The sequence below is a fragment of the Nocardia exalbida NBRC 100660 genome (assembly GCF_000308575.1).
Lineage (GTDB): Bacteria > Actinomycetota > Actinomycetes > Mycobacteriales > Mycobacteriaceae > Nocardia > Nocardia exalbida.
On the sequence record NZ_BAFZ01000054.1, the window covers coordinates 1 to 56,585 of the forward strand.

52 protein-coding genes are annotated in these 56,585 nt (G+C 69.3%); 18 read left to right on the forward strand and 34 right to left on the reverse strand.

Annotated features, from left to right (window positions below; all coding sequences use genetic code 11):
- Positions 1-757 precede the first annotated feature (757 nt).
- Positions 758-1,174, reverse strand: a complete 417-nt coding sequence (locus ON29_RS12075) for a hypothetical protein (RefSeq protein WP_157172754.1) — start codon at positions 1,172-1,174, stop codon at positions 758-760.
- A gap of 175 nt (positions 1,175-1,349) precedes the next feature.
- Here ON29_RS12075 and ON29_RS12080 point away from each other — a divergent pair, with 175 nt between their 5' ends.
- Both ON29_RS12080 and ON29_RS12085 read left to right on the forward strand, forming a co-directional pair.
- The gene (locus ON29_RS12080; protein WP_040866403.1) at positions 1,350-1,757 is read left to right on the forward strand and encodes a TIGR03668 family PPOX class F420-dependent oxidoreductase; all 408 of its coding nucleotides are present in this window, start codon (positions 1,350-1,352) and stop codon (positions 1,755-1,757) included.
- 93 nt (positions 1,758-1,850) lie between these two features.
- Positions 1,851-2,282: a nitroreductase family deazaflavin-dependent oxidoreductase gene (locus ON29_RS12085; protein WP_040866404.1), complete on the forward strand. Its 432-nt coding sequence runs from the start codon at positions 1,851-1,853 to the stop codon at positions 2,280-2,282.
- Here the strand turns inward: ON29_RS12085 and ON29_RS12090 are convergent.
- The 6 genes from ON29_RS12090 to pruA all read right to left on the reverse strand — a co-directional run bounded on the left by ON29_RS12090 (position 2,197) and on the right by pruA (position 10,230).
- The gene (locus ON29_RS12090; protein ID WP_083863394.1) at positions 2,197-3,519 is read right to left on the reverse strand and encodes an MFS transporter; all 1,323 of its coding nucleotides are present in this window, start codon (positions 3,517-3,519) and stop codon (positions 2,197-2,199) included. The two genes, ON29_RS12085 and ON29_RS12090, sit on opposite strands and share 86 nt — an antisense overlap.
- Positions 3,519-4,160: a GntR family transcriptional regulator gene (locus ON29_RS12095; protein WP_040866326.1), complete on the reverse strand. Its 642-nt coding sequence runs from the start codon at positions 4,158-4,160 to the stop codon at positions 3,519-3,521. The genes ON29_RS12090 and ON29_RS12095 overlap by 1 nt, the downstream gene beginning before the upstream one ends.
- Before the next feature lie 399 nt (positions 4,161-4,559).
- Positions 4,560-5,969: an amidase gene (locus ON29_RS12100; protein WP_040866327.1), complete on the reverse strand. Its 1,410-nt coding sequence runs from the start codon at positions 5,967-5,969 to the stop codon at positions 4,560-4,562.
- Positions 5,970-6,096: 127 nt separating this feature from the next.
- A complete protein-coding gene (locus ON29_RS12105) occupies positions 6,097-7,542 on the reverse strand; it encodes an amino acid permease (protein WP_040866328.1) in 1,446 nt (481 codons plus the stop codon).
- Between the two features lie 91 nt (positions 7,543-7,633).
- Positions 7,634-8,593 (reverse strand): proline dehydrogenase family protein, encoded by a 960-nt coding sequence (locus tag ON29_RS12110; RefSeq protein WP_040866329.1) that lies wholly within the window; start codon positions 8,591-8,593, stop codon positions 7,634-7,636.
- Entirely contained in the window at positions 8,593-10,230 is a 1,638-nt protein-coding gene (pruA, locus tag ON29_RS12115) for an L-glutamate gamma-semialdehyde dehydrogenase (protein WP_040866330.1), read from the reverse strand. Before pruA ends, ON29_RS12110 begins: the two co-directional genes overlap by 1 nt.
- A 125-nt stretch (positions 10,231-10,355) precedes the next feature.
- Here pruA and ON29_RS12120 point away from each other — a divergent pair, with 125 nt between their 5' ends.
- The 4 genes from ON29_RS12120 (at position 10,356) to ON29_RS12135 (ending at position 14,871) form a co-directional block, all read left to right on the forward strand.
- The gene (locus ON29_RS12120) at positions 10,356-11,609 is read left to right on the forward strand and encodes a PucR family transcriptional regulator (RefSeq protein ID WP_040866331.1); all 1,254 of its coding nucleotides are present in this window, start codon (positions 10,356-10,358) and stop codon (positions 11,607-11,609) included.
- Between the two features lie 246 nt (positions 11,610-11,855).
- Entirely contained in the window at positions 11,856-13,859 is a 2,004-nt protein-coding gene (locus ON29_RS37465) for a serine/threonine-protein kinase (protein WP_085994871.1), read from the forward strand.
- Between the two features lie 86 nt (positions 13,860-13,945).
- Positions 13,946-14,392 carry an ester cyclase gene (locus ON29_RS12130; protein ID WP_040866332.1) on the forward strand — a complete coding sequence of 149 codons (447 nt, stop codon included), beginning with the start codon at positions 13,946-13,948 and terminating at the stop codon, positions 14,390-14,392.
- A gap of 2 nt (positions 14,393-14,394) precedes the next feature.
- Positions 14,395-14,871 carry a DUF3237 domain-containing protein gene (locus tag ON29_RS12135; protein ID WP_040866407.1) on the forward strand — a complete coding sequence of 159 codons (477 nt, stop codon included), beginning with the start codon at positions 14,395-14,397 and terminating at the stop codon, positions 14,869-14,871.
- Between the two features lie 143 nt (positions 14,872-15,014).
- Here the strand turns inward: ON29_RS12135 and ON29_RS36650 are convergent, their stop codons facing one another.
- On the reverse strand, positions 15,015-15,395 hold the full coding sequence (locus ON29_RS36650) for a zinc ribbon domain-containing protein (RefSeq protein ID WP_063825301.1): 381 nt from the start codon (positions 15,393-15,395) through the stop codon (positions 15,015-15,017).
- A gap of 75 nt (positions 15,396-15,470) precedes the next feature.
- Entirely contained in the window at positions 15,471-16,001 is a 531-nt protein-coding gene (locus ON29_RS12145; protein WP_040866333.1) for a class IV adenylate cyclase, read from the reverse strand.
- A 441-nt stretch (positions 16,002-16,442) separates the two neighbouring features.
- Here ON29_RS12145 and ON29_RS12150 point away from each other — a divergent pair, with 441 nt between their 5' ends.
- The gene (locus ON29_RS12150) at positions 16,443-16,850 is read left to right on the forward strand and encodes a hypothetical protein (protein ID WP_157172755.1); all 408 of its coding nucleotides are present in this window, start codon (positions 16,443-16,445) and stop codon (positions 16,848-16,850) included.
- A gap of 4 nt (positions 16,851-16,854) precedes the next feature.
- The gene (locus ON29_RS12155) at positions 16,855-17,442 is read left to right on the forward strand and encodes a hypothetical protein (protein WP_040866335.1); all 588 of its coding nucleotides are present in this window, start codon (positions 16,855-16,857) and stop codon (positions 17,440-17,442) included.
- 411 nt (positions 17,443-17,853) lie between these two features.
- Here ON29_RS12155 and ON29_RS12160 read toward each other — a convergent pair whose 3' ends face one another.
- A complete protein-coding gene (locus tag ON29_RS12160) occupies positions 17,854-18,525 on the reverse strand; it encodes an alpha/beta fold hydrolase (RefSeq protein WP_040866336.1) in 672 nt (223 codons plus the stop codon).
- Positions 18,526-18,645: 120 nt separating this feature from the next.
- Between ON29_RS12160 and ON29_RS12165 the strand changes: the two genes are divergently transcribed.
- Together ON29_RS12165 and ON29_RS12170 are read left to right on the forward strand one after the other, a co-directional pair.
- Positions 18,646-19,227 (forward strand): TetR/AcrR family transcriptional regulator, encoded by a 582-nt coding sequence (locus tag ON29_RS12165; RefSeq protein ID WP_040866337.1) that lies wholly within the window; start codon positions 18,646-18,648, stop codon positions 19,225-19,227.
- 101 nt (positions 19,228-19,328) lie between these two features.
- Positions 19,329-20,888 carry a phytoene desaturase family protein gene (locus tag ON29_RS12170; protein ID WP_040866338.1) on the forward strand — a complete coding sequence of 520 codons (1,560 nt, stop codon included), beginning with the start codon at positions 19,329-19,331 and terminating at the stop codon, positions 20,886-20,888.
- On the opposite strand, the gene ON29_RS12175 is transcribed toward ON29_RS12170, so the two are convergent.
- The 5 genes from ON29_RS12175 to ON29_RS12195 all read right to left on the reverse strand — a co-directional run bounded on the left by ON29_RS12175 (position 20,876) and on the right by ON29_RS12195 (position 24,928).
- Entirely contained in the window at positions 20,876-21,862 is a 987-nt protein-coding gene (locus ON29_RS12175; RefSeq protein ID WP_040866339.1) for a zinc-binding dehydrogenase, read from the reverse strand. The two genes, ON29_RS12170 and ON29_RS12175, sit on opposite strands and share 13 nt — an antisense overlap.
- A 16-nt stretch (positions 21,863-21,878) precedes the next feature.
- Positions 21,879-22,301, reverse strand: coding sequence for an organic hydroperoxide resistance protein (locus ON29_RS12180; RefSeq protein WP_040866340.1), 423 nt, complete (start codon positions 22,299-22,301; stop codon positions 21,879-21,881).
- Between the two features lie 2 nt (positions 22,302-22,303).
- Positions 22,304-22,750, reverse strand: coding sequence for a MarR family winged helix-turn-helix transcriptional regulator (locus ON29_RS12185; protein WP_040866341.1), 447 nt, complete (start codon positions 22,748-22,750; stop codon positions 22,304-22,306).
- Positions 22,751-22,835: 85 nt separating this feature from the next.
- Positions 22,836-24,029, reverse strand: a complete 1,194-nt coding sequence (locus tag ON29_RS12190) for a PQQ-dependent sugar dehydrogenase (protein ID WP_083863397.1) — start codon at positions 24,027-24,029, stop codon at positions 22,836-22,838.
- On the reverse strand, positions 24,029-24,928 hold the full coding sequence (locus ON29_RS12195; protein ID WP_040866342.1) for a dienelactone hydrolase family protein: 900 nt from the start codon (positions 24,926-24,928) through the stop codon (positions 24,029-24,031). Before ON29_RS12195 ends, ON29_RS12190 begins: the two co-directional genes overlap by 1 nt.
- A 197-nt stretch (positions 24,929-25,125) precedes the next feature.
- Between ON29_RS12195 and ON29_RS12200 the strand changes: the two genes are divergently transcribed.
- Positions 25,126-27,147 (forward strand): CocE/NonD family hydrolase, encoded by a 2,022-nt coding sequence (locus ON29_RS12200; RefSeq protein WP_040866410.1) that lies wholly within the window; start codon positions 25,126-25,128, stop codon positions 27,145-27,147.
- Positions 27,148-27,192: 45 nt separating this feature from the next.
- Here ON29_RS12200 and ON29_RS12205 read toward each other — a convergent pair whose 3' ends face one another.
- Both ON29_RS12205 and ON29_RS12210 read right to left on the reverse strand, forming a co-directional pair.
- Positions 27,193-28,113, reverse strand: a complete 921-nt coding sequence (locus ON29_RS12205) for an LLM class F420-dependent oxidoreductase (RefSeq protein WP_040866343.1) — start codon at positions 28,111-28,113, stop codon at positions 27,193-27,195.
- Positions 28,114-28,303: 190 nt separating this feature from the next.
- Positions 28,304-29,497: a PucR family transcriptional regulator gene (locus ON29_RS12210; protein WP_051175129.1), complete on the reverse strand. Its 1,194-nt coding sequence runs from the start codon at positions 29,495-29,497 to the stop codon at positions 28,304-28,306.
- A gap of 336 nt (positions 29,498-29,833) precedes the next feature.
- Between ON29_RS12210 and ON29_RS12215 the strand changes: the two genes are divergently transcribed.
- Positions 29,834-30,307 (forward strand): gluconokinase, encoded by a 474-nt coding sequence (locus ON29_RS12215; protein WP_040866412.1) that lies wholly within the window; start codon positions 29,834-29,836, stop codon positions 30,305-30,307.
- A gap of 21 nt (positions 30,308-30,328) precedes the next feature.
- On the opposite strand, the gene ON29_RS12220 is transcribed toward ON29_RS12215, so the two are convergent.
- The 7 genes from ON29_RS12220 to ON29_RS12250 all read right to left on the reverse strand — a co-directional run bounded on the left by ON29_RS12220 (position 30,329) and on the right by ON29_RS12250 (position 38,643).
- Positions 30,329-31,252, reverse strand: coding sequence for a DUF5995 family protein (locus tag ON29_RS12220; protein WP_051175130.1), 924 nt, complete (start codon positions 31,250-31,252; stop codon positions 30,329-30,331).
- 135 nt (positions 31,253-31,387) lie between these two features.
- Positions 31,388-32,182, reverse strand: coding sequence for a M50 family metallopeptidase (locus ON29_RS12225; RefSeq protein ID WP_040866344.1), 795 nt, complete (start codon positions 32,180-32,182; stop codon positions 31,388-31,390).
- A 141-nt stretch (positions 32,183-32,323) separates the two neighbouring features.
- Positions 32,324-33,997 (reverse strand): serine/threonine-protein kinase, encoded by a 1,674-nt coding sequence (locus ON29_RS12230; protein ID WP_040866345.1) that lies wholly within the window; start codon positions 33,995-33,997, stop codon positions 32,324-32,326.
- Between the two features lie 87 nt (positions 33,998-34,084).
- Complete coding sequence (locus ON29_RS12235) at positions 34,085-34,975, reverse strand: bile acid:sodium symporter family protein (RefSeq protein ID WP_040866346.1); 891 nt, start codon at positions 34,973-34,975, stop codon at positions 34,085-34,087.
- A gap of 85 nt (positions 34,976-35,060) precedes the next feature.
- Positions 35,061-36,113: a Gfo/Idh/MocA family protein gene (locus ON29_RS12240; RefSeq protein ID WP_040866347.1), complete on the reverse strand. Its 1,053-nt coding sequence runs from the start codon at positions 36,111-36,113 to the stop codon at positions 35,061-35,063.
- Between the two features lie 188 nt (positions 36,114-36,301).
- Positions 36,302-36,973 (reverse strand): response regulator, encoded by a 672-nt coding sequence (locus tag ON29_RS12245; RefSeq protein WP_040866348.1) that lies wholly within the window; start codon positions 36,971-36,973, stop codon positions 36,302-36,304.
- Complete coding sequence (locus tag ON29_RS12250) at positions 36,955-38,643, reverse strand: ATP-binding protein (protein ID WP_174371812.1); 1,689 nt, start codon at positions 38,641-38,643, stop codon at positions 36,955-36,957. The genes ON29_RS12245 and ON29_RS12250 overlap by 19 nt, the downstream gene beginning before the upstream one ends.
- A 157-nt stretch (positions 38,644-38,800) precedes the next feature.
- On the opposite strand from ON29_RS12250, the gene ON29_RS12255 reads away from it, so the two are divergent.
- The 3 genes from ON29_RS12255 to ON29_RS12265 are packed head-to-tail and all read left to right on the forward strand — an operon-like array spanning position 38,801 to position 41,533.
- The gene (locus ON29_RS12255) at positions 38,801-39,607 is read left to right on the forward strand and encodes an ABC transporter ATP-binding protein (RefSeq protein WP_040866349.1); all 807 of its coding nucleotides are present in this window, start codon (positions 38,801-38,803) and stop codon (positions 39,605-39,607) included.
- Entirely contained in the window at positions 39,597-40,481 is an 885-nt protein-coding gene (locus ON29_RS12260) for an ABC transporter permease (RefSeq protein ID WP_040866350.1), read from the forward strand. Before ON29_RS12255 ends, ON29_RS12260 begins: the two co-directional genes overlap by 11 nt.
- 2 nt (positions 40,482-40,483) lie before the next feature.
- Positions 40,484-41,533 (forward strand): ABC transporter substrate-binding protein, encoded by a 1,050-nt coding sequence (locus ON29_RS12265; RefSeq protein WP_040866415.1) that lies wholly within the window; start codon positions 40,484-40,486, stop codon positions 41,531-41,533.
- Between the two features lie 57 nt (positions 41,534-41,590).
- On the opposite strand, the gene ON29_RS12270 is transcribed toward ON29_RS12265, so the two are convergent.
- On the reverse strand, positions 41,591-43,057 hold the full coding sequence (locus ON29_RS12270) for an APC family permease (protein ID WP_040866416.1): 1,467 nt from the start codon (positions 43,055-43,057) through the stop codon (positions 41,591-41,593).
- A gap of 224 nt (positions 43,058-43,281) precedes the next feature.
- Here ON29_RS12270 and ON29_RS12275 point away from each other — a divergent pair, with 224 nt between their 5' ends.
- Positions 43,282-44,520: a NupC/NupG family nucleoside CNT transporter gene (locus ON29_RS12275; RefSeq protein WP_373283873.1), complete on the forward strand. Its 1,239-nt coding sequence runs from the start codon at positions 43,282-43,284 to the stop codon at positions 44,518-44,520.
- 260 nt (positions 44,521-44,780) lie between these two features.
- On the opposite strand, the gene ON29_RS12280 is transcribed toward ON29_RS12275, so the two are convergent.
- Positions 44,781-45,536 (reverse strand): siderophore-interacting protein, encoded by a 756-nt coding sequence (locus ON29_RS12280; protein ID WP_040866351.1) that lies wholly within the window; start codon positions 45,534-45,536, stop codon positions 44,781-44,783.
- A gap of 110 nt (positions 45,537-45,646) precedes the next feature.
- Here ON29_RS12280 and ON29_RS12285 point away from each other — a divergent pair, with 110 nt between their 5' ends.
- Positions 45,647-46,474 carry an NADPH-dependent oxidoreductase gene (locus ON29_RS12285; protein ID WP_040866418.1) on the forward strand — a complete coding sequence of 276 codons (828 nt, stop codon included), beginning with the start codon at positions 45,647-45,649 and terminating at the stop codon, positions 46,472-46,474.
- A gap of 6 nt (positions 46,475-46,480) precedes the next feature.
- Here ON29_RS12285 and ON29_RS12290 read toward each other — a convergent pair whose 3' ends face one another.
- Positions 46,481-47,473: an LLM class flavin-dependent oxidoreductase gene (locus ON29_RS12290; protein WP_040866352.1), complete on the reverse strand. Its 993-nt coding sequence runs from the start codon at positions 47,471-47,473 to the stop codon at positions 46,481-46,483.
- Positions 47,474-47,542: 69 nt separating this feature from the next.
- The gene (locus ON29_RS12295) at positions 47,543-48,730 is read right to left on the reverse strand and encodes a serine hydrolase domain-containing protein (protein WP_040866353.1); all 1,188 of its coding nucleotides are present in this window, start codon (positions 48,728-48,730) and stop codon (positions 47,543-47,545) included.
- 171 nt (positions 48,731-48,901) lie between these two features.
- Between ON29_RS12295 and ON29_RS12300 the strand changes: the two genes are divergently transcribed.
- A complete protein-coding gene (locus tag ON29_RS12300; RefSeq protein WP_051175131.1) occupies positions 48,902-50,338 on the forward strand; it encodes an amino acid permease in 1,437 nt (478 codons plus the stop codon).
- A 13-nt stretch (positions 50,339-50,351) separates the two neighbouring features.
- Here the strand turns inward: ON29_RS12300 and ON29_RS12305 are convergent, their stop codons facing one another.
- The 6 genes from ON29_RS12305 to ON29_RS12330 form a co-directional block, all read right to left on the reverse strand.
- Complete coding sequence (locus tag ON29_RS12305; RefSeq protein WP_083863400.1) at positions 50,352-50,717, reverse strand: DUF4345 family protein; 366 nt, start codon at positions 50,715-50,717, stop codon at positions 50,352-50,354.
- A gap of 121 nt (positions 50,718-50,838) precedes the next feature.
- Positions 50,839-52,248 carry an MDR family MFS transporter gene (locus tag ON29_RS12310; protein WP_040866356.1) on the reverse strand — a complete coding sequence of 470 codons (1,410 nt, stop codon included), beginning with the start codon at positions 52,246-52,248 and terminating at the stop codon, positions 50,839-50,841.
- A 176-nt stretch (positions 52,249-52,424) separates the two neighbouring features.
- Positions 52,425-52,826 carry a DUF779 domain-containing protein gene (locus ON29_RS12315; RefSeq protein ID WP_040866357.1) on the reverse strand — a complete coding sequence of 134 codons (402 nt, stop codon included), beginning with the start codon at positions 52,824-52,826 and terminating at the stop codon, positions 52,425-52,427.
- Positions 52,826-54,343 (reverse strand): acetaldehyde dehydrogenase ExaC, encoded by a 1,518-nt coding sequence (exaC, locus tag ON29_RS12320; RefSeq protein ID WP_040866419.1) that lies wholly within the window; start codon positions 54,341-54,343, stop codon positions 52,826-52,828. The genes ON29_RS12315 and exaC overlap by 1 nt, the downstream gene beginning before the upstream one ends.
- Before the next feature lie 106 nt (positions 54,344-54,449).
- Positions 54,450-55,652, reverse strand: coding sequence for a transcriptional regulator (locus ON29_RS12325; RefSeq protein ID WP_040866358.1), 1,203 nt, complete (start codon positions 55,650-55,652; stop codon positions 54,450-54,452).
- 235 nt (positions 55,653-55,887) lie between these two features.
- A complete protein-coding gene (locus tag ON29_RS12330; protein ID WP_040866359.1) occupies positions 55,888-56,442 on the reverse strand; it encodes a DUF8020 domain-containing protein in 555 nt (184 codons plus the stop codon).
- Positions 56,443-56,585 lie beyond the last annotated feature (143 nt).

The window sequence follows — 56,585 nt, forward strand, 5'->3', positions numbered from 1 at the left end:
CGCGCGCCCGTCGCGGGCGCGGCGGGCATCCCGCCGGGCGTGTCGGGCCTCCCCGCGGAAGTGGACCGCCGCCGTCACCGCGGCGCACAGGGCGACGGCGGCTGCGGTGGCGCCCGCGGCGAGTGAAATCCGGAATTCGACGGGTGCGTAGTACACCGCCGCCGCCACGACGGCCGCGGACGCGATAACGCAGGCCGACAATGTCGCGTACGGCGGTTTCGGTCGGCGAACAGGGTCTTCGCCGGACTCGTTCGCCGCCGCATTCAACAACTCTGACAAGTTCAGTACTTCCGCACTCGCGCTCACCGCCGGGAAATGGCATCGTTGCCCCCCCTCTGCGTGCCCCATACCCCAAATACGCAGACCGACAAGCATTTTCGAAACTTCGCGGCCCGAGCATAGCGGCAGGGGCGGTGCGGCGCCACTCGGATGGATTACGGGAGGCGCGCGGTAGGAGCGGAAATTCGCGCTGCCGTGCCGATGCTCGGATTGCGCTGGCGACGTCCGAAAATCGCGTTGCGGCAGTGCGGCCGGTGCGGAATTGCCGAATTATCGTTTGCCTGGAATTCACCGACGGCGGCCTGCGCTCGTGCGGGCAGCCGTAATACCGACGTGATATCGGAAAATCAGATCATCGGCGCGCTCGGCGGCCGCATCGGCGAGTGGCGTACGGCGCGAGTGCGCCGAGGAATCCGCGGTGTGGCCGGCCCGCCGGGCTTGCCGAGCCGGGGGCCGAAACCGAGCCGCTGTCGTTCGATCAGAGTTGTGCGGTCTGCTCGCACGGAGGCAGGCCGTCGGCCTCGCGCAGTACTTCGGCGACCGACTCCAGGTACAGCAGCGTGCGCAGCGACACGCCGTTCACGGCCTGCCCGAGGCGGCGCAGGGCCGAATTGTCCAGGTGCGCGATCACTTCGGCGTCGTCGTCCCGATCGGGCCCGGGATCGAAGACGAAGTAGTTGGGGTCGAGCCCGAACACATGGGCCAGCCCGGCGCGAGCCTGCTCGGGCAGCGTGGTGAGCTGTCCGCGCCGGACGCTCGCGAGGTAACCTGGCTCCAGGTCGTACCCGGCTGCGGTCACCCACATCTCGACCGTATCGTCGGCGAGCGGGCGTCCGTGCGCGCGCTCCCACATCTCGAACGCTAGGTTCAGCCGGGCAGTGATATCGATGTCCACGACCGCCTCCACCTTCTGGGATATTTGCCTCTTGACGGGTCAAACATTCACTCGACCGTAGCGTGGGAGCAGTCGATCGCCGTGATTTCACGGCAAATGTCCGGTTGCATAGGGGAGGGAACAGACTCGATCCCCGATTTACGGGGACTACGGCCTCGAGGAGATGGGTGTGCGACTGAGTTCCGAGGAGGCGCGCAAACGATTCGCGACCAGTCCGGTCGCGCGGTTGGCGACTATTTCGGCGCAGGCGCGCCCGCATTTGGTGCCCATCGTGTTCGTCGTGGCGGGCGAGGTGATCTACACCAGCGTGGACGCGAAGCCGAAGACGACCACCGCGCTGCGCAGGCTGGCGAATATCGCGGCGAACCCGGCGGTCACCGTGCTCGTCGACCGCTACGGTGACGACTGGACCCAGCTGTGGTGGTCCCGCGCCGACGGAGACGCCCGCATCGCGGAGGGCGCCGAGGCGGAAGCGGCGATCCGCCGATTGACCGCGCGCTATCCCCAGTACGAACGACAGCCGCCCCCGGGGCCGGTGATCGCCATCGATGTGGCGCGCTGGTCGGGCTGGTCCGCGCGCTGAGTGGGCCGCGCCGGTTCGGGTAGAGTCCGATTCACCGCCTCCCGCCGCGAGGCGGTGAGCCGGACCGAATCTCGACCCGATCGTGAGGATCGCATGCCCCCGAATTTCGCGCTGAAGACTATGAATACAGTGCATCGCGCCCTGCTGAAGGTCAGTTTCGGGAAGCTGGGCAACGAGTTCGGCGGCATGCCGTCGCTCGAACTCACCACTACCGGCCGCAAATCCGGTCGGCCGCACGCGGTGATGCTCACGGCCCCGGTCGTCGACGGCGACACCTACGTCGTCGTCGCCTCCCGTGGCGGCGACCCCGTGCACCCGGCGTGGTTCTTGAACTTGCGCGACAATCCGGACGTCGTCGTATCGGTGCGCAGCGGTCCGAAGGTGCCCATGACGGCTCGGGTGGCTACGGCGGAGGAACGGGCCGCGCTGTGGCCCCGCGTCACCTCCGCGGCGAAGAACTACGCCGACTATCAGACGAAGACCACACGTGAGATTCCGCTGGTTTTGCTGACGCCGAAGGGGTGAGCCCGCCGCCGGGTGACGGTCGGTCCCGGTAGTCGCGCAGCACCAGGCCGAGGCATCCGGCCGCCGCCAGCGCGCCCGTGCCGAGCATCGCCGGATAGCCGAGGCCGTAGGCGTCGTGCAGGAACGACAGCAGCGCCGGAGTGCCGAAGCCGAGGTAACTGGCCGAATAGAACACCGCGGTCAACCCGGCGAGATCGTCGGGGCGGGCGATGCGCTCGATCTCTTGGAGCCCGGCCACCAGACCGATGCCGTAGCCTGCCCCGAGCGCCACGGCGGCGGCCAGCGTCGCCCACAGGGTCAGCAGGTCGGAAGCCGCCGCCGCGAGGATCATCCCGACCGTGACCGAGCTCAGCGCCACTACGGCCGCCCGCGCGGTGCCGGTCCGGTCGATCCGCCGCGCGACGGACTGGATCGCGAATCCGCAGCCCAGCGTGATGACACACAGCGCGGCGGAGAACGCGATCGGCGCCGCGGCTACTTGCGGTGCCATCAGCGTGGGCAGTACCGCGTACGCGGTCGCGCCGGAAGTGAACAGCCACAAGGCGACCGGAATCGCCACCATGCGGAAGCGGCGGTGCTCGGCCGCAGGAATCCGCAGGTCATCACGGAGCCGGCGCGGATCGCGGCGGTACGGGACGGTTTCCGGCGCACGCCTGACCCACACGGCGGCGATCAAGCACAGGCCCACGTTGATCAGGTACGCCGAGGAGTTCGGCCACGGCGCCCATTGCGCGAGCACGCCGGCGCAGCAAGCGCCCACGGCGAAGCCGCCGGTGAGGCTCATCGCGGAGCGGCGCGCGCCCGTGCCCGCGGGCAGCCGCGGACCGTGGGGCGGTTGCGCCAGCTCTTTGAGCCAGCTGCCGCCGACCGCCATCGCCAGCCCGAGCGCGACACCGCACAGCACCCGCCCCGCCGACAGCATCGGTACCGACCCCGACCCGAAGGCGAGCAGTAGCGATCCGGTCGCGGCGATAAGCGGCGCGGGCCGTAGCAGGGCGCGGCGGCCGTGGCGATCCGACAGCGGACCGCCGATCAGCAGCGCGGGCACGATGCCGAGCACGTAGTAGAACAGCAGCAGATCGACGGTCGTGGCCGCCAGGCCGTCGCTCTTGTACATCACCAGCAGTGGCGTGAATTCGTTTCCGCCCCAGGCGATCGCGAACATCGCGGCCGCGACGCCGTGCCACCGTCCGGAGACGACCGATGCGCGGGGTGCTGTGCCGGTGAGTGTGGCCATCACCGGCCGCGGAGTTGTAGTTGGTGCACGCCGGACAGATGCTCGACCAGCGCGTCGGCGAACCCGTCGATGTCCGCTGCGGCGACCAGATCGGCCAGCCGCGCGTGCTGCTCGATGATCCGGGTGATGTCGACCGGGCCGCGGCGCAGGGCGACGCTGTTCATCCGGCGCTGGCGCTCGCGCAGCGAGTCGTAGAACCCCGACAGCAGCGGATTGCCACCGGCCAGGACATAGGTGCGGTGGAAGTCGGTGTCCGCCACGGCGAATCCGTCGAGGTCGGCCGCTGCGGCCAGGTCGCGCTGCCGTTCGATCGAGGAACGCAATGCCTCGATCAGCATGCCGGTGTCGTTCGCGGTAGCGCTGCGGACGGCCGCGGTCTCCACCACGTACCTGGCATGCGCGACATGCTCGGCCTCGTCGGGCGGGATCGGCACCACGAGCGCGCCGCGCTTGGGGTAGAGCTTCATCCAGCCCTCGGTCTCCAGCCGCAGGAACGCCTCCCGCACCGGCGTGCGGGAGGTGCCCAGATCGGCGGCGATCTCGCCCTCGCTGATCAACTCGCCCCCGGCCAGCGCGCCGGAGAGGATCCGCTCCTTCACTGCGCGATAGGCCTGCTCAGCCGATGAATACGTCTTAGACACAAGTTGTATCCTACAGATGTGGTTTCGCGGCGGGTTTGCGGGGTGTGGGGGCGACCGGCATTCCGCGGGAGGCGGCACCCAACCGTGTGCCGAAGCACCGCGGGTATCCGGAGCGCCGGTCCGTCTCAACCCGACGCACCGCTCCGTATCCGCGCCGACGTGGTGCGATGCCGACGCGCGAAATCACGAGGCGGCGACCGTACTCGCGGTACCAGGGCACGCCGCCGCGCGGCGCTGGTGGCCGATGCCCGGCGGCGGCCCCGGCGTTCGGGCGATCATCAGCGGCATCACGGCGCGCGTCCGTGCTGCCGCCTCGCCGAACCCGCCTGCCGTGAGTTCTCCGGCGGGCGAGCGCTGCGGCCGGGCCCGGCTACGAGGCGCCGACCGAATGGGGGTCTGTCATCCGGCAGATCGTTGAACCGGACGCGGATGGGGGCGCGCCTGCTCGAGCTGCGCGGCGATCGGGAGGATCGTCGTCTCGCCGTTCGTGGGGCCGACCAGCTGAACCGACAAGGGAAGCCCGTCGTCGCCGACACCGGCGGGCACGGAGGCGGCGGGGTGGCCGGTGACGTTCCAGATGGCGGTGTAGGCGACCATCGGAACGGAGGCGAGCTGAGCGCGCACCGTGTTCGCCCCGTCGAGCACACCGAGTAGCGGCGGGCGGATCGCGATGGTGGGCGTCAGCAGCAGATCGCACTCGGTGAAGATGCGATCGGCCTTGCGCGCCACCGCCTCGCCGCGCCGGATCGCCCATTCGACGACCGGCCTGCGCGCCCAGGCGCCGAGTGTGAGGGTCTGCCTGGTGCGGTGTTCGAGCAGTTCCGGGTGATCCACCTCCGGCAATTCGGCGCGCACGCCGCCGAAGAACTGCGGGTAGAAGGCGTGCGTGGAATCCGGGTAAGCGGGGTCGATCTCCATCACGGTATGGCCGAGCTCGGCGAGCAGCCTCGCGGTGTCGCGGACGGCGCGGACATGCTGTGGATCGAGTTTGACCAGAGGGATGGGTGATTTCGTGCTGTAGCCGATGCGCAGCGGCCGGGCCGGTCCGCGCGCGGCCGCCTCGAACGAGGTCGCCGGATCCGGCGCCCGGAACCGGTCGGTGGGGCTGCTGCCGCGGATGACGTCGTAGACGACGGCGGAGTCCAGCACACCTCGGGTCAGCGGCCCGGCGACCCCCAGCGCCCACCACAGATGCTCGTTCGGGGCGATCGGCACGCGCCCGCGTTGCGGTTTGAGGCCGAACAATCCGCAGCACGCCGCCGGGATCCGGATCGACCCGCCGCCGTCGCCGCCGAGCGCGACCGGCACCAGACCGGCCGCCACCGCGGCGGCGGACCCGCCGCTCGAACCCCCGGCCGAGCGGCGCGGGTCCCACGGGTTGTGGACCAGGCCGAAGGTGCTGGACTCGGTGAACGGCCACTGCCCGAATTCCGGCATCGCGGTCTTGCCGACGATGATCGCCCCGGCCGCGCGCAGCCTGCGCACCGCTTCGGCGTCGGCCACGGCGGGCGTGGAGTTGGCTCTGGTACCGAAGGTGGTCACCACGCCGGCGACGTCGAATTCGTCCTTCACCGCGACCGGCACCCCGTGCAAGGGACCGACCGTGGCGCCCGCCGCGCGCTCGCGATCCCGCTCGACGGCCTCGGCCCTGGCCTCGTCCCGCAGGACGTGGGTGAAGGCGCCGAGGTCGGCGGCGGCATCGATACCGTCGAGCGTCGCCTCGATCAACTGTTCCGCGGTGAGCGCGCGCTGCACCAGCAGCTCGCGCTGTTCGAGCACCCCCGACGAGACGACCTCCTGGAGATCCATCCGCTACCGCTCCTTCCGGGCTCGCGCCGCGCGGCCGTCGCCGATGCCGACATTCCCGACTCATGCAGTCGAACGACCATTCTGCAATGGATATCGCCTGGCGAGCCGGTTCGGTTCCATGGGCGTGTCAGGACGTCGCCGGACCTTCCACCGCGGCGGGGCGGGCGCGCTCGAGTTCGGCGTGGTTGCGTGAGTAGGTGAAGTAGACGATCAGGCCGACGAAGAGCCAGATCACGAAACGCGCCCAGGTCTCCCAGGGCAGCGACCAGATCAGGTACACCGAGAACCCGATGCCGATCAGCGGCACGACCGGCATGAACGGCAGGCGGAACTCGCGCGGCTCGTCGGGGCGGGTGCGCCGCAGCACGATCACCGCGACGGACACCACGATGAACGCCATCAGGATGCCGATATTGGTCAGTTCGGCGACCACGGTGATGTCCAGTAACCCGGCCATCAGCGCCGATCCGATGCCGACGATCCAGGTCACCCGGGTGGGCACCTTCCGGACCGGATGGGTCTTGGCGAACCACTCCGGCAACAGCCCGTCGCGGCTCATGGCGAACCAGACGCGGGTGACTCCGAGCATGAAGGTGAGCACCACGGTGACGATGCCGACGATGGCGCCGACCGCGATGATGTTCGCGACGCCCGGTTGCCCGACCGACTCGAAGGCGGTGGAGAATCCGCTGGTCGGACTGATCTCGGTGTATTTCTGCATGCCGGTCAGCACCAGGGTGGCCAGCACGTAGAGCGTCATGGCGATGGCCAGCGAATAGATGATCGCCTTCGGCAGGTGCTTCTTGCCGTCGGTGGACTCCTCGGCGGCGGTGCTCATCGCGTCGTAGCCGAACACGGCGAAGAACACGGTGGCCGCGCCCGTCCACACCGCGCCGGTGCCGAACGGGAAGTAGGGGGTGTAGTTCGAGCTGTCGATATGGAACACGCCGAGCACGATGATCAGCACGACGAGGGCTACCTTGATGCCGACGGCGACGGTCTCGAACCGGCCGACGCTGCGGATGCCGCGCGAGAGCAGCCAGGCGGTGCCGAGGCAGAACAGCATGGCGAACACGTCGACGACATGGCCGTCGCCGGTGCCCGCGGCGCCCATCATCCAATCCGGCAGTGTGATGTCGACCTGCTCCAGCAGGAATTTGAAGTACCCGGACACACCGATGGCCACCACCGCCGCGACCGCGACGTATTCCAGCAGCAGGTCCCAGCCGATGAACCAGCCCGCGATCTCGCCGAGCGACACGTATCCGTAGGTGTAGGCGGATCCGGCTTTGGGCACCATCCCGGCGAATTCGGCATAGCACAGCGCGGCGGCGGCGCTCGCCACACCCGCGATGAGGAACGAGATCAACACCGAAGGTCCGGTGACCGAGTGCGCGACCGCGCCCGCCAAGGTGAAGATGCCCGCGCCGATGATGCCGCCGACACCGATCGCGGTGAGCTGCCACAGACCAAGCGACCGTGACAGCTGCTCGTCCGCGGGAGCGCCTTCGTCCTCGACCGCACCGAGCGGTTTCCGGCGCGTCATCTGGATGCGTAACCGCGCGAGGGACATATCGGTCCTTTCGTCCACTGCGTGCTCACCTCAATACGACCACAGGGAGGTGGGATCGGTCAGCGGAAGAAAATAAAGTTCGCTCTCCCGCTCAGCGGTCGCGGCCGAAGGAACGCAAGAAGAAGGCGATGTTGGCCGGGCGCTCGGCCAACCTGCGCATGAAGTAGCCGTACCACTGGTCGCCGTAGGGCACGTAGACGCGCAGCGAATGGCCCGCTCCGACCAGGCGTCGCTGTTCGGCGTCGCGGATGCCGTGCAGCATCTGGAACTCGAAATCGCCGGATTTCCGGCCGCTTTCGCGCACGTGGCCCAGCGCCGCACCGATCAGCGCAGGGTCGTGCGTGGCCACCATCGGATAGCCCTTGCCCTCCATCAGGATCCGCAGGCAACGCAGGTAGGACTCGTCCACCGCGGAGCGGCTCTGGTAGGCCACCGCCGCGGGTTCGCGATAGGCGCCCTTGCACAACCGGATCCGCGCGCCCGGACCGGCGAAGGTCCGGCAGTCCTCCTCGGTGCGTTTGAGATAGGCCTGCAAGACCGTGCCGAGCCAGGGGAAGTCCAGCCGCAGCTCGCGCACGATCGCCAGCGTCGATTCGGTGGTGGTGTGGTCTTCGGCGTCCACGGTCACCCAGACCCCGGCCGCCTTCGCCGCCGTGCAGATCTCGTAGGCGTGCTCGCGCGCGATGGCGTATCCGTTCTGCGGAAGCCGCTGGCCGAGCGCGGAGAGCTTGAGCGATACCTCCAGCCGGGGCACCGGCGCCTCGTCCACGGCCCGCAGGTCGGCCAGCGCCGACAGCAGCCGCAGGTAGTGCGCGACGGTTCCGCGGGCGCGGTCGAGATCGGTGGTGTCCTCGCCGAGGTAGTCGACGCTCACGAACCGGCCGGAGCCGAGCAGCGCCGAGGACACGGCGACCGCGTCGCGCTCGGTCTCGCCCGCGACGAAACGGTCGACCATCTTCTTGGTGGCCGGCATGCGGGTGATCGCGCGCTCCACGCGCGGGGAACGGGAGGCCGCCAGCACGGCGGGCCGCAGCAGTCCGGAGAAGGCCATCACAACTCCTGGTGCGGGTAGCGGTGGTCGGTCGCGGGGACGAAGGTTTCCTTGATCGTGCGAGCGGAGGTCCAGCGCAGCAGGTTCTGTGCCGAGCCTGCCTTGTCGTTGGTGCCGGACGCGCGCGACCCGCCGAACGGCTGTTGGCCGACGACCGCGCCGGTCGGTTTGTCGTTGATGTAGAAGTTGCCCGCCGCGAAGCGCAACCGCTCGAGCGCGGTGCCGATCGCCGCGCGATCCTGGGCGATGATCGCGCCGGTCAAGCCGTAGGGCGAGCCGCGATCGATCCGGTCGAGCGTGGACTCGAACGAGCCGCGGACCGAATCGTCGTAGACGTGCACGGCCAGGATCGGGCCGAAGTACTCGGTGCGGAACGCCTCGTCGGCCGGGTCGTCGCCGAGCAGGACGGTCGGCTCGACGAAGTAGCCGACGCTGTCGTCGGCGTGGCCGCCCGTGGCGATGGTCAGGCCGGGGGTCGCCTTGGCGCGCGCCAGGGCGTCGGTGTTCCGGACGAAGGCGCGCCGATCGATGAGCGCTCCGCCGAAGTGGCCGAAGTCGGTGACGTCGCCGTAGCCGAGCGCGGCCACTCGGTCGATGAACTCGCGGCCCATCCGATCCCACAGCGATCGGGGGAGAAAAGCGCGTGAGGCGGCCGAGCACTTCTGGCCTTGGTAGTCGAACGCGCCGCGGATCAGGGCCGTGCTCAGCACCTCGGGATCGGCGGAGCTGTGCGCCACCACGAAGTCCTTGCCGCCGGTCTCGCCGACCAGGCGCGGATAGGAGTCGTAGCGGTCGAGATTCGCCGCGACGGTGCGCCAGAGGTGCCGGAAGGTCGCGGTGGACCCGGTGAAGTGGATGCCCGCGAGCCGGTGATCGGCCAGCGCCACCTCCGACACCTCGGGTCCCGCGCCGTGCACCATATTGATCACGCCGGGTGGCAGTCCCGCCGCCTCCAGCAGCCGCATCGTCCAGTACGCGGCTACCGATTGGGTGACGGCGGGCTTCCACACCACGGTGTTGCCCATCAGCGCGGGCGCGGTGGGCAGGTTGCCCGCGATGGCGGAGAAGTTGAACGGCGTGATCGCGTAGACGAAGCCCTCGAGCGGCCGGTAGTCCACCCGATTCCACACCCCCGGCGCCGAGATCGGCTGGTCCGCCAGGATCCGGCTCGCGAAGTGTACGTTGAACCGCCAGAAGTCGACCAGTTCGCAGGGGGTGTCGATCTCGGCCTGGTAAGCCGTCTTGGACTGACCCAACATCGTTGCGGCGGAGATGGTTTCGCGCCACGGCCCGGCCAGTAGGTCGGCGGCGCGCAGGAAGATCGCGGCGCGCTCGGCGAAGGACAGCGCGCGCCAGTCCGGCGCCGCCGCATCGGCCGCCGCGATGGCGTCGCGGACTTCACCCGGTCCGGCCGTGGTGAGCGTGCCGAGGACGGCGGCGTGCCGGTGCGGCTGCACCACCGTGACGCGCTCACCCGAACCGCGGCGATGCGCACCGCCGATGACGTGGGCGACGTCGGTCGGGGTCGCGGCGAGTTCGGCCAGCTTCACCCGTAGGCGCTCACGTTCCGCCGTGCCCGGCGCGAAGCTGCCCACCGGCTCGTTGACCGGCGGGGGCGGGGACACGACGGCATCCATGAGACCTCCTACTATCAGGTGAATTTCCGGTAATGTGAAGTCAACACCGGAAAACTGCCCGGAGAATGAGCCAACCAGACAAAGATGGGGCAAGTGCGTTGTCGAGTTGGCCGAAGGACGGGAACGTGGCCGGGGAAGGTGATCAGGTCGCCGCGGATATCGACCTGTTCGCGCTGGCGCAGATGATCGCGGACAACGCGGGCGGAATGGTGTCGATCGAGGACCCGCGGTCGCATGTGCTCGCGTACTCGGCCTCCGACGAGAACGCCGACGAATTGCGGGTGCGATCGATCCTCGGCCGTGAGGGGCCGCGGGAGTATCTGACCCTGCTGCGGCGCTGGGGGGTGTTCGATCGTCTGCGCGACACCGACGAGGTCGTCGACGTGCCCGCGCACGAGGAGCTGAACATCAAGCGCCGATTGGTGATCGGCATCCGGCGTCCCACGGACGGGCACACGCGCGGTGCTCGGGTGCTCGGCGCGATCTGGCTGCAAGAGGGCGGCCGGCCGTTCAAGCCGGACGCGGCCGAAATCCTGCGCGGCGCGGCGGCCCTCGCGGGACGCCTGATCTCCCGCAGTCTCGACACGCCCACCACCGAGGCGCTGCTGATCCGGCGGCTGTTCGGTGCGAGCGGGCCCGTGATCGACGCCGCGGCCGTGGTGAACGCGCTGAGCCTGCCGACCACCGGCCCGGCGGCGGTGATCGGGTTCGCGCTCATGGCGGGGGAGGGGGCGACCGGCGCCGAGCCGGCGGCGGTGGGCGGCGTTCTGCGCCTGCGCGCCAGCTCTTTCCGCGGTGACTCGGTGACCACCACGATCGGTGATCGCGTCTACGTACTGCTGCCCGGCTACCGTTCCGCGCAGGCGGTGACGGCTTGGACACGGCAGTTGATCGAGCAGCTCGAAGCCAAGCGCGCGCTGTCGCTGCGGGCCGCGATCGCCTGTCCGGTCAGCGATCTCGGCCGGGTGGCCGACGCGCGCGCGGAGGTAGATCGGGTCCTGGACCGCACCGACGCGGCATCGCCGGGAAGCCGGGTGACCACCCTCGCCGAGGCGCGGACCGCTGTGCTGCTCGGCGAGACCCTCGATCTCGTCGGCGCACGGACGGAACTGCACGATCCGCGGCTGCACGCGCTGTTGGACTACGACCGCAAGCATTCCGCGAGCCTGCGCGACAGTGTCGAGACCTATCTGCGCGAACACGGCGACGTGCGCGACGCCGCCGCGGCACTGCGCGTGCATCCGAACACGCTGCGCTACCGGCTTCGCCGGGTCGAGGACATTCTCGGCATGAACCTCGACGACCCGGCCGACCGGCTGCTGTTGCAGATCCAGCTCGCCCTGCATCGCCGCCCGCGCCCGCCCGAGGCGCGGGGGTGACGGCGGTGGCGCTACCCCGGTCACGCTCGCCGAACGGGTACCGGTGCGGTGCCCGGCCGCGCTTCGGACCTGCGTAGACGTGCCCCGGAAGGCGAACCGGCGGCTGACCGGCCCGCTGCGCGATACGCCTGCCGAAGGGGTCCGCGCGGCCTACAGTTGAGCGCGGGAACCCGGGTCACGGCCCCGGGGAGGCGTCCGGTTCGGATCGCGCCGGACACCCTCCGGGTCCCCGTCACGGAGGACGAGATGACGACGCGACGTCAGACGCTCGAGGTGGGTTCGCGGTTCGGGCCGTATCGCCTGGATCGCCTGATCGGTCGTGGCGGCATGGGGGAGGTATTCGAGGCCTACGACACCGTCAAGGACCGCACCATCGCCTTGAAGGTGCTGCCCGAGCGGCTGCACGACGACCCGGTGTTCCGGGAACGGTTCCGGCGCGAATCGCACGTCGCGGCGCGGTTGCAGGAACCGCACATCATCCCGATCCACGACTACGGCGAGATCGACGGCAGGCTCTACATCGACATGCGCCTGGTCGGCGGCGACAGCCTGCGCGCGCTGCTGACCGAGCGGGCGCCGCTGGATCCGGAGCGGGCGGTCGCGATCGTCCGGCAGGTCGCCGCGGCGCTGGACGCCGCGCACGCCGACGGCTTGGTGCACCGGGACATCAAGCCGGACAACATCCTGCTCACCCCGGATGGCTTCGCCTACCTGGTGGACTTCGGGATCGCCCAGTCGGCCACCGGGGAGAGTCTCACCAGCGACGGATCGGCGATCGGATCGTTCCACTACATGGCGCCGGAGCGGTTCCACTCCCGCGTGGTCACCCCCGCCGCCGACATCTATGCCCTGACCTGCGTGCTCTACGAGTGCCTGACCGGTTCGCGGCCGTATCCGAAGGACACCGACGCGCAGATCATCTCGGCGCACCTGTTCGAACCGCCGCCGCGGCCGCACTCGTGCCGTCCCGGACTGCCCGCCCGGCTGGACGCGGTGGTCGCGCGCGGGATGGCCAAGGACCCGCAGGCGAGGTACGCCACCGCGGGTGAACTCGGGGCGGCCGCGCAGGCGGCGGTGGCCGAAGCCCCCACGCAGGCGACTTCCGCGGCGGGTGGCGCGGTGACCGATGCGGGTCCACCACCGGACCGGTCGGGCGCGACGGCCGCGCCACCGGAGCCGGGCGGCGACAACGGCGAGCGACCACGCCGCCGCGGCGTACTGCGCGTGCTCGCCCTGCTGTGCGTCGTCCTGCTCGCCGCCACCCTCGGCTTCTTCGGCTGGGAGGCGACCCGGCCGAACACCGGCATCGCCGTTCCCGACGCGAGCGCTCCGAACGGCCCGGACGTCGAATTGCTGTCGCTGGTGGGCCCGCCGGGCTACAAACGCGCCAACTGCGTGCACGAAGACCCCGACCCGCCCACCGCCGCCGTCGTCTTCTGCACCGCGAATCCGGCCGCGAGCGATCCCGCGGCGCGATTCCTGCGATTCCGCAACGTCGACCAATTGCGCGGTTACACCTCAGCATTGCTGACGGGCCTGCAAGGACGCAACTGCCCCGGCGACCCGCCGGGGACGGACGGACCGATGCTGCGCGACGGCGCGGAAGTCGGCCGCAAGTCGTGTTTCCTGAGCAAGGTGGACGATCCGACCGCGCCACGGCCCGCGCTGCTGGTCACGGACGAGCGGGCGCTGGCGGCCGCGGTGTACATCTGGGAGCCTGCTGAGCAGCAGTACCGCGACTATGTGGCCGCACGCAACGGTTTCTCGTTCCGCACCGCCGATCTCGCCCGCGATCCGGACTATTTCACGCAGGCCGATCGCGCTGTGCTGAACCATCTGGCCGGTGATTTCGGCCCGGCCAACTGCCGCCACTCCGACCCGCCGCCCGGTCCGGTGGACGCGGTGCTGGCCTGCGGCACCAAGATCGGATTCCCGTCCGCGGAGTTCTACGGGTTCCCCGACCAGGAGTCCGCGATGTACCTGTACGAGGCCAACCGCGGGCAGTTCTCGGGACATGTGTGCGGTCGCGGCGACATGGGCGACGACGTCTGGCGGCAGAACGGCAACGTCCTCGGCCGCTTCTTCTGCTATCCGAACACCGATCCCGCGCTCGGCCCGAGCTGCCTGTTCCTGATCCACCAGAAGTTCGGCATCGCCGGGCATTTCTGCGCGCTGCGCGCCGATCACCCGGACCAGGGACCGAAGAGCGAGGCCGAGCTGACGGCGTGGTTCCACCGGTACTTCGGTTAGCGCCTCGGCCACCGGCGCCGGTCCAGCTGCGGCGCGGTTGCGCTCTTCCTGTAGACAATAAATACGGACGACCGTATAGTTTGTGCATGGATAGTGGCTGGATGATGGACCTGGCGACGGAACTCGCCGCCGTCAAGAGCAGGCAGGACGTCCCTGCGGCGTTGCGGCTCATGCACGACGGGATGGTGTTGGAAGCGCCGGCGTTCGGGACGGTGGCGCGTGGGCTGGAGGCGAACGAGTTCGCGCTGCGGGCCTTCTTCGCGTCGTTTCCGGACTATGACGTCGAGCTGAGCGGGCACGCGGCAGAAGGGGAGACGCTGGTCTGCTGGGGAACGGCGCGAATGACCCTGACCGGCAACCGATTCGGGGTAGAGCCGAATGGCCGGCGGGCCCAACTGCCGGTGTTCCTCCGCTTCGCGTTCGCGGACGGGCTGATCGCGGGGGAGTACTTCCACTTCGATCTGTCGGAGCTGTGCGCCCAATCGGGTGTATCCACCGACGCGGTACGGCAGAAGCTGTTCGGCGGGAGATGATCATGGACGCACGGGTCAGGGATGTCGCGGGGATCGAGACCAGGCAGCTGTTCGACATCGTGGTGGATCTCGCGCCGCCGCTGAACATCGGGAAGGGACGGGTGTTGTTCGGCGCGGCTGGTGGGTCGTTCGAAGGGCCGAAGCTGCGCGGCGTGGTGCTGCCGGGCGGCGGCGACTGGGCGTTGTTCCGGCAGGACGGGAGCATGATGCTCGACGTCCGGCTCACCTTGCGGACCGACGACGACGCCCTGGTGCAATTGACCTACGGTGGGCGGTGGACCATCCCCGAGGAGATGCGCGACCGAATGGGCGATCCGGCCACGCGGCACCTCGTCGATCCCGGGAGCTACTACTTCCGCACGACGCCGGTGTTCGAAACCGGTGCGCGAAAGTATCTGTGGCTCAACGACGTCGTCTGCGTCGGATCGGGGTATCCGGTCGAGGGCGGCATCGCCTACCGAGTCTTCGAGGTCGTCTGACATCGAAACCTGCCGTCTACGTCAACCACGACGGCACACGCGCGTTGACGATGTGACGTCGCAGCGAACGCCCTCTCGGGAAAATTGATCAGCCCGGGCACGCGGCGGCGGGAGCCGCCGCATGCGGGCGTACGTCGCCTGGGTCAGCGCTGCCAGTTGCTGTCGGGACCGGGCTGTTGCTGCCAATGGGCGGCGGGCGCGCCGAGGGCGGGCTGCTGAGGGTCGGGAGCGGACTGCTGGGGCCACTGCGCGGCAGGCTGCTGGTACTGGGCCGGGCCCATGGTCTCGGCGTTGGCGCGGGCGAGAAGATCGGGGACCTGCGGGCCGGCGACCGGTGAGGATGCGCCGCACCAGGTGCATTCCAGGGAGTGCTTGGTGCTGAGCGGGAAGAGCGGGATGAAGAAGAGCGTGAACTTGGTGACGAGTTTGCGCAGCGCGTGTGCGGCGGGATTGCCGCAGCGGCCGCAGACCAAGGTGATCATGGCGAGCGTGTGAATACGCTTCTGCCAGCCCCAGATGAGCATGTGAAACCCCCAGAAGTAGAGAATCCGATGTCGGTCACAGTAGTAGATCGACCGGGCGGCGGCTTCAGGTGCGGATCAGAACCGCAGTTCGCGGACGGTATCGAGGTCGATACCGTGCCGAGCGTAGATCTTGATCGTGTTCTCGCCGGTGAGATCGGCTTCGGCGTAGCCGAGCAGCTCGGCGATCCGGATCACGTCTTCCTGCGTCGCGGCTTCGATCTCCAGATATGGAGGAATCCCCGGCCAGGTGTCGATCTCGAGTTGTGCGCCGTCGAGTTCGAAACTGATCCGCTTCGTTTCCTGGTAGGACTTCGCGGTGAAGCCCAACAGCTCGAGCAGGGCGTTGGCGTCGGTGAAGTCGTCGACGCCGACTTCGACCTCGTGGGTGCCGTCGATGGCGTCGCTGGTGATCTGCTTGACGGCGAGAGTAACCCCGTTCCCGTTGTCACGCAGCCTGATCCACTTCGACCGATCGCCCGGCGTGATGTCGTAGACGTAGCGGCGCATGAATCGCTCGCCGAGCTTGCGGCCCCCCTTGTCCACGATCAGTCGTTCGACAGCACCGGGGTCGATATCGAGAATCTTGGCTTCGTGCTCGATGGGCACCGCTGGCTCCTGTCAGGTTGTCCGGCCGGTTTCGTTCGAGTGTGCCCGGCAACGGTTGCACATCCAGGCGCTCGCGGACGCGCCGCGGCCGGTACCCGGTCCGACCGAGCGCGACGAGTTCGGCATTGATGTCGACTCCGATCGCGCCGAAGACTCGCGGCGGAAGGTGTCGCTGTTTCACGCCGTTGGTGGCGTTGGTTCGAGCCGGGTCGACCCAGTTCCTGGGTCACGTTGTCGCGCACGACGATCCAGATGCCTGCATTGCCGAAGAAAATCTCTCCGAAACCAGGAACCGATCAGCGGGGGCTGCCGTCTAAGCCTGTGACAGAACAGTTTCGAGGCTATGCAACCCGTTCACAGCTCAGAAATAGGGGGGACGTCATGAACCTTGTCAGGTCCAGGCCGGCAGTCCGATTCAGTCGAACACTACTGTTCGCAGTGGTGTCGACGATCGTGTTGGTCACGAGCGTGCTGGCCGCCGCTGCCGCGCACGCTTCGTTTCAGCAGTGCACCAACTACAGAGTCACGACCCAGTGGGGCAGAGTCGAAGTCGACACCAGACCCGCGGGTGGAGACCCCATCGGGGGTGTCGCATGGGCCATGTTCCTCAACAACATCTCCGACATCCCCGGCAGATACGACTACCAGATCCTGGTCAACGGCAAGCCCGTCGAACAGGACTCGAAGATGAAGGACGACAACTTCCACATGACGATCCCCCGGTATCAGAGGGGACGTCACGTTTACGAGGAAGGAGACGAAATCCAGGTGATCGCCTCACACGCCGCGGGCAAGAATCTCTACGTGACCCCCATCAACCGTTGCACCATCCCCTATGCGGGAAGATAAGGGCGTGGATCAGGAGATTTCAAGAGCCGGCGCCGACCTGCTGGCGGCCGACATCGAGTCGGCTCTCGGCTTCGAGGTACACATCGATGAAACGATCCCCGAGCATCGGCGCGGGATGTCTTTTGCACCGGCCTGGTGGATCGAGTTCAGCGTCCCGGCATTGAACGTCTTCGTCGGCACCAGCCCCGGCGAGTTCACGCCCAGCGGTGTGGCATGCGAACTCGCCTGGCATATCCACGACGACGTCCTGTCCCGCAGCGGGAGGATCTGGCCCGCCGACCCTGCGGGTGGGGACCAGCCGTTGCTGCCCACCCTTGACGGATGGTGCGGACAGGGCGGCTCGATACCGTTCGGGCAGGTCGAGGCAGCGAAGGATCCCGATCCGGACCTCGACGGTGTGGTCCGGTGGTGGCTGCCCCGCCATTCCGACGGGCTCATTGCCAGCCACTCCGGCGACGTGTGGTTCTGCCTGTGGGAGTACAAAGGCGACGAACAACTCATCACCCCGGGCATGCCGGTGACATGGTCCATCGGCGAAGGCGGACACGGAAAGTACCGCAAGGCAAGCGAAGTCCGGCCAGCTCAGCCGTAGTTTCTTGGTGCAAAGCCGCGCGGCCGAGGGTGTCTCGTGAACGTACCCGCCGCAGCCGGTCCGGGTGCGCCTGGACGCGCTGCCGCTCCGCGATCCGGAGATGCCCCCGCACGCGAACGCCGCCTGGCGATCGACTTGGCGATTCTGCAGCAGCAATTGGACAGTCCGCAGATGTGGGCAGCGGCGGCTCGGCTCATGACGCTGTATGCGAAGACATTTCCGGGTTCCGACGGCACCAAGGCAGGGCGGCGCGAAATGCGATGGATGCGCTACCGCCCGAGAAGCATTCACTCACGCTGCGGATGCTGATGGACGAGATCGCCGGATCCAACGATGGCGCGGCTGGTGTGGCCCCCGGTCGACTCGAGTCGTTCGTGAGTAGGTCGATGGCGTGATGTCGCCGTGTAGGCGTCAGCGCGGGCCGGGAACGTCGAGCAGTATCCGCAGCAAGTCTTCCGGGGCGTCTCGCATCAGGTTGTGCCCGCCGTCGACCGCGTGGGTCGTCCACCCGGCGTCGTCCCGCAAGCGCTGGTAGATACCGGTGAAGGGCGAGGGGGCTTCCCATCCGGTGGCGTAGACATAGTCCCTGCTCCGGATATGGGTGAGATCCCCGGTGAGCGTGAGTGGTTGGAGGACCGACGCGAGTGGGTGCGGTGTGGCTCGCGCATCGAAGAAGGGCAGCGGGCGTACGGCGTCACCGGTGTCGACCACGTCCAGGTACCACCGCCGCTCTTGATCCGAGACCAGTGTGAAGCAGGAGTCACCTGATTGCGGAACCACGGCATCGATGTAGACCAGTGCGGCGACCCGGCTCGCCGCGCGGTCGGCGGCGCCGGTGATCACCATGCCGCCGTAACTGTGGCCGACCAGAACGGCGTCGGTGATGTTCTCGGCCGACAGCAGTGCGGTGACGTCTTGGATGTGGGTTTCCAGATTCACTCCGTGGCGCAGATGGACGCGCTCACCGACGCCGCTCAGGGTCAGCGGATACACGCGATGTCCCCGCGCCCGCAACTGCTCGGTGAGCTGCTCGAAGCACCAGCCGCCGTGGCACATGCCGGGGATCAGGACGAAAGTCGTCATTGTCGTTGTCCTTCTTGTTCGGGTCGCGAGTGGAGCGGGTGGCGGCGATCTCTTGGATCGAACCGATCATTACTATCCAGCACGCTAGCAGATGATCGAACCAGTCGTTACCATCTAGGTATGCCCGTGGCCAAAGGCTCGACGATCGACCCGGCGCGCACCCGCGCCACCATCCTCGAAGCGGCGGAACCGCTGCTGTACGAGCGTGGGCTCGACGGGGTCGGTGTGGCCGAATTGTGCGCGCGGCTCGGGGTGTCCAAGGAGACCTTGTATCGGCACTTCGGTACGAAAGACGGGCTTGTCCGAGCGATGCTCGAGGCACGCAGTGAAAAAGTCGGTGCGTGGCTGACGAACGCGGTCGAGGCGGTCGGCGACGACCCTGCCGCACAGTTGGCCGCGGTCTTCGACGCTTTGGGGGAGTGGTACGCGCAACCGGCCTTTCGCGGCTGCGCGATGGTGAACGCGGCAGCCCAGCACTATGACGAGCAGGTGCGGGCACTCACCGCGCGGCACCTGCATCGGTATCTCGACCTCTTCACCGATATCGCCGACCGTGCCGGAGCGAAGGATCCGGATGTGCTGGGTCGGCAATTGCTCATGCTGGTGGAGGGCGCGACCGTCGTCGCGACGATCCACGGCGCGGACGGGGTCGACGGACAGGCTCGCGCCGCGGCCGCGGCCTTGCTCGCCGCAGCCACCTGAGTGGCTTGTCGTTGCCGAGCGAGCCGCGTTCGGGTGACCGGGCTGGAGCCCGGTCGGCCGGGGTGCTGTCGTCCACCGCTGATTCGTGCTATCGAGAACCCATGACGCCGACGCGCTCTTCCTACGATGTCGTGATCGTCGGCGGCGGTCACAACGGTTTGGTGGCCGCCGCGTACCTGGCGCGGGCCGGGCGGTCGGTGCTGGTGCTGGAGCGGCAGCCGCACACCGGCGGCGCGGCGGTGTCCGCGAGGGTGTTCGCGGGCGTCGACGCGCGGCTTTCGCGGTACTCGTATCTGGTGAGCCTGCTGCCACGATCGATCGTCCTGGACCTGGGCTTGCGGTTCGAGACGCGGCGGCGCGCGGTCTCGTCGTACACACCGGTCGGGGAGGAGGGTCTGCTCGTCTCGTCTCAGCGGGCGCGGACGGCGGCGAGTTTCGCGCGGCTGACCGGCTCCGATCGGGAGTTCGGTGCGTGGCAGCGGTTCTACGCGTCGACCAACCAGCTGGCCCGGCGGGTTTTCCCGACGCTGACCCGGCCGCTTCCGTCCAAGGAGGCGCTGCGGCACATCGTCGATGACGCGCCCACCTGGGAGGCCCTGTTCGAGCGGCCGCTCGGCGAGACGATCGAGTCGACGTTCGACGACGACACCGTGCGCGGCGTGGTGCTCACCGACGCGCTGATCGGCACCTTCACCCACGCGCACGATCCGTCGCTGCGGCAGAATCGCTGCTTGCTCTATCACGTGATCGGCGGGGGAACCGGCGACTGGGATGTGCCGATCGGCGGTATGGGCGCGCTCACCGACGCACTGGCCGAGGCCGCGCGATCGGCGGGAGCGGAAATCGTCACCGGCTGTGCGGTGACTAGCATCGAAACCGACGGCAGCACAGCGGAAGTCGTATATCCGGAGGGGAGAATCGGAGCGCGCCACGTGCTGGCGAACGTCGCACCCTATACGCTCGCGGGGTTGCTCGGTGCGCCCTTACCGCCGAAACCCGAAGGCGCGCAGCTGAAGATGAACATGTTGCTGCGGCGCCTCCCGCGCTTGCGCGACGCCGAGGCCGATCCCCGGGAGGCGTTCGCGGGGACTTTCCACATCGGGGAGTCGTACGCCCAACTCGACCGAGCCTACGGTGAGGCCGCGATCGGCCGGATGCCGTCCGCGCCACCCGCCGAAATCTATTGCCACACGCTGACGGATCCGACGATCCTGGGACCGGAACTGGCCGCGCAGGGGGCGCACACCCTCACGCTGTTCGGACTGCACGGTCGCGGAAAACTCTTCGCCGCCGACCATGCCGCGGCCAAAGACGAGATCGTACGAGCGACTCTCGCGCAACTGGATTCGGTGCTCGCCGAGCCGATCGCGGACTGTTTGGCGACAGACGAGAACGGCGCACCCTGCCTCGAGGCGAAAACTCCGGTCGAACTGGAGCGCGAGGTCGGCCTCCCCGGTGGACACATCTTCCACCGGGATCTGGCCTTCCCTTACCTCCCGGAGGACGCCGATCCCGTCGACCCCGCAGCCCGGTGGGGCGTGGCGACCGGCCACCGCAATGTCTTCCTCTGCGGCGCGGGCGCCATCCGGGGCGGCGGGGTCAGCGGCATCCCTGGGCACAATGCCGCAATGGCCGTGCTCGACGCCGGTCAGGCAGGCTGACCCCGCAGCGCGACCTTGGCGGCGCGGCCCGGCGTCTCGGTGGCGACCGCCGCGTTCGCCGCTTCCTCCAGCGGATAGGCGGCTTCGATATCCAGTCGCAGGACGCCGTCGGCCGCGAGGCCGATCAGCTCGCGGATGAGCCGCCCTCGATGCTCGGCGCCGATCTCCTCGATCCGCTTGGCGCCCCAGAAGCCCTTGATCACCACCTGTTTGAAGATCAGCGCGCCCGGGTCGAGCGACAACGGCTGCCCCGAGAGCGCACCGAAGGAGATCAGCTGCCCGCCCGGCGCGAGCAATGCCAACTCGGCGGCCGCGGCCCGGCCGCCCACCTGATCGACGGCCCGCAGGATCGGCGCGCCCGAGGTGGCTGCTTCCACCTGGTCGCGCCAGCCCTCGCTCTCGGTGTCGAGCACCGGCTCGTAGCCGAGTTCGCGCAGCGCCGCGACCGAGGCCGGGCCGCGCACGAGATTCAGCACGTGCAGACCGCGTTGCCGGGCGAAGACGTTCACGAGCCTGCCGACCGCGCCGTTGGCGGCATTGATCGTCAGCCAGTCGCCGGAGGACAGTTCGAGGTCCTCGATCAGCATCAGCGCGCTCAACGGCATGGCCAGCAGCTGAGCGGCGGTCTCGTCGGAGACCGCGTCGGGCAGCGGAATCACCTGCCGTGCCGGGACGACGAAATACTCGGCCCACACGTTCTGCGCGCCGGACACCGTCACTCGCTGCCCGACCGACAGGTCGGTGACCTCGGGACCCACCGCGTCGACCCGCGCGACCGCCTCGCTGCCGGGAATCGCGGGCAACTCGGGACGGTAGCCGTACACGCCGCGCACGATGGCCAGATCGTGATTGTGGATCGGCGACAGGATCAGCGCGAGCCGCACCTCACCCGGCCCCGGCTCGGGAACCGGGCGCTCCGCGGTGGCCAGCACATCCTTCGGTTCGCCGAATCGTTCGATGACTACGGCACGCATATCGGCTCCTTCTCGATCAGTCGTCGGCAACGAGGACCTGGACGTCGATATTGCCGCGAGTCGCGTTGGAATACGGGCACACCTGATGCGCTTTGTCGGCGAGGGCCTGCGCGTCCTCGCGGGACAGATGGGGAAGCGAGACCTCCAGCGTAACGGCCAGGCCGAAGCCACCGGTGTCGTTCGGGCCGATCCCGACCTTCGCGCCGACTGCGGAATCGTCGACATTGGTCGAGGTCTGCTTGCCGACCAGGCGCAACGCCGAATGGAAACACGCCGCGTAGCCCGCCGCGAACAGCTGTTCGGGGTTGGTGCCCTCGCCGTTGCCGCCCATCTCCTTGGGAATCGACAGGTTCACGTCGATCTTGCCGTCGGTGGTGCGCGCATGGCCGTCGCGACCGTCGCCGCTGGCCAGGGCCTCTGCGGTGTAGAGGATTCGCATGTCTACTCTCCTTCGTTCAACTGAGACTTCAGCGCCTCGGTCAGTCGGTGCAAAATGCCGCGCAACGCGATGGCTTCGTCCATGGACAAGCCACTGGCCTCGGCCATCCGGGCGGGGATGTCACCCGCCTCGGCGCGCAGCGCGCGCCCGCGCCCGGTGAGCCGGATGTCGACGCGGCGTTCATCGGCCGCCGACCGCCGCCGCTCGACCAAGCCGGCCGCCTCCAGTCGCTTGAGCAACGGCGAGAGCGTGCCGGAATCGAGGTCGAGTGCCTGGCAGACGTCTCCGACGCTGCGTTCGTCGCGTTCCCACAGCGCCAGCATCACCAGGTACTGCGGGTAGGTGAGCCCGAGCCGTTCCAGCTTCGGGCGATAGACCGCCGTCATCGCCCGGGACGCCGCGTAGAGCGGGAAGCAGAGCTGCTCGTCGAGGGTGAGGTGATCGGTCATGAGCAATAATGTAGTGGCCAATTTGGTTGTGTACAACATAAATAAGCGGTGGCGCGCGTCACATGGCTCGCGGAAGGGCAGCGGTTCAGCGGGCCGGGAAGCGAAGGACGCGATCGTCGCCGCTCGCGGGGTCACCCCGGCCGTCGGTGTTGGAGGTGGTGAGCCACAGCGCTCCGTCCGGTGTGGCTTCCACGGTGCGCAACCGGCCGTACCGGTCGCGCAGTTCGGCCCTGGGCCCGCCCACGCGGCCGTCCTCGAGCGGCACGGTCCACAGCCGCTGCCCGCGTAGCGCCGCGACGTAGAGAGTGTCGCCGGTGATGGCGATGCCCGAGGGCGAGGCTTCCGCGGTGGTCCAGGTCAGCAGCGGATCGGTGAAGCCGCGCTCGGCGCCGCCCCCGCCCTCGACGTCGGGCCAGCCGTAGTTGCGGCCGGGCTCGATCAGATTGATCTCGTCGAACCGGTTCTGCCCGAACTCCGCCGCGAACAGGCGCCCGGCCCGATCCCACGCCAGTCCCTGCACGTTGCGGTGGCCGAGACTGTAGACCGGCGAGCCGGGATACGGATTGCCCGGCGCCGGACGGCCTTCGGGAGTCGAACGGAGGATCTTTCCGTTAAGGCTTGCCGGATCCTGCGAGCGTCCGGATTCCCCGGCGTCGCCGGTCCCGGCGTACAGCATGCCGTCGGGCCCGAACGCGATCCGTCCGCCATTGTGGTTACCGGCCTTGGCGATGCCGGTGACGATCGCCTCGGGCGGGCCGTCGAGCCGGAACCGGACGATCCGATTGTCCGTCTCGGAGGTGAAATAGGCGTAGACGTAACGACTTTCGGCGTAGTCCGGCGCGACGGCGAGCCCGAGCAGGCCGCCTTCGCCTCGTGCGGCGACGTCGGGCAGCCGGTAGACCTGTTCCGGCGCACGGCCTGCGGCGACTCGCAGGATCCGTCCGGAGTCACGCTCCGCGACCAGCGCGGCGCCGTCGGGCAGGAAGGCCAGGCCCCACGGAACCTCGATGTCCCGCGCGACTTCTTCGGCGGCATCGAGGTCGGGTCTTCCCGCCGGGTTGCTCGGTGCGAGGGTGCCTACCGTAGGCGCATCGCTCGGCGTGGTCGGGCTCTCGCCGCCGCAGGCGCCGACCGCCGCTACGGAAAAGAGCAAGGCGATCACCGCAAGCAAGCGCGCCGCGTGGATCGGGCTCTCGCTACCGGGGGTGCCCGCTCGGTCGGCGCCCCCGCCGCCCGAAGGCGCCGGGATGACGAGGAAGCGGCCCGATTCGAGTGCCATCAGCCGAGATACGTGCCGTACCAATCCAGGACGCGACGCCATGCTTCGGTGGCCGCCGTGGCGTTGTACCGCTGACCGGTGTCGTTGAAGAAGGCGTGGTCGGCGTCGGGTGCGGTGAAGATCTGGTGCGGGGCTCCCGAGCGGGCCAGTGCGGCCTCCGCGGCGGGCCGGGAGGCGTTCACGCGGGCGTCGGCCGCCGCGTACACACCGAGCACCGCGGCTTTCGACGCGGAGAGATCGCCGTTGTCCGGGAACGGTCCGTAGAAGGGTGTCGCCGCGGCGAGCGGGGACGGGCCGGAGGCCAGCAGTAGCCAGGTCAGGCCACCGCCGAAGCAGAAACCGGTGGCGCCGAGCTTCTTTCCCTCGACCCGGCGCTGGAGTTCATCGAGCCCGGCGCGCAGGTCGGCGACGAGCTGTTCCTGCGGGATACGGCTCAGTTCGGCGGTCGCGGCGGCCGGATCGGTGAACGCGGCGGTGCCGCCTCGCGCGGACAGCAGGTCGACCGCGAGCGCGGAGTATCCGGCCCCCGCGAAACGTCCTGCCACCGAACGGATGTGATCGGTGAGGCCCTTGTTCTCGTGGACGACCAGCACTCCGCCCCGCGGCTGCGGCGCCGCCGCCCACGCGGCTTGCAATGGCGTCGCGCCGGGTCCGGCGAAGGTGACGGCGGCGGTCGGGAGGGCCGCGGCGGAACCGGGTGGCGTCGACGGCGCCGTGGGGCTGGGCGCGGAATCGGTGATCGCGGTGTCGTTGCTCGCGCAGGCGGCCAGCAGGGCGGTCGCGGCGGTGACGCCGAGTCCGAGCAGCCCGAGCCTGCGCAGTGCCTCCCGCCGGGGGAGCAGGCCGTCGGCGTGATCGGCCGCGATCTCCTCGGCGATGTAGCGCTGCAACGGCGTCATGCGCCCCACGATAAGCCGGATCGTTGGCGGGTGCGCGGCGTTCACCGTCTGTTCGCCCACGACAAACCGGCCCGACCGCGCGTCCCACGGCATTCGCCAGGCGATTGCTACGTTGTCGCTCAATCGGGCGATCGATGGTCGGTCCGCACACCGGTCGAGGGAGCGAGATGGCAGCGGGGCGTGACATGGCACGAACGATGAGCAGGGCGATCCGGATGGTGGTTACGGTCGCGGTGCTGGCGGCCGTGGGATTCGGGTCGGGGCCCGCGGTCGCGGAGCCGTCCGCCGAGTCCCACAGCGTGGGATGGACCGCGTTGCACGACGGTCCCCAGCCGTATGCCGACGTGCACATCGACTGGGACGTCCCGATCCGGATGAGCGACGGCGTCGTGCTGAAGGCCAACGTGTACCGGCCGGTGAAGCAGGGCGGCGAGGTGGAGCAGCAGCCGCTGCCGACCATCGTGAATCTGACCCCCTACACCAAGCTCATGACCAATCTGATCGACACGGCGCTCGCGGTGCCCGGCTTGCAGCCGCTGACCGTCCGGCTGGTCAACCGCGTGAATCTGGCCCGTACGCCGGTCAGCGGTTTCGGCGATCTGCTGCACGCGGTCGACGGCGGCACCGTGCAGACGGTCCTCGGACTCGATCGCAACCTGATCCGCGCCGGATACACCCAGGTCATCGCCGACGTGCGCGGGACCGGTTTCTCCCAGGGCGCGTGGGACACCCTCGGCGAGCGGGAACAACTCGACACCCGCGAGGTGATCGACTGGGCGGCCGCGCAGCCGTGGTCGAACGGCCGGGTCGGGATGAGCGGGGGTTCGTATTCGGGGATCAACCAGCTGCGCGCCGCCGAGGACGCCCCGGCGCCGTTGCAGGCGATCTTCCCCGTGGAACCCGGCAGCGACCTGATGCGCGACGTCGTCGCGCCGGGCGGCGGGGTGGGGACGACGTTCCTGCCGATGTGGCTCAACACGGTCAACCAGCTGAAGCTGATTCCCGACGTGCAGTCGATGTTGAACGGCACCTTCGACTGGGGGTGGCTGCACGAACGGATGTCCGATCCGGCCAGCAACGTCGATCTGCTGGCCCAGGCGCTGCTCACGCCTTCGCTCGACCACGTGCCGCCCGCGCTGGCCGACGCGCTGGACGAGGACAGCTACTTCCGGCGCGGCATCGAGGGCCACCCGGAGCGCATCACGGTGCCCACCTTCGTCTACGGCGGCTGGCACGACATCTTCGCCAACAGCGCGACCAAGCTGTACAACGCCATACCGCTGCCCGCGGGCAGGAAGCAGTTGATCGTCGGCGACACCTATCACGCGAATCCCGGTGCGGGGACCGGCATTCCCGGCGCACCGCCGCGGCTGGACGTGTTGCAGCGGGTGTGGTTCGACAAGTGGTTGAAGGACGTCGACCACGGCTTGGGCGATTTCGGGCCGGTGACCGTGTGGGAACAGGGAGGCGGCTGGATCACCCTCGGGCAGTTCCCGCAGAAGGACCTCAACCATCGCCGCGTGTATCTCTCGGCAACGCCGAGCGGCACCACCGGAAAAGCGGTGTACGACGGATCGCTGACGATGACAGTCCCCGACGAGCAACGGACATTGACGGTGGCGCCCGGCCTCGCCGCGGCGTGTTCCCGCGACACCGCCCAGGGCTCGGCAGGCATGGCGGCGGTGGTGGACGTGTGCGCCAAGGACTCGCGCATCGCCGAGCGCAACGCGCTGACCTTCACCAGTGCGCCGATGACCGAGCGCACGGTCATCTCGGGGCCGGTGAACGTGCACCTCAACACCGTGCACGACGCCACCGACGGCTACTGGAGCGTCACGATGAACGATGTGGCGCCCGACGGATCGTCGAAGGTGCTGACCACAGGGCAGTTGACCGCCTCCCTGCGCGCCGTCGACGAGCAGAAGAGCAGCCGCACATCGTCCGGCGATCTGACCGAACCGTTCAATCCGCTCACCCTGGACAGTCTGCGGCCGGTCGTTCCCGGTGAGCCCGTGGCGCTGGACATCGCGGTCATCCCCACCCAAGCGGTGCTGCAACCCGGCCACCGGCTGCGGATCGACGTCTTCGCGGGCAACTCGCCGAAGGCGCTGGCCTTCCGCCCCATGCTCAACAACACCGAACTGAAGCCCCAGCACCTCGAGTTGGATCCGTCGGCGCCGAGCTTCGTCATCGTGCCGACCAACCGTCCGCTGGGCTGAGCGCCGCGTGGGGTCGTCTCGCCGGGCGACCCCACGCGCCGGGGCTCACAATTGCGACTGCACCTGCGCGGAGATCAGCTCGAGATGCTCGAGATCGGTCAGATCGAGCACCTGCAAGTAGATGCGGCTGGTGCCGATCTCGGTGTACCGGCCGATCTTGTCCACCACCTCGGCGGGTGAGCCGGCCAGGCCGTTGGTCTTCAGCTCGTACACCTCGCGTCCGATCGCGGCGGCCCGGCGCGCCACCTCGGCGTCGTTCGCGCCGACGCAGACCACCAGCGCGTTGGAGTAGACCAGGTCGTCGGCCGCGCGTCCGTAGGTCTCGGCGGCGGCGCGCACCCGGTCGAACTGCCGCGCGCTGTCCTCGAGCGAGGAGAACGGCATATTGAACTCGGCGGCGTACTGCGCGGCCAGCCGGGGGGTGCGGGTGGCGCCCTGGCCGCCGATCACCACCGGAATCGGGTCCTGCACCGGTTTGGGCAGGGCGGGGGAATCGGTGAGCTGGTAGTGCTTGCCGTCGTAGCTGAACGTGTCGCCGGGTTTGGTCGCCCAGAGCCCGGTGATGACGGCCAGCTGTTCTTCCAGCCGGGCGAACTTGTCGGCGGGGAACGGGATGCCGTACGCGGCGTGCTCCTCGGCGAACCAGCCGCTGCCCAGACCGAATTCGACCCGGCCGCCGGACATCTGGTCCACCTGGGCGACCTGGATGGCGAGCGGGCCGGGCAGCCGGAAGGTGGCGGCGGTGACCAGGGTGCCCAGGCGGATCCGTTCGGTCTCCCTGGCCAGTCCGGCGAGGGTGATCCAGGCATCGGTCGGGCCGGGCAGGCCGTCGGCGCCGCCCATGCTCAGGTAGTGGTCGGAGCGGAAGAACGCGTCGAATCCCAAGTCCTCGGTGGCCTTGGCAACGGTGAGCAGCGTGTCGTAGCTCGCACCCTGCTGCGGCTCGGTGAAGATGCGTAGTTCCATGTCGATGACCCTAGTCGGTCCCAGCATGGGCGAATCGCTCCGCTCGCGCCATGCGGACGCCGGGGAAGCGTGGGGTGACGGGCCGGGCGCGGTGCGGAAACGCCGTTCGCACGCGTGCGGGCTCGGGCCGGGAATTCGTAGCGAACCGGCGGGCCGGGGTACGTGACGAAGACTCGGAAACGCCGCCGAATTATCGGGATTCACCAGTGGCGGGGGTTCGGTGCTCGCCCGGCGTGGGCGATTCCGGCCGCGTGTAAGTCCGTGCGATGAGCGCGGCGCGCAATCGGTACAGCACGTGCGGAACGGCGGTGTCCAGGCCGGTGAGGCGGCCGATGCGCTTGAGACGATGGTCAACGGTGTTCGGGTGCAGATACATCGTCCGGGAGGTCCGCCTGCGGTTGAAGTCGTTGCGGATGTGCTCGCGCAGGGTGTCGAACAGTTCGGGATGGCCCTCCAGCGGGTCGAGCAGCGCCGCCAGCCGATCGCGTCCCGGCCCCGGCCGGGTGAGCTGGTATTCGAGGGCCAGATCCTCGAAACGGTACAGACCCGGCGGGTTCCGCAGGCGCCGGACCATGTCGAGCAGTTCGTGTGCCTGGTCGGCGGCGCCGGGAATCCGGTCGGGCTCGGCGGTCATGGCGGCGGCGGTGAGCGGGGCGGGGACCGCCGTGGCCAGCGCGGCGACCAAGGCGTCGAGTTCGTTCGCGGCGATCAGCGACTCCGCGACCAGGATCGTCCCGCCGATCGCGCTGAGCACGGCGGGCACATGCCCGCCGCAGTGCACGGCGAGGCAGATCTGCATGCGCTGCCGGATGCTGTAGCCGTCGCCGGGGCGTCGCCCGGGACGTTCTTCGGTGGGCCGGTCGACCGCCACGGCGAGCACGGTGTAGCGGTCGGCGACCGGAATGCCGTACTCGCGGTAGACCTTCGCGGGGTGGTGGCCTCTGAGCAATGCGACGGCGACGGCATGCGGAGCGGTCTGCTCGGCGGCGGGCGCGACGGACAGGTAGGCGAGCGATACGGTCGTGGTGACCGCGTGCAGCGCGTCGAAGAGCCCGCGGATGTCGTCATGGTGCACGGTCTGCGCGTCCCGCAGGTGGTCGTCGAGATAGAGGCGGAATCCCTCGTGGACGAGATGCTGGACGGTGTCCATCGGAATCCCCACCCCGGCCCACCGGGTGGCCGCCTCGAAGATGCGGACCGTGCGCGCCGGGCGCTCGGAATCGACGGAAGCGACCAGATCGAGGCAGTGCGTGACGATGGCGCGGATCTGTTCGCGCAGCAGGTTCCCGCGCTCCACGTGCCGCCGGGGAATGATGCCGAGCAGGTGCCGCACGATGCGCTCAGTGGCCGGGACGAGCTCGGCGGTGCTGCGTGGGGATGGCATGCCGCTGCTCAGACTCCGCCTCCGCCGCGGGCCGCCCGTGGCTCGGGCGTGTGGCCGCGGTCCGGATGTCGGACCAGGTCCGTGCAGTGCGTCATCGCGAACATTCGTACTTCCCATCCGGTCCGCGCGGACCTCGAATCTTTTGACGCAGAACGAAATCGGCGGGCCGCAGTCTCGGTCCTCGAAATCTAGCCGCCGGCGGGGCGGACCGTCACTGCACGGGCCGACGAAGTGCTCGGCCGCTAGGTTGTTGCCGATGACAAGTCCGCGCGCCCGGCAGATCCGCCGCCACAGGGGAAGGAGGTTCGAGTGCACGATGTACCGGTGATCGTCGTGATGGGGGTGTCGGGTTCGGGAAAGACGACGGTCGGCTCCCGCCTGGCCGACGTGCTCGGGGTCGAGTACGCCGAGGGCGACGACTTCCACCCGCGCGCGAACGTCGCGAAGATGGCGGCGGGGGCGCCGTTGGACGATGCCGACCGCGCACCCTGGCTCGACGCCCTGGCCGCCTGGATGGCCGAGCGATCCGGCAGGGGCGGCGTCGTCACGTGCTCGGCTCTCAAACGGATCTACCGCGATCGGCTGCGCGCCTCAGCGCCCGAGGCGTTCTTCCTGCATCTGAGCGTGCCCCGCGCCGAACTCGAGCGGCGCGTGACCGGACGTCGCGGGCATTTCATGCCGCCGAGCCTGCTCGATTCCCAGCTGGCCACCCTGGAGCCGCTCGGCCCCGACGAAGGCGGCAGCACCATCGATGCGGCCCGCCCGCCCGAGGAGGTGGTCCGGCAAGCCGTGGCAGCGCTGGACAGGTGAGCCGCGCGTCGGGTTCGCCCGCTAGAGGCCGCCGAGATCCGACAAGACATCGAAAGCGAGATCGAGGCCGCGCCACAACGTGTCGATCTCGGCGGTGGCGACGGGTGCCGCGGCCGGATCCTGCATGGCGAATCCGTTCGAGAGAATGACGACGTTGGCGCCCGCGTCGGCCAGACGGAGCAAGGGGCCGGTCGCCACCCCGCGACCGAGCACCAGGTCCAAGCCCTCGCCGACGAAGTAGAAGCGCCACAGCGGACCGAGGTCGCCGCCGTAGACCGCTTTGGTCGCGTCGACGATCAGCGCACCGTGCTGGGCGATCGCGTCGACGATGCGGAAATAGTCGCCCGCGTTGGCGGCGGTGCTGCCGACCGCGGCGACGGAATAGGACAGGTCCACGCTCAGGTGCGCGTTGTACCCGGCCATCGCCACGCGCGCGGGAGACAGCTCGCAGTGGCTGGTCAGGGCGAAATAGTGGGCCCAGTGCGGGTCGACGGGTGCGCCGGTGAATTCGGCGTGCACTGTGCGCAGGAAGCGCGACAGCAGTTCGAGACTGATCCGATGCGCCCACTCCGGGTCGTCGAACGACGCGGGGTCGCGCTGTAGCGGCAGGACGGCGGCCCGTTCGACCGCGTCGAGCCCGAGGGCGAACACCCCGCGCAGATCGCGGTGGGCGACCAGGATCTCCGTGATCCGCCGGTGCCGGTCGACGGCGTCCTCCAATTGCCGCAGCGCGGAACCGGTCAGCGTGCCGGTGTCGGACAGTTCCGCGATAGCGGCCGTCTCGGCAGACGTCAGCGGTGTGCCGCAGGCCGTGGCCGCCGGTGCGGCGGAGGCGTTCGCCGCACCGAGCGCGATCGTGAGGATCAGCGCCGTCACGGCCGAGGCCAGTGCTGAGAAAAGCTGCCGCGCAGCAGCACTCGGCGTACGCGCGGAGATGTTCGGCATGCTGGCTCCAGGGTCGTGAATCGCGATTCCGCGCCGGGACAGCCGAAGGGGATGAAGTCGGCGATGCGGCACGCGGTAGGTGGCGCAGGGCGCGATCGAAGCCTATCCGAGCCGATCGCGTCGCGCAGCGCGGCGTCAGTGCGACGCGAAGCAGGAGCCGGAAGGTGCGCCCGGCAGGCAGATCTCGGCGATGGCGGAGACGAGCAGCCACGCGCCGATCAGCAGCGAACCCACGGCTATCGCGCCGAATACGAATACCCACAGCAGGCCGGGCAGCCGGGTGAGCCTGGCGAGTTGATCGGCGTCGGAGTCGACCTCGTGATAGCGGGCGCGCTGCTGACGGGAACGTCCCCGCTGTAGCTCTAGGACCGGCCGCGCCCCGGCGAACAGCAGGAACCAGGCGCCCAGATACGCGAAACCCGCTTGCAGCGTGTCGGTGCCGAACCAGGAGACGACGAAGACCGCCGCACCGAGTCCGAGCACGGTGATACCGCCGTAGATGTTCCTGATCTTGATCAGGAGCGCGGCGAGCAGGACGATGGCGGTCCACAGCATCAGCGTGATCCGGCTGGCGCCCAGCAGGGCGGCGAACCCGAGACCGAGCAGCGGCGGCGCGGGGTAACCCGCCATCGTGGTGAGGATCATCCCGAGGCCGTAAGGTTTTCCGCTCGACACCGTGAGTCCCGAGGTGTCCGAATGCAATCGGATGCTGTTGAGCTTGCGGCCGGTGAGCAGCGCGACCAGGGCGTGCCCGCCTTCGTGCGCGATGGTGACGATATTGCGGGTGAGCCGCCAGATCGGGGTGTAACCCACCAGCACGAGCGCCGCCACCGCGGCCGCCACCACCAGCCACCACGGCGGTTGCGCTTGCGTCGTCGTCAGACGATCGGCGATGGAGGCGCCGCGCTCGAAGAATTCCGCTCTGTCCACCGCCGCACCTTAACCGCCCGCGGACGACCGCGCTCGTGGCAAGCGTTCCTTGCTGGGACACCAACGCGGACGCGGCCATCACGGCCTTGTGCCTCTGGTATCAGAGGGTGGGCCCGTTCGTACCCGGCCTCGGAACGCGGGTCAGCTGGTTCTCGTGAGGATCCCGGTCATATCCCCAGCCACGCCCTGTGTTCGGTAGGAAATGGTCCCGTCTGGCCGCAGTTCCAGATGGGAGGACGCGCCTTCGTCGTTACATCCACCGGGATTCTGAGTGAGTGCGGCCCTCAATGTGACGCTTTCCGCTGTGACAGCGGTGAGTGTCTCGGCGCGACCGCACTTCAAGCCGATGATTCGGCCGGTATTGGTCGATTCTCCGACTTGTTCTCCTATGTCGCCAGGATTGAGTGTCAGGAGGATGTCGTAGCTGCCGAGAAGATCTTTCGCCACACCTTTCCACTCGCCGAGAAAAGCATTCGGAACGCTGGTGGCGGAGGGACTGCTGCTGGTCGTCGGGGTCGTGTCGTCGGCCTGCGTGGCGGTAACCGTGGCGGGTTCGGCGGTGGCTCGGGTGGTCTGCGCGATCGAATCGTTCGAATTGTCGTTCCGCAGCTGTGCGCCGACCACGTACGCCGCTACGGCGACGGCGATGCAGACGACGAGCGCGCCCGCGACGAGCAGGGCGCGGCCGGGGCGGCGCGGATGAGGGGCGGCGGCGGCCGCGCCGAACCGGGGCGAACTCTGGTGTGCGGACGGGTAGGTGTGGTGTCCGGTGTACGCGGGAGACGCCTGCGGCGGGCCCGGATGCCGCAGGTGCGTGGGCGCCGATCGCCCGGGGTCGCTGTGCGGGTGCGCAGGTGCAGCCGAATGGATCATGGTGTCGGCGGTGCGCGCGGGATGCGGGGGTGCGGGAAGGTCCGGGCGGTCGAACGGCCCGGAGTCGAGGTTCAGCAGCTCCACTGCGCGGTGGCTGACCTCCTCGAGCACCGGGGCGGGCAGCCAGCCGCCGCGCTCGGGGATGCCGAGAGCGGTGAGCTGGGTGAGCAACTGGTCCGGTGTCGGGCGGGCCGCGGCGTCCTTGGTCAGGCAGGCCGACACCAGCGGGCGCAGTCGCGGCGGGACGTCGTCGAGCTGCGGCTCCTCGTACACCACCCGCCAAAGCATCTGCACGGTGTCGCCGACGCCGAACGGGCCGTGGCCGGTCGCCGCGAACACCAGGATCCCGCCGAGGGCGAAGACGTCCGCGGGCGGGCCGACCGGGTCGCCGGTCACCTGCTCCGGGCACATGAATCCCGGAGAGCCGATGACCTTTCCGGTGGTGGTGAGCTGACTGTCGTCGACGGCGCGGGCGATGCCGAAGTCGATCACCTTGGGACCGTCGAGAGCCAGGAGGACATTGGACGGCTTGAGGTCGCGGTGCACCACCCCGGCGCCGTGCACCGCCGTCAATGCCTCGACCAGGCCGTGTGCCAGCACGAGCAGGGCGTGCTCGGTGAACGGCCCGTACCGGTCGACCGCGTCGGCCAGCGAGAACCCGGCCACGTAACCGGTGGCCAGCCACGGCGGATCGGCGTCCACGTCGGCGTCGAGCACCGGCGCGGTGAACCGTCCGCCGACCCGGCGCGCCGCCGCGACCTCCCGCCGGAAGCGCGTGCGGAACTCCGCGTCGATCATGTCGGGACGGATGACCTTCACCGCGACGGTGCGCCCGCCCGCGTTCCGTCCGAGGTAGACGCGGCCCATGCCACCGACGCCCAGGACGCCGAGCAGGCGATAGTCCCCGATCCTCGCCGGATCGTTCATGCCGAGCGGTTGCATCGCGCAGCTGGTTCCCTTCTCATGGCGTACGACCCCCCGAGAGGCTACTCACCGGCCACTCTCGTGTTCGCGCAGCGCCTGCCCCCGCTAACCGGCCATGCTGGGCGCGGGCGCGGGTTGGTCCCGCCGCGCCCGCTTGGCCAGCAGATATGCCGCGAGCGCCGCGGGAATGTTCATCAGAACGCCGTAGACCGCGCCGGGCACGGCCATGGTCTCGTTGTCCAGGACCGAAGCGGCGACGGCGATCGCGAGGGCCGCGTTGTGCACGCCGATCTCCATGGCCGAGGCGATGGCCTGATCGTTTTCCACTCGCGCGAGCCGGGGCACGAAGTAGCCGACGGACAGGCTGATCACGGCGAAGGACAGGCAGATCGCGGACAGCTTTCCGATGTGCTCCGACAGCGTGTCCAGATTCGAGCCCACTCCGGCCGCGATCACCAGCGCGAGCACCACGACCGAAAGGATCTTGACCGCACCGCGCATCCGGCGTGACCATTCCGGGAACCGCCGGTGCACCGCCATGCCGATCGCGACGGGCACGAGCACGATGGCGAAGACCTGAGCGAATTTGTCCGGCCGCAGCCCGACCGAGCCCGCACCGTCGAGGAACAAGGCGTAGGACAGCGCCACCACCACCGGCATGGTGAACACCGCGAGCACCGAATTGATCGCGGTGAGCGTGATGTTCAGCGCCACGTTGCCCCCGGCGATGTGACTGAACAGGTTCGCCGACGCACCGCCCGGCGACGCGGCGAGCAGCAGCATGCCCGCGGCCAGCGCGCCGTCGAGTCCGAACAGGCGGATCAGGCCCAGGCACACCGCGGGCAGCAGGACCATCTGGCACACCAGCGCGATCACCGCCGCTTTCGGATAGCGCAGCACGCGCGCGAAATCGTCGGTCGTCAGCGTCAATCCGAGCCCGAACATCACCAAGGCCAGTGCCAGCGGCAGCAACACCGCGAAAATCGTTGCACCCATGGGGGTCTCCTCTCCGCCGAGCGGCCGAGCCGGCCGATCCCGGGGACCGACGTTATCGACTCGCGGGGAAGGTGGCCAGCCCTGGTCAGGCGGTGACCGTCACACCCCGGGCCGCCGACTCTCGCGCCTTCGTCAGCAGGCGCAGCGTCGTGACGGCGTCGCGCGGGTCGACGGGGACCGGCGCGCCGTCGAGCAGCGCGGCGGCCATGGCGGAGTAGAACGCCGGGTATGCGCCGGGCGCGGTCGGCACCGGGGCGAAATCGGGCTCCGCGCCGAGTACGCCCCAGCGGTCGGCATCGACTGTGCCCCAGGATGAATCGTCGTCCGGGCGGCGTCCGGCCCGCAGCGCGTCCTCCTGCGGGTCCAGCCCGTAGGTGACATACGCGGCTTCGGACCCGAGCACCCGAAAGCGCGGTCCGAGGTGCGGGGCGACGGCGCTCATCCACAGGTGGGAGCGGACACCGCCAGTGTGGGTCAGCGCGACGAACGCGTCGTCGTCGGTGGTGATCCCCTCGCGTCGCCGGTCCAGCTCGCAGTACACCGAAGCCACCGGTCCGAACAAGGTCACGGCTTGGTCCACCAGGTGGCTGCCGAGGTCGAGCAGGATGCCCGCGCCCTCCTCGTCCGTGCCGACCTCCCGCCAGCCGCCCTTCGGCACCGGACGCCACCGCTCGAACCGCGACTCGAACCGCCGCACCCGGCCCAGCCTCCCGGTCTCGACCAGCTCGCGCACCGTCCCGAAGTCGCCGTCCCAGCGCCGGTTCTGGAAGACCGACAGCGCCAGGCCGGAGCGTTCCGCGCGCGCGACGAGGTCCTCGGCGTCGTCCGCCGAGACCGCGAACGGCTTGTCGACCACCACCGGCAACCCGGCCTCGAGGGCTTGCCGGGTCAGCGGCGCGTGGGTGTGGTTGGGCGTCGCGATCACGACCAGATCTATGCCGCGCGGCGCGGCGAACAGCTCTTCGGCATGCGGCACCACGCGCACGCCCGGGTGTTCGGCGCGGGCGCGTTCGGCGCGCTCCTGCGAGGAGGTGACCACGGCCGCGACACGCATCCGAGGCTCCGCCGCGATCAGCGGAGCGTGGAAGACCGACCCGGCCAGACCGTAACCGAGCACGGCGACGTCGAGGATGCTCATGCCCCCGACGCTACCTCGCCGGTCGCTGCGCCCGGCGGCGCCACGTACGCGCCGGTCCGCCGAGTGAGAGCGCTTCCGATCGGCGCGGACCAGTCCGCTGATTCCTGCGGTCCTTGGGTCGCCGTGCGAGATCGGCGGCTTCGATCCATGCTGTTCGGACGTCGAGACCGTACCGGGACACAGCCCCCTCAGCGCCGCGATGCGGCGGAATACTCCTGTTCGGGCCGTCCCGTGGTGCCGTAGCGCAAGCTCATGCGCACCGTGCCGCTCGCCACGAGCCCGGCCAGGTAGCGCTGGGCAGTGGCCCGGGAGACGCCGATGGCGGCGGCGACCTCGCCTGCGGACAGGGGCGTGTCGGCAGCGAGAATCGCTTGCAGCACCGCGTCTTTGGTGGGCGAGGACACGGCAGCTGACGGGCTGGCGGAGGCCGTGGGACGCAGTGCGTGCAGCGCGGCGGACACCCGGGCGTTGTCGACCTGCGGCGCCGCGAGAATGCGCCGGTACCGGGCATAGGCGGCCAGCCGGGTGGCCAGATCGGTGTGCGGAAACGGCTTGACGAGGTAGGCCAGCGCGCCCGCCGCGATGGCGGCTCGCACGGCCTCGCTCTCCGTCGACGCGGTGAGCATCATCGCGTCGCAGCGGATCTCGCGGACGAAATCGATGCCGGATCCGTCCGGCAGGTAGACGTCCACCAGCGCCAGGTCGATCGGCTCCGCCGCGACCAGTTCCCGCGCGGACGCGAGGGTGTTGGCGGTGCCCGCCACCGTGAAACCCGGTATGGACCGCACGATTCCGGCATGCAGGTTCGCCACCCGGAAGTCGTCGTCGACGACGAGGACGGTCAAGGTCGGCGCGGCCATGCGACCTCGCTTTCCACGAGCACACCGGGGATGCGGGCGATGAACTCCGCGCCGGTGAGCGGGGGCGGGCCGCCGCCGGGGCTCGACAGGCGCACGTCGCCGCCGTGGGCGCGGGCGATCTGGCGGATCAGGGCGAGGCCGACCCCGCGCCCGCCGGGTACGCCGCGGTCGTCGCGGGTCGAGACCCCTTCGGTGAACAGCGTGTCCACCAGGCCGGGCGCGACGCCGTCGCCGGTGTCGGCGACGGTGATGTGCAACGTCGAATCCTCCTGCACCAGTTCGACTTCCACCTGCCGCACCGCCCGGTCCCCGGCGCGGACGGCCTCCATGGCGTTGTCCAGCAGGTTGCCGAGGACGGTCGTCACGTCCACCGGATCGGTGAGGCTGCCCTCGACCCAGGTGTTGGGGCCGAGTACGAGTTCGACGCCGTTCTCCCTGGCGTGCGCGGCCTTGGCGGCAAGGAATGCCTGCAGGTACGCGTCGTGGATGGCGTCGATGCCCGGTGTCGCCGGGCCGAGCGGGCCCGCACCGATCAGTTCGTCGACCGACCGCGCCGCCTCCCCGACCCGCCCGCCGTGCAGCAGTCCGCTGATCAGGTGCATCTTGTTGGAGAACTCGTGGCGCTGCGCGCGCAGCACCGTGCTCATCGACTGCACCGCGTCCAGTTGCCGGGTCAGCGATTCCACGTCGGTGCGGTCGCGCACGGTGAGCACCGCGCCGAGATCGCGCCCGTCCCGGACCACCCGCCGTGCGGAGACGATGACGATGTTCGCGCCGACCGTCGCCGAGGCGGGCTGCTCGTCGAGGTCGCGAAAGACTTCCAGCACGCGGGGCGTCAGCCCGAGTTCGTCCACCGGACGCCCGATGTCCGGCGCGACACCGAGCAGCCTGCGGGCCTCGTCGTTGACGAAGGTGGTGCGCCACGACGCGTCGACCGCGAGCACGCCGCCGCCGATACCGTGCAGCACCGCGGCCTGGCCGCGGACCAGTTCGGCCAGCTCGTCCGGTTCCAGCCCGAGCGTGAGCCCGCGCCACCGGCGAGCGAGCAGGATCGATCCGGCGATGCCGACCGCGAGCGCCACCGCGACCAGCGCGCCCGCGGTGCGCAGGTCGCCGAGTAGTTGATCGTGCACCGCGTCGGTGGCGATGCCGACGCTGACCGCGCCGACCACACGGTCGGAACCGGGTGCGAGCACCGGGACCTTCGCGCGCACCGAGTCGCCGAGCGTGCCGCGTTCCTCGGTGATCGACTCGCGGCCCGCGAGCGCCTCGGACGGATCGGTACTGACGTGCTCGGCGAGCCGTCCGGCGTCCGGATGCGCGAGGCGGATGCCCGCGTCATCGGTGATCACGACGAACAGCGCACCGTTGCGCTGTGTCGCGTCCACCGCGAGCCGCTCGAGCGGACCGGCGGCCAGCTCCCGGCGCACGCCGGGATCGTCGGTGATCGCCCCCGGCGCGTACCTCCCCACCTCGGCGCGCACCACCGGATCGGCGGCGACGGTGCGCGCGACGGCCAGCGCGCGCTGGCCGTAGGCGTCGCGCAGTCGCTGGTCGCTGAGGTAGCCGAACACCGCGAACGCGACGCCGAGGGTCAGCGCGACGACCAGGATCTGCGACAGCAGAACCTGGGTCCGCAACCGCACGGCCCGCGCGCCCTCAGTGGCCATGGGCGCAGCATAGGCGCGAATTACCGCGCGCGGGGAGCGTGAGCAGAATGCGCAAAACCTGCGAATCCCGCGTTTGTGGCGGTTGTGCGCACAAGCTCCGAGGTGTGACCGGGGCCACGTACGTTCGCCCTACCCGATCTCGCAGGAGTAGGAAGCAATGACGCAATCACTCATCGAGCTGCGGAGCGCGACCAAGCGCTTCCCCGGCACCGGCGGTGGCATCCACACCGCCGTGCGCAATCTGAACCTCACGGTGCGGCCCGGCGAATTCGTCGCCGTCGTCGGCCCGACCGGATGCGGCAAGTCCACCACGTTGTCGCTGGTGTCCGGGCTGGAACCGGCCTCGGCCGGCCGGACGCTGGTGCGCGGCCAGGACGTCGACGGCATCCCGGACGGCATCGGCTACATGTTCCAGCAGGACGCGGTGCTGCCGTGGAAGAGCGTGCTGGACAACGTCGCGCTCGGCCCGCGCCTGCGCGGCGCGTCGAAAGCCGAAGCGCGCGCGACGGCGTCGGGATGGGTGCGCAAGGTGGGCCTGGCCGGATTCGAGAGCTACTACCCCCACCAACTGTCCGGCGGCATGCGCAAGCGCGTGGCGCTGGCGCAGACGCTGGTCAACGAGCCGGAGATCCTGCTGATGGACGAGCCGTTCAGCGCGCTGGACGTGCAGACCCGCCAGCTCATGCAGGACGAACTGCTGCGGGTCTGGGCGGGCACCAACGCGGCGGTCATCTTCGTCACGCACGATCTGGAGGAGGCGATCGTGCTGGCCGACCGGGTAGTCGTGATGACCGCGAGCCCGGCCACCGTCTGCGGGGACTTCCCCGTCGGCTTGGCGCGGCCGCGCAGCGTCGAGGAGGTGCGCCTGACGACCGAGTTCCGCGACATCTACCAGGAGATCTGGCAGACGCTGCGCGATCAGGTCGAGGCCGCCCGCGCGAAGGGAGCCTCCCGTGTCGCATGACGTGCTGGCGCCCGACGCCGCCGCGCCGGTGGTGGAGAACGAGACCGAAGAGCAGATCCTGGCCAGGGTGCGCACCACCGCGCGGCGCGCACGGGTCCGCACCTGGGGCCTGCGCGCCGCGCTGGTGGCGCTGTGGCTGGGCGCGTGGGAACTCACCGCCACGGTGTGGATCGATCCCTTCTTCTACTCCAAGCCGTCGCTGATCTGGGCGCGGTTGGTGGAATGGTTCACCGAGGGAACTCAATTCGGCTCGATCTGGCTGCAGATCTACACCACCGTGCAGGAAGCCGTGCTCGGTTTCGTGATCGGCACGGTGGCCGGCGTCGTGCTGGGCGTGCTGCTCGGCCGCAGCCGGTACTGGGCCGAAGTGCTCGCGCCGTTCATCAAGGCGCTCAACGCCGTTCCGCGCATCGTGCTGGCCTCGCTGTTCATCATCTGGTTCGGGCTCGGGCTGAGTTCCAAGGTCGCCACGGTGGTGGTGCTGGTGTTCTTCGCGGTGTTCTTCAACGCGTTCACCGGTGCGCGCGAGGTCGACGGCAACGTGATCGACAACGCCCGCATTCTCGGCGCGAGCCGCAGGCAAGTGCTGGTGTCGATCGTCCTGCCCAGCGCGACCACCTGGATCCTGTCCAGCCTGCACACCGCCTTCGGCTTCGCGCTGATCGGCGCGGTCGTGGGTGAATATGCCGGTGCCAGTAAGGGTTTGGGCCTGTTGATCAGCAACGCGCAAGGCACGTTCGACTCGGCGGGCATCTACGCGGGCATGATCGTCATCACCGTGATCGCGTTGATCGCCGAGTGGGGGATCGGCATGGCGGAGAACCGGTTGCTGAAGTGGCGGCCCTCGCAAGCGACCTCGAACCACGGGATCTGATCATGAGGTATCGCAAGCAACTGGCGCTCGTGGCCGTCGCGATCGCGGCACTGCTGACCGTCACCGGATGCCGGGACTCCCGCACCATTCCGATGGCCGACGGGCGGCCGCAGATCACCATCATGGTGGGTGGCCTGGAGAAGGTGATCTATCTGCCCGCCATGCTCACCCAGCGACTCGGCTTCTTCGAGCGCAACGACATCGACGTGAGATTGCTCGGTGAGCAGTCCGGCGCCACGGCCGAGACCGCGCTGCTCACCGGCGATGTGCAGGGGGTGGTCGGGTTCTACGACCACACCATCGACCTGCAGGCCAAGGATCAGTGCATCCGCTCGGTGGTGCAGATGTCCGATGTGCCGGGCGAGGTGGAGCTGGTGTCGAAGGCGGACCCGGACATCACCTCGGTCGCCGACCTGCGCGGCAAGAAGCTGGGCGTGACCTCGCTCGGTTCCTCGACCGACTTCCTCACCCAGGCGCTCACCGGCCAGGAGGGTATGACGACCGCCGAGTACACCCGGGTGAAAGTCGGTGCGGGACAGACCTTCATCGCGGGCATGAACCACGACGGCATCGACGCGGGCATGACCACCGATCCCACCGTGGCGCAGATGGTGAACTCCGGGGAGGCGCGGATTCTGGTCGACATGCGCACCGAGGCGGGCACCCGGGCCGCGCTCGGCGGGCTGTACCCGGCGACGTCGCTGTACATGAACTGCGCCACGATCGACGCCCACCCGGACATCGTGCGCAAGCTCGCCGCCGCGTTCGTGCAGACGCTGCAATGGATCCGCACGCACACGCCCGAGGAGATCGCCGCGAAGATGCCGCCGCAGTACGCGAGTGCGGGCAAGGACCTCTACGTCCAGTCGATCCGCGACTCCATCGGCATGTTCAACGGCGACGGCCTGATGAAACCCGAAGGCGCGCAGAACGTGCTGGACATTCTCGGCAAGTATTCGAAGAACGTGCGTCCCGTGCGCGATCGCATCGACCTCTCGGAGACCTACACCACGCGGTTCGTGGAGGAGGCGTTGCGCGCGCCGCGCCAGTAGGTCGGTGACCACCGCCGAGCCGCCCGAAGCCCAGCTGCGCTCGGGCGGCTCGGCCGGTCAGTGCTCGAAGACGCTCACGTCACCGGGTTCGGTTTCGAGCGCCTGCCGGTCGAACACCAGCAGGGCGAGGAAGAACACGCCGCCCGCAACGACCAATCCGGCCACGATCACGACCGGGACGACGGCGTTCGACGGCGTCACCAGGACGAACAATGCGACGGCCGACCACACCAGCGCGCCGAGGGCGACCGGCAACTCGAAGCGCCCGAGGTCGAACGCGCCTTTCCTGCGGTCCAACCGGCGGCGCACCGCCAGGTAGAGAACGACCGTCGAGGCGTAGATGAGGGCGGGCAGGATCGTCGACGCCGTGATCAGCTCCAGTAGCGCGTCGCCCGGCAGGGCGATCATCAGGACCACACCCAGGAGAAAGATCAGGATCGTCGCCGGGACCGGCGTGTGCGTGCGCGGGTCGACCCGGCGCATCAGCCGGTGGGCGGGGAAGCGCGCGTCGCGTGACATCGCGAAAACCAGCCGCGAGCACGCGGCCAGCACCACCATCCCGGCGCCGAAGAACGCGAACGTGATCGCCGCCAGTAGCGTCCGCTCCATCACCGGACCGAGCTGGTCGCGCATGATCGCCGCGACCGGCGAGCCGCTGGCACTGATGCGGGGGATGTCGTCGATCGCGACGGTGAGCGCGATCAGGAACAGCAGCCCCAGCACCCCGGCGGCCACCACCGATCCCACGATCGCGCGCGGGACGCTGCGATGCGGGTCCTCGGCCTCTTCGGCGAGGTTGGCCGCCGCGTCGAAGCCGACCAGCGTGCCCAGGCCCATGAGCATGGCGAGCATCAACCCGCCGCCGACGGTGAAGTAGTCGGGAGCGTTCTCGGTGACGCCCCGGGAGGCGAGGTTGCCGGGGTCGCCTCTACCGGTGATCACCACCGCGACGACGAGCGCGATCGCCAGCACCACCACGAGCCCGAGTTCGAGCCCCACCGCGCTGGTGTTGATCATGCTGACCAGGCGCGTCGAGGCGATGGCCAGCACCGCCTGGACGAACAGCACGATGAGCGTGATCACCCGTGCGGTGTCCTCGTCCGGCTCGATGCCCGCGAGCGGCATGAAGGCCTGGCTCGCCAGCGCGTTGTCGACGGCCACCACGGCGATCGCCAGGTAGCAGAAGGTCACCCACCCGAACCACCAGCCGATCCTGGGGTTGGCCAGTCGCGACGCCCACTGGTAGGAGGAGCCGCTGAGCGGGATGCGCGCCGCGAACTGCGCGACCACCAACGCCACCAGCGCCTGCCCCACCGCCGCGACGATCCAGAGCCAGATACCCACCGGACCGGCGTTGCGCAACACGTCGTCGTAGGTCGCGAAGATGCCGACCGCCACCGAGATGAACGCGAACGAGATCGCGAACACCTGGAAGGAGCCGAGGGTCCGTTCCAGCTCCTGCCGGTAGCCGCCGGCCTCGACGGAATTCTCGTCGGCCCGCGAGTGCGCCGAAGCTCGCGCCACCTTCGCCACCTCACCTTCGACAGAAGCGGTGTAGCGACCCGGAGGTCGATCGGGAAGGTCATCAGGTTCGGAGATTGTGGCGACCGGTCTGCCCCCGATCATCCCTTCCCACCTGGGCGATGTCACTGCTCCTTCGCGGAACTAAGTTCCGGAGCCGCTGCTGATCTTCTCAACCGTGGAGACACCGCAGCATAGACCGACATGAGAGTTGGTCCCACAAGCCGGTGTACGCCACGGTGGCCGAGGTGCGCGTGCATTATCTGATCGGATTCGCCGGGCTGGCGTGCTTCCTGCTGCTGGCATGGTTGCCCAGTACCGACCGCCGCGCCGCCGCCCGAAGGCTGCCGCGGATCGCGGTCCTGTTGCTCCTGCAGATCGCGCTCGGTTTCCTTTTGCTGAAAACGGGGATCGGGGGGACCGTGATCCGGGCGGTCAGCGACACGTTCGCCCATATCCTCGGCTACGCCGCACAGGGTACGGCGTTCGTGTTCGGCGACCTGCCCAGCGTCGGCGGCAGCGGGCCCGCCTTCCTCTTCGCGGTCCTGATGCCGATCGTGCTCGTCTCCGCGCTGATCGGCATCTTGCAGCATCTGCGGGTGCTGCCGTTCGTCATCAAGTACCTCGGCCTGCTGCTGGCGTGGGTGAGCGGCTTCGGCAAGATCGAATCGTTCAACGCGGTCGCCTCCGCCATCCTCGGTCAGTCCGAGGTGTTCATCTCGCTGCGCGCCATGCTCGACGACATCCCGTCGCAGCGGATGTACACCTTGGCGGCCTCGGCGATGTCGACGGTCTCGGCGGGCATCCTCGGCGCCTACATGCAGCTGATCGACCCGAAGTACGTGATCGCGGCCATCGCGCTGAACATGCTGGGCGCTTTCGTGGTGTGCTCGCTGATCAATCCCTACACGGTCACCGCCGCCGACGATGCGCGGCTGCTCGGCGAGGAGATCTCCGACAGCCGCAAGGCGCAATCGTTCTTCGAGATGCTCACCGAATACATCTTGGTGGGTTTCAAGGTGGCCTTCACCGTCGCGGCGATGCTGATCGGATTCATCGCCCTGCTGGCGATGATCAACGGAATCTTCGCCGCCCTGTTCCACGGCACCACGTTCCAGGATCTGATGGGCCACATCTTCGCCCCCGTCGCCTGGCTGACCGGCATCCCGTGGGAGGAGGCGGCGGCCGCGGGCCGATTCATGGGCACCAAGCTGGTGTCCAACGAGGTGGTCGCCATGCAGGAGCTGAACCGGCAACACGGGGGACTGTCCGACCGCACCGTCGCGATCGTGTCCACCTACCTGGTGTCGTTCGCGAACTTCTCCACCATCGCCATTGTCACCGGCGCGGTCCGCAGCCTCAGCGAGAAACAGGGCAGTGTCATCGCCCGCAACGGGCTCCGCCTGCTCTACGGCGCCACCTTGGTCAGCTGCCTGTCCGCCACCATCGTCGGGCTCTCGAGTTGAGCCCCTTTCGATCCACTTGTCCGGCCCTGCGGGTTCCGTGTCTTCGAGGACATGTCCGCGCCGGCTCGAGACCGGGCTCCTGAACGCAAGCGGCGACGTCGCGGTCGCGGTATCGGACCGGGCACCGATGCTCGACGTCGCCGGCCCGGTGCAGGTGCCGCACCGGGCGAGCGCCGTCTTCGATTCCCCTCGCCCGGCGGAGTTCCGCGACATCGCCGTGCCGCTCGGTGTCGACGGTGCGCCGAGCGGGTGCGGCCGGTTCAGCCGGTGGCTTCCTCGGCCGCCCGCAGTTCGGCCTTCCACTGCCGGAAGCCCTCCTCGGTGCGGCCGCGGCGCCAGTAGCCGGAGATCGACGACGCCCACTCGGCCGAAACACCGCGGTCCTTGCGGACATAGCGGCGCAGATCTTGCATGACCGCCTGCGCTTCACCGTGAATGAAGACCTGGACCTGTCCGGGCGCCCACGGTGCCGCGCGGACGGTTTCGGCGAGCACCTCGCCGGGCGGCCGGACGCCGCGGTGCAGCCAGGTCAGCTCGATGCCGTCCGGCTTCTTCAACGGCAGTTCGTCGTCCGGACCGGCGACCTCGACGAACGCCAGCCCGGTCGCGTCGCCGGGCATCGCCTCGAGCGCGGCGGCGATGGCGGGCAGCGCAGCCTCGTCACCGGCCAGCAGATGCCAGTCGGCGTCCGGGCGGGGGGAGTACGCGCCGCCGGGGCCGTAGAGGTCGATGGTTTCGCCGGGCTCGACCGCGGCTGCCCACGGTCCCGCGATGCCCTCCGCGCCGTGGTAGACGAAATCCGCCGCGATCTCCCCGGCGACGGTGTCCACCGACCGGACGGTGTAAGTGCGGACCACCTCGTCCCCGTCCTGCGGGAAGATGAACTTCACATACGAGTCGGTGAACTCGCTGGGCCGGAACGCGGCGAAGCCGGGGCCGCCGAGGTGCACCCGGATCAGGTGCGGGGTCAGCCATTCCGTGCGTTGCACCGTGAGGGTGGTGCGGGGACGTGCCAAGGGAACCTCCGATAAATGTTATTAGGATTGCCTTACTTACCCTACTCGTGTTCGGCTCAGGGTGCGGCCAACCGCTGACGGCGCGCCGTGTGGGCGAGAGGATGATGCCCATGACGCAGTCCGTGCCGACACCGACCCACGCCGTGCAACAGCGCTACCGCGATCCTCGACCGGTCGAACCCGCGCAGTGGAATCAGGTCCTGCAAGTGCTGCACGAACACCGCTCGGTGCGCCGCTACCTGTCCGATCCGGTGCCCGATGCCACGCTGCGACTGCTGATCTCCGCGGCGCAGTCCGCGCCGACCTCGTCGAATCTCCAGGTCTGGAGCGTCGTCGCGGTGCGCGACCCGCAGCGCAAGGCACGTTTGGCCGCGCTCGCGGGCGACCAGGCCCACATCGTGCAGGCGCCGGTGCTGCTGGTCTGGACGGCCGACTTCGCCCGACTGCGCCAGCTCGCCGAAGACCGGAGCGCGCCGCTGGAGGGCGCGGACTACCTCGAGTCGAGCTACGTCGGCTTCATCGACGCCGCGCTGGCGGCGCAGAACGCGGTCGTGGCGGCGGAATCGCTCGGACTCGGCACCGTCTACATCGGCGCGCTGCGCAACAAGCCGGAAGAAGTCGCCGCCGAGCTGGGCCTGCCGCCGCAGGTCTTCGCCGTCTTCGGCTTGGTGGTCGGCCACCCCGACCTCGCCGAGGACGCGCGGGTGAAACCGCGTCTTCCGCAGGAAGCCGTCCTGCACCGGGAAACCTACGATCTGGCCGCGCAGCGGGCGCACGTGGCCGAGTACGAGACCCGGATCGCGGAATTCTATGCCGAGCAACAGCTCGCGCATTCCTGGACCGAGCGTGTGCTGGCCCGGCTGGCCTCGGCGGCGGCGCTCAACGGCAGGCACCGGCTGCGCGAATCGCTGACCAACCACGGCTTCCGGTTGCACTGACCCGCCTCACGCCGCGACCTTCTCGGTGAGCAGTTCGAACGATCGGGCGCGATCCTCGATGTCGTAGACCAGCGTGTTGATCATCAGCTCGTCGGCCCGTGTCCGCTCGAGCAGGTCCGCGAGCTGGCCGCGCACCGTCTCCGGCGAGCCGAGCACCTGCCCGGCCCTGCGCTGCCGGATGAACGCGCGCTCGTGCTCCGACGGGCGGAACGCGGCCGCTTCCTCCGGCGTGGCCAGCGCCTGCGGCGTGCCGCGCACCAGGTTCAGGAAAGCCAGGTCGCGTGGACCGGCGAGAGCATCGGCGCGCTCGTCGGTGTCCGCGCAGATCGCCGCGACCGCCACCATCGCGTGCGGGCGCTCCAGCTGCTCCGACGGCCGGAAATGCTCGCGGTAGAGCGCGAGCGCGGGCTCGGTGTTGTCTGGGCTGATGTGGTGCGCGAAGGCGAACGGGAGCCCGAGCACCGCGGCGACCTGGGCGCTGTAGCCGCTGGAACCCAGCAGCCAGATCTCCGGTTCCTCGCCGCGACCCGGCGTCGCGGCGATGCCGCCGGGATCGGCGCCGCGGAAGTAGCCCAGCAATGCGGCCAGTTCCTGAGGGAACGATTCCGCCGACAGACCGTCCGCGGTCCGTCGCAGCGCGCGGGCGGTCGCCTGGTCGGTGCCGGGTGCGCGTCCGATGCCGAGGTCGATCCGGCCGGGATGCAGCGCGTGCAGAGTGCCGAACTGCTCGGCGACCACGAGCGGCGCGTGATTGGGCAGCATCACCCCGCCGGAGCCGACCCGGATGGTCGAGGTGGCGGCGGCCAGGTGGGCGAGCAGGACGCTGGGCGCCGAGCTGGCGATGCCGGGCATGTTGTGGTGTTCGGCGACCCAGAAGCGGTGGTAGCCCAACGCCTCGGTGCGCCTGGCCAATTCGGTGGTCGCGTCCAGCCCCTCACGGACGGTGCGGCCGGACTGCACCGGCGCCAGATCCAGTACGGACAGCGGGACGTCGATCATGGGTCTCCTCCACAGTGGCGATCTCCACTGCCAACGCCGCCCGTCCCCGGTGTATTTCGCCCGGCCGCCTCAGCCGCGTGCGATCGCGCGGAAGACCTCGATGGTCTGCTGCTCGTCCTGGGTGGTGCCGTGGTCGCTGAGCTTCACGATGACGGTGCCGCTGGGCGGATCCACGTAGACGTACTGGCCGTACACGCCGACGGCGGTGAGGTCGGCGCCGTCCCCGCCGGGCGGGTGCCACCATTGCGCGCTGTAGGGCCAAGCGCCCACCCGGTGCGGCGCCGGCGTGCGGATGCGGTCGATCCAGGCGGGCGGCACGATCTGCGCGTCGCCTGCCCGCCCGCCGTCCAGCACCAGCCGGCCGATCTTGGCGAAATCGCGGGCGGTCGCGTTCAGGCAGCAGAACGCTTTCTCCTGGCCACCGGAGCGATCGAGGTTCCACAGCGCGTCGTCCTCGGCGCCGATCGGCCCCCAGATGTCGCGCTCCAGCAATTCGGCCAGCGGCAGGCCTTCGACCCGCGCCAGCGCCATGCCCAGCAACTGGGTGTCCACGCTGCGGTACTCGCCCGCGCTGCCCGGCGGGAACCGCAGGCCGTGCTGGTCGCGGACGAATCCGGCCAGATCCTCGGTGAGATACATCCGCGCGGTGCCCGTCAGCGGCAGATACTTGTTGTAGTTCTCCGATACGTCTACCCCGGAGGCCATGTCCAGCAAGTCGCGGATGGTGATGCTGTCGTACTCGCCGCCGGTGGTCAGCTCGGGCAGGATCCGCACCAAGCGGTCGTCCTCGGTGAGTTTCCCCGCCGCGACGGCGCGGCCGGTCAGCAGCGACACGATGGACTTCACCACCGACCACGAGGACTGGCGGGTGGTCGCGGTGAAGCCGTCGCGATACCACTCGTGTGTCACAGCGCCGTCGCGCAGGACGAGGAACGAATTTGTGTGCGTGGTGCCGAGGAAATCGGACATCGAGAGCTGCGTGCCCTTCCAGGGCACCTGTTCGGGCAGCGGCCGTGGTGCTCTCGGGAGGGGACGCGGGGCGGGGGAGGCGGCCACCGTCCGGCTCTCGAACAGCGCGCCCTGCGCCGATGGCGGGTCGGTCAGCAGGCGCAGCAGTGTCGGCGGCGACGGGATGTGCAGGACGGTCGCCGTCGCGAACGCCGCGCCGACCAGGACGACGACGATCACGGACAGGACGACGACGGCGCGCAGCGCGAAGCGGCCGGGTCGCCCGCGCCGGGGCGATGCTTCGGTCATGACGAAAGCCCATCGGTAGGGGATCCGATGATGGCACGCCCGACGCCGCTCCGGTAGGTCCGCACGGCGGCGGCGGTCGGCCCGGAGACGACGCGCGAGCCGGCCGGGCGGTAGCGTGACCCCCTGGGCCGGGCGACCGGCGCCGCTGCCCAGCGAGGGAAGGACCGCAGTATGACAGCCTCCGACCGTCACCTTCAGGACGCGGGACCCGTGGATCCGGCGGACGGCGGGGACTCGGAAGGCTACGCGCGGGGCCTGAGCCCGCGCACCATTCAGATGATCGCCATCGGCGGCGCGATCGGCACGGGCCTGTTCTACGGCGCGGGCGGCGCGATCGAGCAGGCAGGCCCCGGCCTCATCCTCGCCTACCTGGCGGCGGGCCTGGCCATCTTCGTGATCATGCGGGCGCTCGGCGAATTGCTGACCTACCGGCCGATCTCGGGCAGTTTCGCGGAGTACGCGCACGAATTCCTCGGCCGCTTCGCCGGTTTCGTGACCGGCTGGTCGTATTGGGCGGTGTGGGTGGCCACCTGCATGGCCGAGATCACCGTGGCGGGCAAGTACGTGGAGTACTGGTTCGACATTGCGCCGTGGGTCACCGCACTGGTCGTGCTCGCGGTGATGTTCTGCGCCAACTTGATCTCGGTGCGGCTGTTCGGCGAGGGCGAGTTCTGGTTCTCCACCATCAAGGTGACCGCCATCGTCGGCATGATCCTGCTCGGCATCGGCGTGCTGCTGTTCGGTTTCGGTCACGCGCCCGACCCCACCGTCACCAATCTGTGGGCCGACGGGGGCGTGTTCCCCAACGGTCTGGGTCAGTCGCTGCTGGTGTTGCAGATCGTGCTGTTCGCCTACGTCGGTGTGGAGTTGGTCGGCGTCACCGCGGGGGAGGCGCGCGAGCCCCGCAAGACGCTGCGCAAGGCGATCAACACGCTTCCCTTCCGGATCGGCCTGTTCTATGTCGGCGCGCTCGTGGTGATCATGGCGGTGTCCAGCTGGCGCACCTTCCACGCGGGCAAGAGCCCGTTCGTGGAGGTCTTCGAGCAGATCGGCATCCCGGGCGCGGCGGGCATCGTCAACTTCGTGCTGCTCACCGCGGCATTGTCGTCGTGCAACTCGGGGATCTACTCGACCGGCCGGATGCTGCGCACCCTCTCGCTGCGCGGCGAGGCGCCCGCCGGGCTGAGCAAGCTGAGCGCGAACGCGGTGCCCTACACCGGGATCATCGCGTCCGCGGCGGCGATGGTGATCGGCGTGGTGGTCAACATCATCTCCCCGGACAAGGCGTTCGCCTACATCACCTCGGTGTCGACCATCGGCATCATCTTCGTCTGGGGCGTCATCCTGGTCTGTCACCTGCTCTACCGGGCCAAGGTGGCCCGCGGCGAGTTGCCCGCGAGCGACTACCGGCTGCCCGCCGCGCCCTACACCACCGTGCTGGCGCTGGCGTTCCTCGGGCTGGTGGTCGTGCTGCTGCTGTTCACCGACAGCGGGCGCACCGCGATCGTCGTCGGCGTGGTGTGGGCGGCGCTGGTGTCGGCCGGGTACCTCGCGCTGCGCAAGATCGGTAACTCCAGCACCGCGACCGACCCCGTGCGCACCAGCTGACGGGCGGCCATCGTTAGGCGGCCGCGAAGAGCGCGACAGCGCCGACCGTCTCCACCACGCCGTAGAACCAGGTCGGGTAGAAGGCCGTCCGCTCATCGAGCACGGCGGACGCCACCCGGCCGACGGCCATGCCCGCCAGCGCCGCGCCGACGGCGACCATGATCCCCCCGCGCAGCGTTCCCAGGCCCGCCGCGGCCACCGCGAGCACGGCCGCCATCGCGAGGCCGAAGCCGCCGTAGACGGCGCGCACTTCGTACCGGGCGCTCGCCTCGGTGAGCCGGATGCCGAACGGCCGAATCAGTGCGGCGGGCGCGGCGAGTGCGTACACGCCCATGCCGAGGAAGAAAACACCGATTACAGCGCACACTGCCTGTGCCACTGCGACCTCCAACTCTCCGGTTCGGTTCGGGAAGCCCAGCTTGCGCCAGGGCCGGGGCCGGACGCTTCCGAAAACCCGCTGCCTCGAGTCGCGTCGGCGCTCGCCGGGCCTGCTTCGCGAGTCAGTCGGTCGCCCGCCGCCGGGGCATCATGGCCGCGGCCACGACCATGACAACGGCCATCACCGCGATCGTGACGAAGACCAGATGCACCGCCGAGGCCAGCGCGGCGGGCAGCGGGTGATCGGTGTGGCCGACCCGCGAATTCACGATCGCGCCGAACACCGCGACGCCCACCGCGCTGCCGATCGAGCGCGCGAACATGTTGGCGGAGGTCACCACGCCCCGTTCGGTCCATTCGGCGCTGGTCTGCGCCGCGATCAGGGTCGGAGTCGCGACCAGGCCCATACCGGTGCCGATGACGAAGCACGACGCGGCGACCTGCCACAGCGCCGAGTGCTCGGTGATCAGCAGCGTGCTCGCGGCGCCGACCGCCGCCAAGCCGCTGCCGATCAGGGCGGTCGCGCGGAAGCCGATGCGCAGGTACACCTTTCCGGCTTGGGACGCGGCCAGCGGCCAGCCCAGCGTGAGCGCGCCGACCGTCAGGCCCGCGACCAGCGCACCCGTGCCGAGCACACCCTGGGTGAAGGTCGGCACATAGGAGGTCGCGCCGAGCAGGACGGCGCCGATCAGCACCGACACCAGGCTGCTGGCGATCACCACCCGCCGGGTGAATACCCACAGCGGCAGGATCGGATTGCGCGCCCTGCGTTCGACCAGCCCGAACAGCACGAGCAGGAGCACGCCGCCCGCGAAGATCGCGACGCTCACCGGCGAGGACCACGCCCAGGCCTGGCCACCCTCGAGCAGCCCGAGGATCAACGCGCCCGCCCCCACCGCCAGCAGCGCCGCACCCGGATAGTCGACGCTCTGCCTGCGGCGCGGCGCGGCCTCGGCGAAAGTGCGCACCAGCATCCATCCGGCCAGCGCGCAGAGCGGAAGGTTGATCAGGAAGATCCAGCGCCAGCTGACGTACTCGGCGAACAGGCCGCCCAGCAACGGGCCCGCCACGCTCGACATGGCCCACACGCTGGCCAGATATCCCTGGACCTTGGCGCGCTCCGACAGCGTGTACAAGTCGCCCGCGATCGTCATCGTCATCGGCTGGATCGCTCCGGCGCCGATGCCCTGGACGGCGCGGAAGACGATCAGCCCGAGCATGCTGGTCGCCACGCCGCACAGCAGCGAACCCAGTGCGAACATCGCGATCCCGAACAGGATCACGGGTTTACGCCCCACGGTGTCGGCGAGCTTGCCGTAGATCGGCACCGTCACCGCCTGCGCCAGCAGATAGATGGAGAACAACCAGGGGAACTGCGCGAAGCCGCCGAGGCTGTCGGTGATGGTGAGTACCGCCGTGGCGATGACCGTCGAGTCCAGCGCGACCAGCGCGGTCGCCAGCATCAGCGAGCCGAGGATGGCGCCGCGCTCGGATCGGAGCCCTACGGACGCCGTCACAGTCTCGGTCGCCACCGCGGCCCCTCTCGTTCGCCTGTCTAACCACCTCGAACGACCGTATCCGCCCTCCGGCTATTCCCGCACACGGATTTTTCGTGCTCGGAGCGGCCCGGCCACCGCGGCGGCGGTCCCGCGAGCAGCCCTGGCGAGGCGCCGGCGCGACTGTAATCGTCGGTGGCCGGCGCCCCGGGTCACCGGTGCGGGTCCGCCCCGGTCGGGGGCGGCTGTGCCTCGAGCACGGCGAGTTCCTCGTCGGTGAGCAGTCGCGAGCGGATCAGGAAGCGCACCCCTTCGGGCGCTTCCAGGGAGAATCCGCTGCCCCGGCCCGGCACCACATCGACGGTGAGATGGGTGTGCCGCCAATACTCGTACTGGTCGGCGCTCATCCAGAACGGGGTGTCCGCCGCCGCATACCCCAGCAGCACGTCGGACGCGCCGACCCGGAATTCGCCGCGCGGATAGCACATCGGCGCACTGCCGTCACAGCAGCCGCCGGACTGATGGAACATCACCGGGCCGTGCTGCTCGATCAGTTGGCGCAGCAGCGCTCGCGCCGGTCCGGTGAACTCCACGCGACCGGCCGGATCCGGCATCAGAAGAATCCGAGCTTGTCCGGCGAGTAGCTGACCAGCAGGTTCTTGGTCTGCTGGTAGTGGTCGAGCATCATGCGATGGTTCTCGCGCCCGATGCCGGACTTCTTGTAGCCGCCGAAGGCGGCGTGCGCGGGGTAGGCGTGATAGCAGTTGGTCCACACCCGGCCCGCCTTGATCTGGCGGCCGAGGCGGTAGGCGGCGTTGATGTCGCGAGTCCACACCCCCGCGCCGAGTCCGTAGAGGGTGTCGTTGGCGATCTTCAGCGCCTCGTCGACGGAGTCGAACGTGGTCACCGACACGACCGGTCCGAAGATCTCCTCCTGGAAGATCCGCATGTCGTTGCGCCCGGAGAAGATCGTCGGCTCGACGTAGAAGCCGCCGGGGAACTCGTCGACCTTGCGCGGGCCCCCGCCGGTGAGCACCTCGGCGCCCTCCTGGCGGCCGATGTCGATGTAGGACAGGATCTTTTCGAACTGGTCGTTGCTGGCCTGCGCGCCGATCATGGTGGCCTCGTCCAGCGGGTTGCCGCTGCGGATGGCTTTGGTGCGTTCGATACACCGGGCCATGAACTCGTCGTAGATCGAGGAGTGGATCAGCGCGCGGGACGGGCAGGTGCACACCTCGCCCTGGTTGAGCGCGAACATCACGAAGCCCTCCACCGCTTTGTCGAGGAAGGCGTCGTCGGCGGCCATGATGTCGGGCAGGAAGATATTGGGACTCTTTCCGCCCAGTTCGAGCGTGACCGGGATGATGTTCTCGCTGGCGTACTGCATGATCAGCCTGCCGGTGGTGGTCTCGCCGGTGAAGGCCACCTTGGCCACGCGCGGGCTGGCCGCCAGCGGCTTGCCCGCCTCGACGCCGAAACCGTTGACCACGTTGAGGACTCCCGGCGGCAGCAGATCGGCGATCAGCTCCACCACCTTCAGGATCGAGGCCGGGGTCTGCTCGGCGGGCTTGAGCACCACGGCGTTCCCCGCGGCGAGGGCCGGCGCGAGCTTCCAGGTGGCCATGAGGATCGGGAAGTTCCAAGGGATGATCTGCCCGACCACGCCGAGGGGTTCGTGGAAGTGGTAGGCGATGGTGTCGGCGTCGATCTCGCTGATGCCGCCTTCCTGGGCGCGGACCGCCCCGGCGAAGTAGCGGAAGTGATCGACCGCCAGGGGCAGATCGGCGGCCAGCGTTTCCCGGACCGGCTTGCCGTTCTCCCAGGTCTCGGCCACTGCCAGCGCCTCGAGGTTGTCCTCGATCCGGTCGGCGATCTTGTTGAGCAGGTTGGCTCGCTCGGTGGTCGACGTGGCGCCCCACGCGTCGGCCGCCCGGTGCGCGGCATCCAAGGCCAGTTCGATATCGGCGGCCGAGGACCGCGCCACCTCGCAGAAGGTCCGGCCGTCCACCGGCGAGGGATTCTCGAAGTAACGGCCTTCCACCGGGGCGGTCCAGGCACCGCCGATGAAATTGTCGTAGCGCGCGGCGAATTCGACGACGCTGCCCTCGGTTCCCGGCTTCGCGTAGCTCATGGCGGGTGACTCCTCGCTGGTTGCGGACGTGATGCGCACGGCGCGGCGGCCGTGATTCGGGTCACTATGCCTCGCGAGGGTTGACGAAACGTTGAGGCGCGCGAGCTCAGTCGCGCAGCGCGCCGTGCAGCCGGGCGGCCGCCAGCGCACGACGCCCGTCGCCCGCGGGCAGCAGGCGAAGCGCGTGTTCGTGGATCTCGATGTCGTGCGGTGCGCGCTCGCCGTAACGCAGCGCGTGCTCGACGTTTCCGCTGGACAGCACCGCGGTGCGTACGCCGACCGCCAGGTACTCGCGCCACTGCACGATGCCGGGGGTGTCCGAATCCGGCAGCAGCGGCCCGCGATACAGCTCGACCGCCGTGGCGGTGTCGCCCGCTTCGAGCGCGGCGAGCACGTCCACGGCGTCACAGGACAGCGGGCTCACCAGGCGATAGACCCGGCTGGCGATGTCGCCGCCGGTGGCGCGCCGCAGGTAGGACATCTCGGATTTGAGCGTGCTGGCCCCCACCGGCCGGTCGCCGTACACCGCGAAGTGCAGACGTTCGTGGCTGAACCCGTCGGGTTCGAGTGCCAGCAGGGTCAGGATCTCCAGGTGCCTCGGGCGTAGCCGCACAGGTGCGCCGTCACGGATCAGGCGGGCGGCGCCGAGGCAGGTCAGCCGGACCCCGGGCGTGGTGATGCGATGGTGCAGCTTGGTCTCGATGGCGGTGACCAGGGTACGGGCGGTGGACATGGCCAGCGGGTGCGCGCGATCCCAGGTGGTGGACAGGTCCAGCACGCCGAGCTGACGTCCGTCCGCGGCGCGGATCGGCGCGCAGTAGCAGACCCAGCCGTGCAGGGCGGCCACCAAGTGCTCGGCGGAGAACACGGTGTGCGGCCGCGCGGTGCGCAACGCCAGCGACAACGCGTTCGTGCCCATGTGCGCCTCGTCCCATCGACCGCCCGGCGCGAAGTTGACCTGTTCGGCGCGGCGGCGCATCACCGGACCGCCGTGCGACCACAGGATAGTGCCGGTCTCGTCGGTGATCGCCGCGACGTAGTCCGCGCCTTCGGTGATGTCGCGCAATTGGTCGGTCAGCTCGGATACCGGTGTGCGCAGCGGGGACTCGGCCCAGCGGGCGGCCACATCGGCGTCGGCATGGGGTGCGTGCTCGCACGCCGGATCGACGGTGCGCAACGATCGCAGCCACGATTGCGCGACCTCGCTGCGCAGCGCGGAATCGCCCTGCGGTGTCCCGGCGGGTATCCATCGGGACCACTCTTGTTCCAGTGCAGCGCGTCGCTGCGAGAGGGAACTGCGCTGTGCCATCTCCGCGGATCCTGTGTCTTCGCTCCGATCGTCTCCGTGCTCTCCCATCATGCCCCAGCACACGGCCGGGCATTCCGTTTCGGCGCGACGTCCACGGATCTGGACGAACGACGATCGGGTCGCCGCGTTCCCCTGGGCCGACCAGCGCGAAAGTACGCGGACACCCAGGCAATCCCGGCGGCGCGACCGGCGATCGGTGTGCGGCCGTCTTCCCGCCGCACACCGACTCGGCCGATTACGGCGTGGAGAAACCGATCAGCGCACCGATGCCCGCCCCGATCGGAACGGTGACCAGCGCGCCGACTCCGCCGAGGAAGAAGCCGATCACGGCGCCGATGCCCGCGCCGATGAGGGCCCCGATACCGGCGTTGTACTGCTTGCGCGCGAGCGTTTCGTCCTCACCGACGAACTGGGTGAGGCGCTCGCTGGTCGCGGGCGCGTCGACCGGCGTCACCGTGAGGGTGCGGCCCGCATCGGTGATCGTGGGCGCCAGCCCGTGCGCCGCGCCGGAGGCCTGGAACGCCAAGGGCATGGTCGCGACGACCTGTCCCGTCCCGTTGCGCAGTTCGACGGCGCCCGCGTCGGCCGTCAACGCGAAGGTGCCCGCGTCGAGGGTGGTGACCACCCCCGTGCCGTCGGCGGCGGGAGCCGAGGTGAAACCGATTCCCTGCTCGACGCCGTGCACGCTGACCTGTGCCGGTGCCGCGGGCTGTGCGTGCGCGACACCCGTCGCTATTCCGGTGGCTCCGACCGCCAGCAGGGCGGTTGCGGCGAATCTGTTGACTCTCATCGTTTTTCCCCACATAGTCGTGTCGGCCACGAGTGCCGACGAATCCCCAAGATGCCGGTTCTCGGCCCCACCCATTCTGGCCGTAGGGCTTTCGTGAAGCAATCGTTCTGCGAATTTCACGAAAAATCGGTGACATGCCCGCA

Excerpts from the sequence above, each read along its gene's own strand:
- pruA (WP_040866330.1), bottom strand. The coding sequence starts at position 10,230 with ATGGATGCCGTCGTGTCCCCGCCCCCGCCGGTCAACGAGCCGGTGGGC.
- ON29_RS12135 (WP_040866407.1), top strand. The coding sequence starts at position 14,395 with ATGGACGCACGGGTCAGGGATGTCGCGGGGATCGAGACCAGGCAGCTG.
- ON29_RS12250 (WP_174371812.1), bottom strand. The coding sequence starts at position 38,643 with ATGGCCACTGAGGGCGCGCGGGCCGTGCGGTTGCGGACCCAGGTTCTG.
- ON29_RS12165 (WP_040866337.1), top strand. The coding sequence starts at position 18,646 with ATGCCCGTGGCCAAAGGCTCGACGATCGACCCGGCGCGCACCCGCGCC.
- ON29_RS12295 (WP_040866353.1), bottom strand. The coding sequence starts at position 48,730 with ATGACCGAAGCATCGCCCCGGCGCGGGCGACCCGGCCGCTTCGCGCTG.
- ON29_RS37465 (WP_085994871.1), top strand. The coding sequence starts at position 11,856 with ATGACGACGCGACGTCAGACGCTCGAGGTGGGTTCGCGGTTCGGGCCG.
- ON29_RS12180 (WP_040866340.1), bottom strand. The coding sequence starts at position 22,301 with ATGCGAATCCTCTACACCGCAGAGGCCCTGGCCAGCGGCGACGGTCGC.
- ON29_RS12265 (WP_040866415.1), top strand. The coding sequence starts at position 40,484 with ATGAGGTATCGCAAGCAACTGGCGCTCGTGGCCGTCGCGATCGCGGCA.
- ON29_RS12230 (WP_040866345.1), bottom strand. The coding sequence starts at position 33,997 with ATGCAACCGCTCGGCATGAACGATCCGGCGAGGATCGGGGACTATCGC.
- ON29_RS12200 (WP_040866410.1), top strand. The coding sequence starts at position 25,126 with ATGAGCAGGGCGATCCGGATGGTGGTTACGGTCGCGGTGCTGGCGGCC.
- ON29_RS12220 (WP_051175130.1), bottom strand. The coding sequence starts at position 31,252 with ATGCCGAACATCTCCGCGCGTACGCCGAGTGCTGCTGCGCGGCAGCTT.
- ON29_RS12240 (WP_040866347.1), bottom strand. The coding sequence starts at position 36,113 with ATGAGCATCCTCGACGTCGCCGTGCTCGGTTACGGTCTGGCCGGGTCG.
- ON29_RS12185 (WP_040866341.1), bottom strand. The coding sequence starts at position 22,750 with ATGACCGATCACCTCACCCTCGACGAGCAGCTCTGCTTCCCGCTCTAC.
- ON29_RS12245 (WP_040866348.1), bottom strand. The coding sequence starts at position 36,973 with ATGGCCGCGCCGACCTTGACCGTCCTCGTCGTCGACGACGACTTCCGG.
- ON29_RS12235 (WP_040866346.1), bottom strand. The coding sequence starts at position 34,975 with ATGGGTGCAACGATTTTCGCGGTGTTGCTGCCGCTGGCACTGGCCTTG.
- ON29_RS12300 (WP_051175131.1), top strand. The coding sequence starts at position 48,902 with ATGACAGCCTCCGACCGTCACCTTCAGGACGCGGGACCCGTGGATCCG.
- ON29_RS12105 (WP_040866328.1), bottom strand. The coding sequence starts at position 7,542 with ATGTCCCTCGCGCGGTTACGCATCCAGATGACGCGCCGGAAACCGCTC.
- ON29_RS12100 (WP_040866327.1), bottom strand. The coding sequence starts at position 5,969 with ATGGATCTCCAGGAGGTCGTCTCGTCGGGGGTGCTCGAACAGCGCGAG.
- ON29_RS12205 (WP_040866343.1), bottom strand. The coding sequence starts at position 28,113 with ATGGAACTACGCATCTTCACCGAGCCGCAGCAGGGTGCGAGCTACGAC.
- ON29_RS12110 (WP_040866329.1), bottom strand. The coding sequence starts at position 8,593 with ATGGCCTTCTCCGGACTGCTGCGGCCCGCCGTGCTGGCGGCCTCCCGT.
- ON29_RS12190 (WP_083863397.1), bottom strand. The coding sequence starts at position 24,029 with ATGGCACTCGAATCGGGCCGCTTCCTCGTCATCCCGGCGCCTTCGGGC.
- ON29_RS12210 (WP_051175129.1), bottom strand. The coding sequence starts at position 29,497 with ATGCCATCCCCACGCAGCACCGCCGAGCTCGTCCCGGCCACTGAGCGC.
- ON29_RS12175 (WP_040866339.1), bottom strand. The coding sequence starts at position 21,862 with ATGCGTGCCGTAGTCATCGAACGATTCGGCGAACCGAAGGATGTGCTG.
- ON29_RS12315 (WP_040866357.1), bottom strand. The coding sequence starts at position 52,826 with ATGCCGGATCCGGCCGGTCGCGTGGAGTTCACCGGACCGGCGCGAGCG.
- ON29_RS12290 (WP_040866352.1), bottom strand. The coding sequence starts at position 47,473 with ATGATCGACGTCCCGCTGTCCGTACTGGATCTGGCGCCGGTGCAGTCC.
- ON29_RS36650 (WP_063825301.1), bottom strand. The coding sequence starts at position 15,395 with ATGCTCATCTGGGGCTGGCAGAAGCGTATTCACACGCTCGCCATGATC.
- ON29_RS12330 (WP_040866359.1), bottom strand. The coding sequence starts at position 56,442 with ATGAGAGTCAACAGATTCGCCGCAACCGCCCTGCTGGCGGTCGGAGCC.
- ON29_RS12160 (WP_040866336.1), bottom strand. The coding sequence starts at position 18,525 with ATGACGACTTTCGTCCTGATCCCCGGCATGTGCCACGGCGGCTGGTGC.
- ON29_RS12215 (WP_040866412.1), top strand. The coding sequence starts at position 29,834 with ATGGGGGTGTCGGGTTCGGGAAAGACGACGGTCGGCTCCCGCCTGGCC.
- exaC (WP_040866419.1), bottom strand. The coding sequence starts at position 54,343 with ATGAGCTACGCGAAGCCGGGAACCGAGGGCAGCGTCGTCGAATTCGCC.
- ON29_RS12285 (WP_040866418.1), top strand. The coding sequence starts at position 45,647 with ATGACGCAGTCCGTGCCGACACCGACCCACGCCGTGCAACAGCGCTAC.
- ON29_RS12255 (WP_040866349.1), top strand. The coding sequence starts at position 38,801 with ATGACGCAATCACTCATCGAGCTGCGGAGCGCGACCAAGCGCTTCCCC.
- ON29_RS12130 (WP_040866332.1), top strand. The coding sequence starts at position 13,946 with ATGGATAGTGGCTGGATGATGGACCTGGCGACGGAACTCGCCGCCGTC.
- ON29_RS12170 (WP_040866338.1), top strand. The coding sequence starts at position 19,329 with ATGACGCCGACGCGCTCTTCCTACGATGTCGTGATCGTCGGCGGCGGT.
- ON29_RS12325 (WP_040866358.1), bottom strand. The coding sequence starts at position 55,652 with ATGGCACAGCGCAGTTCCCTCTCGCAGCGACGCGCTGCACTGGAACAA.
- ON29_RS12195 (WP_040866342.1), bottom strand. The coding sequence starts at position 24,928 with ATGACGCCGTTGCAGCGCTACATCGCCGAGGAGATCGCGGCCGATCAC.
- ON29_RS12085 (WP_040866404.1), top strand. The coding sequence starts at position 1,851 with ATGCCCCCGAATTTCGCGCTGAAGACTATGAATACAGTGCATCGCGCC.
- ON29_RS12090 (WP_083863394.1), bottom strand. The coding sequence starts at position 3,519 with ATGGCCACACTCACCGGCACAGCACCCCGCGCATCGGTCGTCTCCGGA.